The sequence below is a fragment of the Cognatishimia activa genome, from assembly GCF_017798205.1.
GTDB classification, from domain to species: domain Bacteria; phylum Pseudomonadota; class Alphaproteobacteria; order Rhodobacterales; family Rhodobacteraceae; genus Cognatishimia; species Cognatishimia activa_A.
Map to the genome: position 1 here is coordinate 398058 of NZ_CP060010.1, position 57671 is coordinate 455728.

Consider the following 57671-nt stretch of genomic DNA (forward strand, 5'->3'; position numbering starts at 1 on the left):
TGGACAAACTCGGGCGCGATCGTGGCTTGATCGACTATCTTGCGCTGTCTGACGCACCACGCGAAGAGGCGGGCGAGAAGCCAAAACCCATTTGGCACCATGTTTTGCGCCGCCGTACGGTTCTTTACACAGCGATTTGGTCGCTTGTCGGCTTTGCCATGGTCTATGCTCTCTTTATGCGGCCCGAGATCGAGATGACGGTTGCCCCCGTGCGCAACCCGACATTTGTGACCCTGTCTGATGGGTCTATCCGAAACGCATACGAATTGCGCTTGCGCAATAAACATGGGGCCGAACGCATGTTTGGTATTCATGTGAATGGCGACGCTATGTGGGTCTTGGGGCTTGAAGGGAGCCCATATAGCGCCGTCCCCGTGGCAGCGAACGAAACGCTTAAACTCCGCGTCTATGTCACCGCGCCAGTGGGCAGCGAGTCCGCGCAGGCGGCAGAAACGCCGCTGCGGTTCTGGGTCGATGATCTGGCCAATGGCGAGCGCGCATATAAGAACACGATTTTCAATGGGAGCGGATCATGAAGGAACTAAAAGGCTGGCACGTCGCGACATTTTTCGGGTTGGGCTTTGGCACAATCATAGCCGTAAACGCAGCATTGGCCGTCAGCGCCGTGCGCACTTTCCCTGGGCTCGAGGTGAAAAATTCCTACGTCGCAAGCCAAAGCTTTGACGCGAACCGAAGTGCACAAGAGGCGCTGGGCTGGGATGTTTCGGCATGGATCGCCGAGGGGCAACTGAAGCTGTCCTTTAAAGACAACGGCGTGGCTGTCGCGCCGATCATTGAAACGGCAACCTTTGGGCGGGCGACATCGGTTGCAATGGACCAAACGCCCATTTTCAACTTTGACGGCGAGGTCTTTATCGCACCAATCGAAGCGGGCTCTGGCAATTGGAACCTGCGGATTACGGCTCGGTCCATGGATGGGACCAAGTTCCAACAACGGATTATCGTCGATGCTCCAGACGAGGCGAAGTCATGACAGCCGCCTGTCCTGCTTGCGTTGCAGCGCCGGCTGCCATTGAGGTGGCTTTGCCAAAAGCTGCGGTTCAGCTTTCGGTGCCATCTGTGCGCTGCGCGGCTTGCATCGGGGCCATTGAATCTCATCTCGCGCAGGTTCCGGGTATTCAGTCCGCACGCGTGAACCTGTCGCAAAAGCGGGTTGCCGTCGAAACGGACCTCCCGCCAGCGGAAATCGCAAAATCACTCGAGCAGATCGGCTATGAGGCCTTTCCCCTAAATGCAGCTGCCCTTGGGAGCCGAGGCGACGCAAGCGGCCAAGACCTACTGATGCGCATGGGTGTTGCAGGCTTTGCCATGATGAATGTCATGCTGCTTTCCGTCGCCGTCTGGTCCGGCGCGAGTGGCGCAACGCGGGATCTGTTTCACCTTATCTCTGCGGGGATTGCTCTGCCCGCGGTGCTCTTTTCGGCACAACCCTTCTTTCAGAACGCATGGCGCGCATTAAAGGTCGGCCGCCTGAACATGGACGTTCCGATATCTCTCGCGATCCTGCTTGCGAGCGGAATGTCCTTGTACGAGAGCCTGCACGGCGGTCATCACGCCTATTTCGACGCGGCACTTTCGTTGACCTTCTTCCTTCTGATTGGACGGTATCTCGAACAGCGTACGCGGTCCGCTGCACATTCTGCCGCCAAGGAACTCTCGGCGCTTGAGGAACACACCGCTCAGCGCATGCTCGGTGGCATATCCGAGGTCGTACCCATCGCGGATCTGCGCGAAGGCGACACGATCTTGGTCACAACAGGCGCGCGCGTTCCCGCAGACGGACGGCTGTTGACGGCCACAGCACATACGGACCGGTCCTTTTTGACAGGCGAGAGCGATCCCATCGCGCATGATGTCGGAGCCACCCTAAACGCGGGCGAGATCAACCTCGGCGCGCCATTTGAACTCTGCGTCGACGCCTCAGGTACAAACACACGTCTGCACCAGATCACCCAGCTGATCGAAACCGCAGAAAACGCGCGCAATCGCTATACGTCTTTGGCCGACCGCGCCGCGCGCATCTATGCGCCGGGGGTGCACCTTCTGGCCGCGCTCACATTTGCAGGCTGGGTCATCGCGTCAGGTGACATTCGCCACGCGTTGAATGTCTCGATAGCGGTTCTGATCATCACCTGCCCCTGTGCTCTGGGACTGGCCGTGCCTGCGGTCTCGACCGCCGCCATCAGCCGCCTCTATCGACTGGGTTTCCTAGTGAAATCCGGCACCGCACTAGAGCGGCTTGCAGAGGTCGACAGCCTCGTTTTTGACAAAACTGGCACGCTGACCAAACCGGGGTTTGATCTGGATCTGACGCGTTTCTCTCGCGAAGAACTCAGCGTCATGAAAGCCCTGTCTCAGGCGTCGTCGCATCCTTTGTCCAAGGCACTCAGCAATTTCCTTGGGGACATCACCCCAGCCGAATTGACAGACCTCGAAGAGGTTAAAGGCGCGGGCGTGCGAGCCAAATTCGGCGGGCGCCCCGTTACCCTAGGCCGCGCCTCTTGGCTGTCGCAGTCAGGTAGTGGGCTGATTTTGAAAATTGGAGAAGCCAGCAGATCCCTTCCCTACAGCGAGAGCCTTACAGAGGGAGCCATTGAGGCCGTTGAAGGCACGCAAGCGCTGGGTTTGCCGTCAGTCGTTTTGTCTGGCGACACCCCTTTGAAAACACGCTCCATTGCAGATCGTTTGGGCATCGATGACTGGCACGCGCAGGTTTCACCAGAAGAGAAGAGCAATTTGATCGCTGAAAGCTCCGATCAGGGGCAATTGTCCTGCATGGTGGGCGATGGTTTAAACGACACAGTGGCTTTGGCCAGCGCCCATGCGTCGGTCGCGCCCGGATCGGCGCTTGATGCTGCGCGCTCTGCATCTGATGTGGTTTTGTTGAGAGGAAGTTTAGAAAAACTACCGCAACTCTTTAGAACTGCCCGCATGGCCGTACGCTTGTCCAAACAAAACTTTGCAATCGCAGCGCTCTATAACGCCATTGCAATCCCCATCGCGGTCGCCGGGTATGCGACCCCTCTGATGGCCGCGCTTGCGATGTCTTTTTCGTCCATCACCGTGATTTTCAACGCCGCCCGCGTAGGAGTACAAAAATGAATGTCCTTGCGATCTTAATTCCCGTTTCTCTTCTTCTAGGCGGCGCAGGCTTGGTCGCTTTTGTGTGGACGTTGAAGTCAAATCAATATGACGACCCCGAAGGCGAAGCCGCGCGAGTGCTTTTGGACGGATAGGACTGCAAATCCTCGTTTTGCAGTCACATAAGTGTCTGAGTGAAAATCACAGACGAGTCTCTGGACGGCCGTAAGGTCTAGTGCCCCCCATTGCGTGGGACCTAGAATCACATGTTCGAAGGTTGAGACGAGCCTGTTTGATCTGCTCGCACTCAATCACGCAAAATCATCTAATTTATCAGTAATTTAGATAGGTTCCCTCGCTGCAATTAAAGAAATGGTTGACGTTTTATGGAACGTTCCACTAAAACTTCTTTTGGAACGTTCCAAAGTTGTGTGCATCTGAGTTTCGAAGGGGGGAGCTATGAACTGGGCGTTGATCGGCGCAAGCACTATTGCGCGGCAATATATCATACCGGCGATCCGCTCATTCGACGGCTCAGAGGCGGCTTGGGTTGTCAGTGGCTCTGCGGAACACGCGAACAACTTCGCAACGGATGAAAACATCGCGAATGCCACCACAGACTTGGCACAGGCCCTGGCCGACACATCGGTTGACGCGGTCTACATCTCTTCGACCAATGAAAAACACCACGCGCAGGCGCTTGCGGCCATTGCTGCGGGCAAGCACGTGCTCTGCGAAAAACCACTAGCCATGTCTTTGGCCGAGGCCCGCGAGATGATCGACGCGGCCAAGGCAGCAGGCGTCCACTTTGCGACAAATCACCATCTGCGCTGCGCAGGCAGTCATCGCGCGATCCGCCAGCTGATCGCCGACGGCAGGATCGGAGAGGTTCTGTCCGTAAAGGTTTCTCACGCGGTCAGCCTGCCTGAACATCTGCGCGGCTGGCGTCTGGACAATCCTGGCGCGGGCGGCGGCGTTGTGCTCGATATGACCGTGCATGACACAGACACCATCCGCTATCACCTAGGAGAAGATCCGGTCTCGGTAGTTGCAGAGGCTGCGTCCTCTGGCATGGGACAGGGGGTTGAGGATTCTGCCATGGCGATCATGACCATGGCCTCCGGCATTCAAGTCCTAAGCCACGTGAGCTTTGGCCACCCTTTCGGCAAAACCGGCGTGGAAATTCACGGCAGCAAAGGCGCGATCTATGGCAAAGGCGTTATCGCCCAAACGCCTGCTGGCGAAGTGACACTTGTGACGGCCGAAGGCCACGAGGACATCTCTTTCCCACGCCACGACCTCTATGAACAGGTCCTCGCAGAATTCACCGCAGCCGTGAATGGCCAACCCCATCAAGGCGCGACCGGTGAAGATGGCTACAAATCTCTGGCCGTTGCCTTGGCAGTCCGCGAGGCGGCAGCCACCGGCCAGCGCCAACATTTGAACTACGGAGAGCCCCAATGAACAAAGTCGTCAGCGCCTCTGACGCGGTTGCGCGGATTGCCGATGATGCGGTCGTCACAGTGTCTTCCTCTTCGGCACTGGGCTGCCCGGATTTTGTGCTTAAGGCCATCGGCGCGCGGTTTGACGCCGAAAGCCATCCGCGCAATCTGACGACCATCCACCCGATTGCCGCGGGCGATATGTATGGTGTGCTGGGCGTCGACTACATCGCCAAAGATGGGCTTCTGTCGCGTATTTTGGGCGGCTCTTATCCGTCGGGCCCCTCGTTCAAGCCCATGCCCGAGATCTGGAAAATGATCGTCGAAAACCGCGTGGCCGCCTACAACGTGCCCTCTGGCGTCTTGTTTGACATGACACGCGAAGCCGCCGCCAATCGCCCCGGCGTTTTGACCAAGGTAGGCATGGAGACCTTCGTCGACCCCAAACGCCAAGGCTGTGCGATGAATGACAAGGCCGCGGAAACGCCGATCGTCTCGCGAGTGGAGTTTGGCGGCGACACATGGCTGCACTTCCCGAATGTCGTACCAAATGTCGCCATCATCCGCGCCACCACGGCCGATGAATTCGGCAACCTCACCTATGAAAACGAAGGCGCCTATCTGGGTGCTTTGGAGCAAGCCATCTGCGTGAAAAACCACGGAGGCCTTGTGATCGCGCAGGTCAGCCGCGTGACCAAACGCGGGTCCTTGCGGCCGCATGACGTGCGCGTGCCGGGTCATCTGGTGGATTGCATCGTGATTGATGCGAACCAGAAACAGACCTGCGAAACCCAATACGACCCTGCAATTTCCGGCCAGATCATGCGGCCTTGGGACAGCTTTTCCCTCGCGGAACATAGTGTAGAGAAAGTCATCGCCCGCCGCGCGGCGATGGAGCTGCAGCCTGGCATGACCGCGAACCTCGGTTTTGGGATCAGCGCGATGGTGCCTCGGATCCTGCTCGAAGAGGGTCACCCAGAGGCCGTGACCTGGGCCATCGAACAGGGCGCAGTCGGCGGCATGCCTTTGACAGGTTTCGCCTTTGGCTGTGCATCCAATGCGGATGCTTTTGTCCCTTCTCCGCAGCAATTCATCTATTTTCAGGGTGGCGGGTTCGATGTGTCGTTCCTCTCGTTCCTTGAGGTCGACGTCGAAGGCAATGTCAACGTCTCGAAACTTGGCAAAAAACCATATCTGACAGCGGGTTGCGGTGGTTTTGTGGACATTGTGTCTGGGGCCAAAAAGATCGTCTTCTCTGGCTGGTTTGAAGCAGGTGCACAGGTGGAACTGACCGACGACGGCATCTCGATTGCAGCGCCGGGCAAGTTCTCGAAAATGGTCGAAGAGGTCGAACATGTGACCTTCTCGGGCCAGCGCTCCCGTGAGCTGGGACAAGAGGTGCTTTACGTCACCGAGCGCTGCGTCATGCGGTTGGGAGACAACGGTCTTGTGGCAACGGAAATCATGCCCGGGATCGATCCACAAAAGGACATTGCGGAGGCCTCTGGTGGCCGTGTGTCCATCGCAGAGGACGCGATCATCATGCCGCTGTCGCTGTTGGCCGACGCTCCAATGGGATGGGGTGCATGAGCCGCGTTCAAATCATAAAATCGGGCCGTGTGGCCGAGCTTCGATTGGACAATCCGTCCAAGATGAATGCCTTTACGGTGCAGATGTTAGATGATCTGGCCGCGCATTTGGACATCATCGAACGCGACGCCGAGATTGGCGCTGTGATGCTGACCGCCGAGGGCGACAAGGCCTTCTGCACAGGCGCAGACATAAACGCCTGGGGAGACCTCAACCCGACAGAATTCGCGCGGTTTTGGGTGCGTGATGGGCATCGGATTTTTGATCGTCTGGCACGTCTTTCCAAGCCCACCATCGCGGTTCTGAACGGCCATGCTTTTGGCGGAGGCCTTGAATTGGCTGCGGCATGCGACATCCGCGTTATGGCCCCCAAAGCCTCTCTGGCTCTTCCCGAAGCCGGTGTTGGCATCGTGCCGGGTTGGTCTGGCACCCAGCGCCTGATGCGCCTTTTGCCAGAACCGATAGTCAAGGAAATGGCGCTCTTTGGGCATCGGATCAAAGCTGATCGCGCGCTTTCCGTCGGTTTTGTTGTGGCAGTCGATGAAGACCCCCGCGCTGTGGCCGAAGCACTCGTAGACCGCGCTCTGACGCTTTCACCTCGCGCGGTCGAGATTTCAAAATCCATGATCCATGCCGCCCAAGGCGAAGATCGCGGCGCCATGGTCGAAGCGCTTGGCAGCGCCGCTATCGCCGCATCGGAAGACCGTCAAGAAGGCGTCACCGCCTTTCAAGAAAAACGCAAGCCTGACTTCTCTGGAAAATAAAGAATGAACGATCTCAATATCATAACCGAGCAAACCATCGCTCTGCCAGAGACGCCTTATCAGGCGCGCCACTATATCAACGGTGCGTATCTGGACAGCGCGGATGGTCAGGTTTCTGATCGGATGTCTCCGTCCCATGGCGTGCTGGTCAGCCAAGCGGCTTTGGGGTCTGTGACTGAAACCGAGGCCGCAATCGGTGCGGCGCGCGCGGCTTCTGATGATGGCCGCTGGAGCCGCCTGTCCGGCAAAGACCGCGCCGCCGTGTTGAACAAAGTCGCCGATCTGATCGAGGCGAACGAAGAACGCCTCGCCCTGATCGAGACGTTGGAAAGCGGTAAACCGATCTCCCAAGCGCGCGGCGAATGCGGTGGTGCCGCCGATTTGTGGCGCTATGCTGCCTCGCTCGCGCGCACCAGCCACGGCGAGAGCCACAACGCGCTTGGTGACGATATGCTGGGCGTGGTCATCAAAGAGCCCATCGGTGTGGTGTCGATCATCACGCCCTGGAATTTCCCATTCTGGATTCTCAGCCAAAAGCTACCCTTTGCTTTGGCAGCGGGCTGCACCTGTGTCGTAAAACCCTCCGAGATGACGCCGTCCACGACAGCCATGTTGGGTGAGTTTTTGACCGAAGCAGGTCTGCCCGAAGGCGTCTGCAACATCGTGCTAGGCTATGGAGATCCGGTCGGCAGTTTGATGAGCACACATGACGACGTCGATATGGTGTCCTTCACCGGGTCCACCGCCGTGGGCAAACGCATTAGCAAAGCAGCAAGCGACACTTTGAAGAAAGTCGCGCTGGAACTTGGTGGTAAGAACCCGCAGGTGATCTTCCCGGATGCCAATCTGGAAAGTGCGGCGGATGCTGTCACCTTCGGCGTCTATTTCAATGTGGGTCAGTGTTGCAATTCTTCCAGCCGCATCATCGTCCACGAAGACATCGCCAACGCCTTCGTGAACCGCGTGGTCGAGATGTCTCGTCACGTGGCGTTCGGCAACCCTTTAAACCCGGATACACAAGTTGGCGCGATTGTCACCGCCGAGCATCAAGCCAAGATCGACGCCTATGTCTCCGATGCTAAAGAAGCAGGCGCGGAAATCTGCATCGGCGGAGGATCGCTGCAAGTCGCTGAAATTGGGTCACAGTTTTACCAACCAACCGTCGTGCGCGGCGTCACGTCGGACATGGCGATCGTTCGTGAAGAGGTCTTTGGACCGGTCTTGGTGGTGCAAACGTTCAAGACAATGGACGAAGTGATTGCGCTAACAAATGACTCTGACTACGGTCTTTCAGCAGGGGTATGGAGCGAAAACGTTCATACATGTCTAGAGTTTTCTCGCCGCGCGCAAGCGGGGACGATTTGGACAAACACATGGATGGATGGGTTTCCCGAACTAGCTTTTGGAGGGGTAAAGCAATCGGGACAAGGGAGAGAAATTGGCCAGTACGGCTATGACGAATTCCTCGAGGTGAAATCTTTGGTGATGCGCGTTGGCGATTCCAGAGCACCTTGGGTGAAAATGCCCTGATAGGAACAGGGATCATGAAGAGAAAACGCAATAATCTAGGGAGGATATAATGCGTTATTTTGGAAAGAAATCTATGATGGCGGCGGCTCTGCTTGCGTCGACTTCCATGGCGTCCGCATCGGACGTGGAAGTTCTGCACTGGTGGACTTCGGGCGGTGAAGCGGCAGCGCTGAACGTTCTGAAAGAAGACCTCGCCGGTCAATCCATCGGCTGGAACGACATGCCAGTTGCTGGTGGTGGTGGCGAAAGCGCCATGACCGTTCTGCGGGCACGCGTCACCGCGGGTGACCCACCAACCGCGGTTCAGATGCTGGGCTTTGACATCCTCGACTGGGCCGAAGAAGGCGCGCTCGCGGATCTGAACGACGTCGCCGCTGCTGAAGGCTGGGACGCGGTTGTGCCTGCGGCTCTGCAAGCTTTCGCGAAACATGACGGCAAGTGGATCTCTGCACCTGTGAACGTGCACTCCACCAACTGGGTCTGGGCGAACAAGGCCGTTCTGGACGAGCTGGGCATCGCGCAGCCAACCACTTGGGCTGAATTCGAAGCAGCGATGGCAACCGTTAAAGCCGCGGGCAAAACCCCACTGGCACACGGTGGTCAGGCTTGGCAGGAAGCCACCATGTTTGACGGTGTTGCACTGTCTGTTGGTGGTGTCGAGTTCTACAAGAAAGCCTTCATCGATCTGGATCCAGAAGCACTTGGCTCTGACATGATGGTTGAGACCTTCAACCGCATGGCGACCCTGCGCGCGAATGTGGACGACAATTTCTCTGGTCGTGACTGGAACCTCGCATCTGCGATGGTTATCAACGGCGACGCCGCCTTCCAGATCATGGGTGACTGGGCGAAGGGTGAATTCCTGAACGCAGGCAAAACCCCTGGCGAGGACTTCCTCTGCTTCCGCGTCCCAGGTTCTGCGGGTGCGGTGAGCTTTAACTCTGACCAGTTCGCTATGTTTGCTGTGGCCAGCGACGATGCACAAGCGTCCCAAGGCGCAATGGCGGCATCCATCATGTCTCCAGTGTTCCAGTCCGCGTTCAACGTAGTCAAAGGCTCTGTCCCTGCACGGACCGACGTGCCTGACGCAGACTTTGACGCTTGCGGCAAACAAGGCATGGCAGAACTGGCGGCAGCAGCCGCGTCTGACACTCTGGTTGGCTCCATGGCGCACGGCCACGCAAACCGCGCAGCTGTGAAGAACGCGATGTATGACGTCATCACCGCGCACTTCAACGGTGAGTACGACGCACAAACCGCAGCCGAAGAAATGGTGACTGCGGTCGAGCTGGCGCAATAAGCCACCTTTGAAAGAATACTCTGGGGCGGCACGCCTCGCCCCAGAGCACCTGCTTAAATCTCTGAAAATTTGGGAGGAAACGATGGCCCGCGCTGGCGATGTCGATTTCAAAACCAAGCTCCAGCATTGGATTCCGAAGGTCGTGCTCAGCCCGTCCTTGGCACTCGTGCTCCTCTTTGTATACGGGTTCATCCTGTTCACGGTTTACCTGTCCTTCACCGATAGCCGCATTCTGCCGAGCTATGGGTGGGTTGGGTTGGAAAACTATTCCAAACTCTGGCGGCTGAGCCACTGGGAGACGTCGCTCAAGAACCTTGGCGTCTATGCCGCGCTTTATATTTCGATTTCCACTGTAGTGGGCCTGACGCTGGCCATCTTTCTGGATCAGAAAATCCGCGGCGAAGGCATCCTACGCCCGATCTATCTATACCCAATGGCGCTTAGTTTCATCGTAACCGGCACGGCGTGGAAATGGTTCCTGGATCCCGGTATCGGTCTTGAGCACACAATGCACCTCTGGGGCTGGGAGAGCTTTGAGTTCAACTGGATCAAAGACCGCAACTTCGCGATCTATACCGTTGTTATTGCAGCCGTTTGGCAGTCCAGTGGTTTTGTCATGGCGATGTTCCTCGCAGGCCTGCGCGGCATCGACAGCGAGATCATGAAAGCGGCACAGATTGATGGCGCGAGCAACTGGAACCTCTATCGCCGGATCGTGATCCCGCTGTTGCGCCCTGCCTTCCTGTCGGCCTTCGTGATCCTCTCGCACCTCGCAATCAAGAGCTATGACCTCGTGATCGCCCTGACCGGCGGCGGCCCGGGCCGCGCGACAGAATTGCCCGCGACCTTCATGTATTCCTACACTTTTACTCGCAACCAAATGGGCATCGGGGCCTCTTCGGCGGTGATCATGCTGATGACCATCGCGGCGATTATGATCCCTTACCTCTACGCTGAACTGAAGGAGGACAAGTGATGTCGGCTGCACAATCTCAATCCGTGCGCACCGGGCGTATCACGCGGACATTCATCTATGTCTTCCTGCTGGTCGCCTCGCTGTTCTACCTCTTGCCGTTCTTCATCATGCTGGTGAACTCGGTGAAACCGCTCAGCGAGATCACTGGCGGCAATATGATGGCGCTGCCACAGGTCTTTACGCTTGAACCCTGGGCCGCTGCATGGTCCTCTGCACAGGTCGGTGTCGAGCCTACGGGTCTGCGTCCCTATTTCTGGAACTCGATCAAGATGGTGGTTCCGGCGGTGTTTATCTCGACCGTATTGGGCGCGCTGAACGGCTATATCCTGACAAAATGGCGGTTTCGCGGGGATACGATCCTTTTCGGGCTGATGCTGTTTTCCTGCTTTATCCCGTTTCAGATCGTTCTGATCCCAATGGCGCGGATCCTGGGCATTCTTGGGCTGTCCGGCTCGACTTATGGTCTGATCCTTGTGCACGTAGTTTACGGCATCGGCTTTTCGACGCTCTACTTCCGCAACTACTACGCAGCCTTCCCGACCGAGCTGGTTCGTGCAGCGCAAATTGACGGCGCCGGGTTCTTTCAGATCTTCCGCCGCATCATGCTGCCGTCGTCGGGCCCGATCATCGTGGTCTGTGTGATCTGGCAGTTCACCAACATCTGGAACGACTTCCTCTTTGGCGCGTCCTTCGCCTCGGGGTCCGGAGCACCGATGACGGTTGCTTTGAACAACCTCGTGCAGTCCTCAACGGGCGTCAAAGAATACAACGTTCACTTCGCAGGCGCGATCCTCGCCGCCTTGCCGACACTTCTTGTCTACATCGTGGCCGGACGCTTCTTTGTCCGCGGCCTGATGGCTGGCTCTGTAAAAGGATAAGACTATGGGCTTTCTCGACATCAACAACGTAACCAAATCCTATGGCGCGGTCGAAGTCCTGCATAAGGTCGACATCGCCGTCGAAGAGGGCGAGTTCCTTGTGCTCGTCGGCCCCTCGGGCTGTGGCAAATCCACACTGTTAAACATGATCGCAGGTCTTGAGGACATCACCTCCGGCGAGATCGGGATCAACGGGCGTGTTGTGAACGGCGTGCACCCGTCAAACCGCAACATCGCGATGGTGTTCCAAAGCTATGCGCTCTACCCGAATATGACGGTTGGGCAGAACATCACCTTTGGTCTGGAAATGCACGGGGTGCCAAAGCCCGAGCGCGACAAAGCCATGAATGACGTGGCAAAACTTTTGCAGATCGAACAGCTCTTGGATCGCAAACCGGGCCAACTGTCTGGCGGGCAACGCCAACGTGTGGCGATGGGCCGGGCGCTTGTGCGTGATCCTGATGTGTTCCTTTTTGACGAGCCGCTCTCTAACCTCGACGCCAAACTGCGCGTCGACATGCGGACCGAGATCAAAAAGCTGCATGAAAAGCTAAAGACCACAATCGTTTACGTGACCCACGACCAGATCGAGGCGATGACGCTCTCGACCCGTATTGCCGTCATGTACGAAGGCTATGTGCAACAGCTTGGCACGCCGAAAGAGATCTATGACACGCCCGCGAACCTCTTTGTGGCGACCTTCATGGGCTCTCCTGCGATGAACATTATGAACGCCAAGGTCGTCATGAAAGACGGCCGCCCACATGCGTCGCTGGTGACGTCTGAAGGGGGCGAAGCGCTGCTGCCGTTTTCTCAGGACAATATGTCTGAGTGGGATGGCAAAGAGGTCCTCCTGGGGATCCGCCCCGAAGCGATCACCGATCCTGATGGGGCGGATCGTAAATCCAGCAATGTGGTGACCTTGGAAAACCGCATTATCGTGACAGAACCCGCGGGTTCTGACACCTTTGTCACCACAAACCTGGGCGGCAAAGACGTGATCTCGCGTCTGCGCGCGGATGTCCCTGTGTCGGCTGGTGAGATGTTCGGCTTTGCGGTCAACATGGAGAAGGCCGTCGCCTTTGATCCCGCCACCGAGAAGCGCATCGAAGGGTGAGCGACGCTGACGTCATAGTCATCGGCTCGGGCATTGGCGGCGCCACGATGGCGGCGGCTTTGGCCGAGACCGGCAAGCGCATTCTTGTGCTCGAGAAAGGCGATCACCTGCGCCCTTCTATGCACGACCGGGATGCGCAGTCGATCTTTGCCAAAGGGCACTATCGACCCGATGAGACATGGCTGGACGGCAAGGGACAGTCGTTCAATCCGGGCAACTATTACTACGTCGGCGGGAACTCGAAGTTCTTTGGCGCAGTGTTCCTTCGCTATCGCCGCGAGGATTTCTCGCCGATCGCACATATGGGGGGAACCTCGCCCGGTTGGCCTATAACCTATGACGCGTTGGAACCGTTTTACGGCCGTGCCGAGATGCTCTATCAGGTCCGTGGCCAGATAGGCGAAGACCCAACAGAGCCGGATCACGCGACACTCTACCCTCATCCTCCTTTGGCCGATGAACCGGGTATTGCAGAGTTCCGCAGGCGCATGGGCGCTATTGGCATGTCACCCTCGTCATTGCCCTTGGGGGTGGACATCGAGACCTGGCTCGCACGCGGTAAAACGCCTTGGGATGCCTACCCAGACACGACTGGCGGCAAGATGGACGCAGAACGCGCGGCTCTGTCGCAGGCACTCTCGCATGGGAACGTCCGGCTGCAAACGAAAGCCGACGTCGCGCGTTTGAACTATGACGGCACACGCATTTCATCCATCACTCTGGCCACTGGGGAAACGTTGAGCGCGCCCTTGATCGTTCTCGCAGCCGGAGCCGTGCAATCCGCCGCGCTCTTGTTGCGGTCGGCCAATGACAATACCCCGCTTGGGCTCGCGAATAGTTCCGATCAGGTCGGACGGAACTTTATGAACCACAATTGTTCGGCCGTTCTGGCGCTGCATCCGTTTCGGCGCAACGAGGCGGTCTATCAAAAAACCCTGATGCTGAATGACTATTATCTGACAGGCGGCCCAAACGGAGAACCTTTGGGCAATATCCAGCTGTTGGGTAAAATTTCAGGCGAGATCTTGCGGGCCAACTCCCCACTGCCCGCGCCGCTGGCGCGCTGGATCGCAGACAGATCGGTCGATCTTTACGCCATGTCCGAAGACCTGCCGAACCCCGACAGCCGCGTGACGCTGACGGGTGGGCAGATCACGCTGGATTGGAAGCGCTCGAACTGGGAGGCGCATGAAGCTCTGGTCGCCAAGCTCAAGCAGCAATTGCGCAAGGCTGGCTATCCGATTGTGCTTGCGCGGCCCTTTGATCGGCGCACGCCTTCGCATCAATGCGGCACCGCGCGGATGGGACATGATCCAGCTCAAAGCGTCGTGAACACGTTCTGCCAAAGCCATGACATCGAAAACCTCTTCATCACGGATGCCTCGGTCTTGCCGACCTCAGCCGCTGTGAACCCCGCGCTGACAATCGCTGCCCTCAGCCTGCGCGCGGCCGACCATATCAAACAAACCCGCTTTGCTGCCTAGCAAAGCCCGAAGGACCCGAAAAATGACCAAAGGCTATGATTTCATCATCATCGGAGGCGGAGCAGCAGGCTCGGTTCTGGCCGGGCGCTTGTCTGAAATCCCCGATGCGCAGGTGCTGTTGCTAGAGGCCGGCGGCAGCGACCGCAATCCTTTGTACCACCTGCCCGCAGGCTTCGCCAAAATGACCAAAGGCATCGGGTCCTGGGGTTGGGATACTGTGCCGCAAAAACACATGCAAAACAAAGTCTTCCGCTATACGCAGGCGAAAGTGATCGGCGGAGGCTCGGCCATCAACGCCCAGATCTACACCCGCGGTAATGCGCAGGATTACGACGACTGGCGGCAGATGGGCTGCGAGGGTTGGGGCTATGAAGACGTACTGCCCTATTTCCGCAAGGCCGAGGACAACGACACCTATAACAACAAGTATCACGGCCAAGGCGGGCCTTTGGGCGTAAGCCAGCCATCGGCACCGCTACCGATCTGTGATGCTTATTTCGACGCGGCGGCCGCGGTCGGCATCCCGCGCAATATGGACATCAATGGAGAGTCGCAGGACGGCGTTTGTTACTATCAACTGACCCAGCGCAACACGCGCCGTTCTTCGGCGGCGATGGCCTATGTGACGCCAAACCGCCACCGCAAGAACCTATCGGTGCGTTTGGGCGCGCAAGTCAAACGCCTGATCGTCGACAAAGGCCGCGTGACCGGCGTTGAAATGGTCGACGGTGAACAGATCTACGCTAACGCAGAGGTCTTGATGTCCGGTGGTGCTATCGGATCGCCTCGGCTCTTGCAACTCTCTGGCATCGGCCCGGCGGATCATTTGCAATCTCTTGGGATCAATGTGGTCTATGACCAGCCGCAGATCGGGGAAAACCTTCAGGATCACCTCGACCTTTATTGCATCAGCGAGCTCAAAGGTCCCTTTAGCTATGATCGCTATGCCAAGCCGCTTTGGGCCGCATGGGCCGGCCTGCAGTATATCATCGCGCGCAAGGGTCCCGTCGCCTCTTCGCTCTTTGAAACCGGAGGGTTTTGGTACGCAGATCCTGACGCCCGTTCCCCAGACATTCAGTTCCACCTTGGGCTCGGCACCGGTATCGAACACGGCGTCGCGGCCATGCCGCAAGGCGGCGTGACTTTGAACTCCTGCTATCTGCGCCCAAGGTCTCGCGGCACGGTACGCCTGCAAAGTGCCGATCCCGCCAAAGCGCCTTTGATCGACCCGAATTACTTGCAAGACCCAATGGACCGCGAGATGTCGATAAGGGGTCTGAAACTCACCCAAGAGATCCTCTCTCAGTCGCCGCTCAAGGACTACATTCTCGCGGAACGCCTGCCTGGGCCGGATGTGAAAACGGACGAGGATTACTTCAACTTCATCTCCGAGCACTCCAAGACCTCGCACCATTGCGCAGGCACCTGTCGCATGGGCATTGATGACGCGGCGGTCGTGGATCCATCCCTGAAATTCAACGGCTTGGACGGGCTGCGCATCGTCGACAATTCCATCATGCCGACAGTGATTTCCTCAAACACAAACGCTGCTGCGATCATGATTGGCGAGAAAGCCGCCGATATGATCAAAGCCGACCACGGCATGGAGGCCGCATGATACGTCATATTGTTCTCGTCAAATTCCAACCAGACGTCACAGACACGCAGATCAGTGCGATCTTTTCTGAACTGCATGATATCAAAGCCAAACTGCCCGGTGTGCTGTCGATCACCGCAGGTCGCAGCGAAAGCCCAGAGCAGATCGAACGCGGCTATATGCATGGTTTCGTTGTGGATTTCACCGATTGGGACACATTGCAGGCCTATCAGGATCACCCGGATCACAAGGTTCTGGGCGGCAAACTGGTGGCCAACGCCATCGGCGGGATCGACGGAATTTTGGTATTTGACCTTCCCATAGACCAAGCAGCCGAGTAACACCGCCCAAACCACGCCCTAATCCAAGAGAGGCCGCAGAGACCCATGACCCGGAAGCCGACAATCATAGATGTCGCCAAGAAAGCCGGAGTGTCTAAGTCCACGGTCAGCCTCGTGTTGCGCAACAGCCCCACCATTCGCGACGAAACCCGCGAGCTGGTGCGCGCTGCGATGCGGGATTTGGGGTATGTCTATAACCGCTCGGCCGCAAATATGCGCAGCTCGAACGCGGGGCTGATTGGCCTCGTGATCAACGATCTGCGCAACCCTTTCTTTACAGAGTTCGCCACCTCCCTGCAGATGGCGCTGGCTGAGAAAAGCTACGCCACGGTTCTGGCGAATACCGACGAGGACGCAGAGCTTCAGGCGCAGGTTGTCAGTTCTATGATCGAACACGGGGTCTCGGCCCTGATCATCTGCCCGGCCTATGGCAGCACGCAGGACACTTTCGACGCCATTGCCCGCGCGGGCATTCCTGTGATGCAAATGCTGCGCCGAGTGGACAGCCGAACCGACCTCTTTCCCTTCACCGCGCCGGACTATGTGACCGGCAGCCGTCTGGCGACGGAGCATTTGGTCGTACAAGGCGCTCGGAACATCGCCTTTGTGGGTGGGCTTGAGGGGCGTTCCGTGACCGAAGAACGCATGTCCGGATATCTGAGCGTGATGAGCGCCTCGGGCAAAGAGCCAATTATCCTGAACGGCGAGTCCTCTCGGAAATTCGGCCGTGATGTGGCGCATAGGTTGGCGCAGGAACATCCAGATGTGGACGGCGTGGTCTGTTTTAACGATCTTGTGGCCTTGGGCCTGTCCAGCGGCTGCAACGAGATCGGTCGATGCGTTGGCAAGGACGTGATCATCGTAGGCTTTGATAACATCGAGGACGCAGCAGAGACGTACCCATCGCTATCCTCCGTCGGCTATGACATCGCCTCGATTGGCGCGCAAACAGCGGAAACCGTGCTGAACTGGCTGGAAAGCGGGCAAGTCCCCGAAGCTGAAACACGCAAACCTGTCGAATTGTTTGTGCGACAATCCAGCGGCGGATCACTCTAGCTAGTTTGCGTCATAGGCGTGGGCTTTTGTGGCTTCTTTCGGAAGTCGCGCACCGAAATGGCCGATGACATCCCCCGCCAGAGCTTGTCCCTTGCGCACCGACGCTTCGACGTTCAGCCCTTTGAACCGGCCCGCTAAGTATCCAGCGTTGAAAGCATCCCCTGCGCCAGAGGTATCTTTCACCTTAGTCACAGGGCCTGTGTCGAAGGTCAGCCGTCTTTTGGCACTTAACATGTGAACATCGCCCTCGCCGTTTTTGACGACAACTTCTGAAACGCCTAGCCCTTCATATCGCACCAACGTGTCAGCTGGGGTCGCATCGCCCCAACAGAGAGTTTCATCATCAAAGCTCGGCAAGGCGATGTCTGCCTCAGATAGGAACCCCGGCAATGTGGCGCGCACCTCATCCATAGAGTCCCACAGCTTTGGACGCACGTTTGGGTCAAAAGACACCAAAGCCCCCTTTGCGCGCGCTGTTTTGAGGGCCGCGAGCAGGTTTTCGCGTGCCGCCGGCGATAGGATCGCGACAGTAATTCCCGACAAGTGGATCAGACCCGCATCCGCAATCTGACGCGTCAGCGGCTCAACATCCTCCGCCAACATCCGCGCCGCAGACTGCGCACGCCAATACTGAAAACTCCGTTCTGCGCCGTCCAATTCGATCAGGTAAAGCCCCATCGTCCGGTCTGCGTCCCGTGCAATGCCCGTGGTATCCAGCCCATCGGCCTCAAGCTCTGCGCAAAAGGCATCAGACACCGCGTCTTGACCCACTTTGGTTACATAGCCAACAGAGGCGCCCTGCCCCAAGATCTGCGCCATATGCCATGCGGTGTTGAACGTGTCCCCGGCAAAGCCGCGTTTGTAGAGGCCGTCCCCCACGGGGGCCATTTCGACCATCGCTTCGCCGATCGCGAGGACGCGTTTGTTCGCGGAAAACTGCATGTCAGGCGCTCTCACCCGTGTCGTGGATTTCAGAGGTCAGCCAAGCGGGCCAGTCCCGTTCGAAAAAAGATTTGTCCGATGGATCATGCGCGCGGTTTTTGCGCGTCCGCAATGTCATTTCAGTCCCCTTTAGGCGCACAAGGATCTGCGAACCCTTGTCCGCGTCGCGTTCGGGTCTGAACCGATACTCTGTCAGCGGACCATCTGGGCCTTGTGGCAGAGCCCCGCCCTCTGGATCACAAATCGCCCGCGCCCCGCGACTGCCGCCGCCACCTGACACGTAGTGATCCAAGGCGGTCAACACGGCCTCAGACGCCAGCGCCATTTGATGCCACTGGAGCGCCCGCGCTGCCTCGCTGTCGCGTGATAAGGTGATGCCATGCGCGCGAATAGACGCGTTCAGATCTGCCGCTTCGCCGCATGCCGCTGCCACGCGGTCTTGCGTGCACAAGATCCCTGCGTCCTCGCTCATCCGCGTTTGAACCGAAGAGCGGATGTCTTTCACCGCCATGCCGTCCTCAGCCCGCAGAACCTGCACAATGTCTTCAACGGCCTTCGTCCCGAGCGTTGCAATCTCATCGCGCGGCACTTGCTGTCCGCAGGCCGCAATCTGCTCTGCAACCCGCGTCCCGAAAACTTGCCCCGCGTTCAGCGCAGACCCGCCGGGGCGCGTCGCACCATGGGTGCCTGCAGCTTCGCCAATCGCGTAAATCCCGCCGATGTTGGTGCGCCCCCAAATGTCGACCGCGATGCCGCCGTTCATGTGCTGGTTGTTCACCGCAAATTCCAAAGGCTCCAGCGTGATGTCGACCTTATAGCGACGATAGAGTTCTATCGCCAAAGGGTTCATATGCTTGAGCCGGTCAATCGGAAGGTCGTGGTCTGCGCCAGCCTTGCTGAGATAGGTCGCAACATCGGGATCCAGTCGATCTAGGCTAAACGGCAAATCGCCCGGTACCGGCAAAGGGTTGCGGTTGAAGTCCATGAAGACTTTGCGCCCCTTCTCACCTTCGCGATAGATCGCCAGATCGACGAGACTAGAGCCAAAGTCGAGCATTCGGCTTGCGTGAAACGGCCACTGATAACCCTTGCGAAATACGTTCGAGGCCATTTCCTGTGTAGTGCGGTAATAGTCCGCGAGGAAATGATGCTCGGCGCCGGCCTCATCCACTGAATAGATATGGGGAATGACCTGCACGTAGGTGCCCGAGAGGTTCCATGGAAATCCCTCGCGGCGGGTGCCGATCCCAAACTGGCTTTCGGTCAGGTTGACCAGCTCCAGCCCAGCCTCCAGCGCCAGCCCAAGCGAGCCGTAACAGCCGTTAGGAAACACGCTGTCGCGATAAAGCTCGCCCGGGCCGCCCGCCGCCAGCACCAAACGCGCGCAGCGGAACAAGACGAGACCGTATGGATTGGTCTCGCTACGGTCTTTGGCGCGGATCGCCAGAACGCCCGCGACGCCGCCTTCTGAGGTAAGAATTTTCACCGCAGTTGTCTGGTTAAAGAACGGCACACCTAACCTAAGTGCCTCTTGCGCCAGCACTTTCACCATCAACCGCGATGTCCGAGGCCCACAGCTCGTGGCCCGCCCGACCTCATCATGGTCCGTCTGATACCGCAACGTGCCGCCCAGTTGATCCTGCGGCAGAGGTAGGCCAAGAAACTGCAAAGACGCCATAGCGCGGCCGGACCCAACCGCCTCGATATAGGCCGTGTCTTCATCCATTGCCCCACCGGCGCGGATGGACTCGGCCATATCAACGAAATTGTCCCCCTGATCAGCGGTGTTCGCTGTGTGCAGCGTCTGTTTGTCAGACCCGGAACAGGCCGAGGTGCCACCCCAGGCGCTTTGGCTGATGATGGTCACGTCGATGTCGCGACGCCGTAGCTCGACCGCCGCACGAAGACCGGCAGCCCCGCTGCCAACCACAAGGGTGTCTGTCGGGTGAACCGGCACGTCAAACGTGCCCAGTTTTACCGCGTCTTCGAAGGCCGGCTCCGCGCCGAGCTTTGGCATTTCGACGTCGGTCAACGCGTCCAGAATATGCTGTGGAACAGGGTGTGTCATCTATGCGATATCCACCCAGCTTTGCGTATCTGATGAGGTCATACAGGCATCCACGATCTGGCAAATTTGGTGCCCGTTTTCAAAGGTCGGCCAAGCCGGAGTATTGGTGACAATCGACTTAATGACCTCTGCGGCTTCGATGATTTTGCTCTCGTTATAGCCCAGAGCGAAATTCGGCAGAGGCAGGAAAGCACGGAAGGTCTCGTTTTCCGGCCCCACGTCGATCTCGCGATAGCCGCGACGGCCGATCTTGTCGTCGTTGGAGTAAAACCGCAGGCGGTTCACCTCGTCATAGGTGTAGGCAAGGCTGCCTTTGGTGCCATAGATCTCGTAAGTCTGCATAAATTTGCGCCCCGTCGCGACACGGCTGAAATCCACCAAACCACGCGCGCCATTGGCAAATTGCACCATCAGGTTCGTGCCGTCGGGATTGGTGATATCGGCCCAGTCTTCGTCGCCCTTAAGCTCAGCGCTTTCCCCATAGGCGAGACCGTCCACGACAGGGCGCTTTGGCGTAACGATAAAGTTGTCGGCAACCAGTTTGGCGACGGGGCCAACCAGAAACTCCATAAAGCTAAAGACATGGCTTCCGGTGTCGCCGATGATCCCCGTTGGAGCCAATTCTCCGTTGGCGCGCCACATATAGGGGGTCAGCGGGTCGCCATACATGTCGATGTGCTGGCAAGCCTTGAACAGCTTGATCTCTCCGATCTCACCTGCATCAATGATCTCTTTGGCAAGGTCGTGCACAGGATTGCGCGGGAAGGCATGACCCACGCGGGTGATCACACCCTTTTCCTTCGCGATATCGGCCAACTCGCGCGCCTCGGCTGCCGTATCCGCCAAAGGCTTTTCGCAATAGACATGCTTGCCTGCCAAGAGCGCCGCCTTTGCGACTTCATAGTGAAGGCTATCAGGAAGACAGATATCGATCAGATCAATCTCGGGATCGGCAATGGCCTCTTTCCAGTCCTTAACGATCCGCGCTTCAGGAGCGCGCTGCGCGAGATCGGCAGCGGCATCAGGGTTGGCTTCAACCAGAATCTTGACCTCGGCCGTGCCATTTTCGCTCCCCAGAAAATGTGGGAAAGTCTGGTAGGCCATCGTATGGACTTTGCCCATCCAGCCAGAGGCCCCCAAGACAGCAACTCTCACCTTTTTCACGGCCGATCCCCCCAAATTTTGACGCGGTACAACTTTTTACTGGAACGTTCCAGTGATCGTCATAAATGGAACGTTCCAAGTGGTCAAGCAGACCGTTGCTTAGGGGCGTGATTCAGTGGCTATTCAATGGAATAGAGCTCGAGCGGAACGCCATCCGGATCTTTGAAGAAGGTAAAAGCATTGCCCGTGTAAGGATCGGTGCGAATCTCTTCGACCTCGACCTCCATGCTTTCAAGACGGGCTTTTTCTTTGGCGACATCCCTCACTTTGAAAGCCAGATGCCTTAAGCCAATCGGTTCGACACCCGCAAGGCGGTTCTCTCGTTCGGGAAAGGTGAACAGCTCGAGCTGAGTCCCATCAGGCAGCGCAAGATCAAGTTTCCAAGAGTTGCGATCTGCGCGGTAGTTTTCGTCGACGACGGTACATCCGAGGACATCCAGATAGAACGCTTTGGACAGTTCATAGTCCGACACGATCATTGCGATGTGGTGAATGCCTTCGATCATCTCTTGGCCCTCCATTGGCCTCTGGCTCAACGAACCACGTTAGGCGGCGGCTGTCTACAATCAGGGTACACAACGGTCAGCACGACACGGTTTCCCTCCCACCTGCCCCTCCTGAAAACTCTTGATGGACCGCACGACTGTCATGCGCTAGCAGTCAAGGCAAATCACGTCAGCAGAGCTGGTCAAGGCGCGTCCGCCGGGCGATCTAGACCAGTTTCCCTGCCATTAACGGAGCACGTCCAGATGCCAAGCAACGCACCCCTTTTGTTTGAGCCGGAACATCAATCCTGGCTGCGGACGCAAGCTCTTGAGCAATATGCTTTCTTCAAAAAGAGCCTCATGCCGGACGGGCGATTTGCAGTTCTGGACTATGACGGAACCCCTCTTACCTCAGACCTGCAAGAGCTACATACGACGACCCGGATGGTGCATTCTTACGCGCTCGGGCGTCCTCTTGGGGCAGACGGGGCTGCCGAGGTTATTGATCGCGGCATGTCGTATCTTTGGACCCATCATCGCGACACAAACCATGGGGGCTATCTTTGGGGCATCACGTCAGACGGCATCGGTGACGACCGAAAGCTGGCCTATGGGCATGCGTTCGTGCTTCTTGCGGCCTCTAGCGCCAAGATTGCAGGCCATCCGGATGCTGATCGCCTGCTTGACGACGTCTCGCAGGTTCTGGTGGAGCGCTATTGGGAAGAGGATCACGGCCTCTTCGCGGATGAATTCAACCGCGACTGGAGTCCGATGTCGACCTACCGCGGCATGAACGCCAACATGCATTCCGTCGAGGCGCTTTTGACCGCCTATGAAGCGACCGGAGAGCGCGATTTCTTGGATCGCGCAGGCAGAATTCTGGATTTCTTCGTCTATCAGACCGCACCGCAACATGGCTGGCGACTGCCTGAACACTACACGGAGACATGGCAGGTCGACCCTGACTACGACGGCAACCCCATGTTCCGGCCTGGCGGCACCACTCCGGGGCACAGTTTTGAGCTATCACGCCTCATGCTGCAGTATTGGGATCTGTTGGGCCGTCCTGACGGAGATCATGTTGCAGTAGCGCGCCGCTTGCTAGACCAAGCGCTCAATGACGCGTGGCATGCCGAGCTGGGCGGCTTTGTTTATACGTTGAATTTCGACGGCTCTTGGCGACGTGCGGATCGATATTGGTGGCCTGTCACCGAGGCAATCGGAACGCTCGCGGGCTTCCAAAAACTGGCCCCATCGACCGAGGATGACGCATGGTATCGCAAGCTATGGGATCACGCCAAGGCGCATCTGATCGACCCTGAGAACGGTGGCTGGTTCCCAGAACTAGACGAAACCAACCAGCCGACAGGTCATCAATTTGAAGGCAAGCCGGATATCTACCATTCTGTTCAGGCTGCCGTTCTCCCGCTGAGCACGCGGTTATCTCGCATCGCTGAGGATCTGTCTTAGCGCTGCACTCTAAACACTTACGATTGGCCCCACCTGGCAGTCCCAGTTTAGTTGCCAGAGCATCGTAGTTGGCAGCGTTACCAGGACCATGGCATCCTGATATGGGACATTACCGCCAAATCTGCGGATCAAACTATCCACCCATTGTCGGTGAGGTCATCTGATCTGCACCAGACTACAGGAGTCTTGCATAATGGACTGGACTTCACTGTACCTAGGGCCATAGAGCGCGCGGTTTAAGTTGATACAATCCCCGACAGAGTAGCGACTATCAACAATAAGCCAATGATCGCAAAATTTTCTAAGTGTAGAAAGAACCTTAATCGAGCTCTGAACAAGTCTAGAATTTGAGTAAAGCATCGATTCATGAACGCAGACTATTTCCTCGTTTCTGAAGATATGCGCGGCCAGTAGATTTCGCTGAGCGTCAGTCACGTTTTGCTTTCGGTATTGCCACATGACACGTGCGAAAACTTCCCGATGTTGTTCATCACTTTCAACGACGACATCGCCCAGTTGTGTCTGCATCGTAAAGGGGATGTGAAAATACTCGGAATAACCGTCGTAATTGCCATCCAGAACTGATTGCTTTGTTCCCTGAACCATTGTGTCGCAAAGCGCCCACGCCTCAGCATCAACGTGGTTTGGGTTTGCTGCTTTGTTCATGGCGCTCCAGCTCGATGTACGATCGGCGAATTGAATACTGGCAAGGTTGGTTTTAAAAAAGGCTTGCGCTTCGTGGCCAACTCGTTGCTTCATGAGACATATAATGCCAAGTAGGTACAAGGTGTTTTCGAGCGCTTTTTGAATTCAGCTAACCCAATTGTGTCGAGCGATAAGGGAACGAATAAATGAGTGGCGAAGTTTCTATTCTCAAAATGATCAGGTCGACCCTAAATGCCGATTTTGCGGCGGTGAGTAGAACGGATCTGAAGGATGGATATGTCTCTCACATCGTAGATACAGACGCGTCACCAACGGCAGAAAAATTTGAAACGCCATTTCTTTCTACGTCGTGCTGCGCAACCGTCATAAGCCGCCAGGAACCCCTCATCATTGAAGGTCTGACGGTCGACGATAGCTTGCCACAATGCCCCATGATGAAGGCCGAGGGCCTAAAAGCCTATATTGGCGCTCCATTATACGCGAACGGCAGAGTTGTCGGGGCCGTGGAAGCAATGTGCCGTGAGCCAAAAATGTGGAGCACCCTCGACCTTGAGCACATAACGAAGTTCGCAAGGTTGGTTGAAACCCTCATGCCGGTAGAAGAAATAGAAGTACACGTGCCGAGACTTAGGCTCGTAAACTGACACGTCTTTGATATCTGCCCCTATTCGCTGAACGACCCAGTTCTTCCCGACGTCGAAAGAGCGCGCGGGGAAGCGTTTGTCGGCACCCAACCGTTACATTTGGGTATTGCTGCAAATTCTCATACCAACCAAGGCACCCCAAGAGTCCTCTCGCCTCGTCTAGGGCGCGCATTTTTATAAAGAGGATCGGGGAAGACTTCGCCCTGCTCGTTGAAAACAAAACACGGGCGGCCTGTCGACGGCTCGTAGTGTCTTCCATGAAGCTTGGAAGCCGCTCGAGCGAGGCTTAGGTACTGGACAACGATACAATTGTAGGTGCGTCGCCTTCGAAGTCGCCCTTGAACTTCACGCTACCGTCCAGCTTTGAACTCTTTTTTGAAAGCTTGATCTATCTCAACAAAACAATCTGGGAAATCTGTTCTCAATGGGGATCATGCAAGGAGGGTTTCCATGAAAAATGCAACTATTATTCTTGTAACGAACGTTGAGACACCCGTAGACGAGATTTCGAGTTTTTGTACGCAAGCCCGAGACGTCGACGCGTATTTGGTTGTCTTAGTTCAAACCATTTCCCCCACACTCCCGATCAATGTCCATGGAGGCCTTCCGTTTGGAGGCCCCACCGAAGCGGAGATTTGGACCAAAGAAATAGCTGCGACAAAGTCTTCTTTAGACAGCGCCACTCATGCCGCCCAAACACTCTTGGTGGACACTGGGTGCAAAGGCGAAGTCCGGCCAATAGTGTGCGCCGAGGCAGAGATCTCGGAAGCCGTGGCACAATCGGCGAAGTTTGCCGACTATGTATTCATCGCGTCCAACATCCGAGACGACAAAGACCTGTACAAGAGTTTGGCACATGGGGTGCTGTTTGAGTCTCCGGTAGCGCTGTTTTTGAATGCGCAGATTGCGGAGCGCTATGATCACATTCTGGTCGCTTGGAACGATAGCCTTTGCGCCGCTAGAGCAGTTCACAGTGCACTCCCCCTGTTGCGAAATTCAAAAAAAGTCACTGTCGTCTGTGTCGATCCATTGCCCATAAGTCACGGCCAGCCGTTTGAACCGGGCGCTGCTTTGTCTACTTGGCTTAGTCATCACACCTGCAATGTTGAAGTTGCACAGATTCCGAGCGGCGGCAAAGACATCTCCGCATGCATTCTGGATATGGCCAGAGACGTGGGTGCGGACTTAGTCGTTGCGGGCGCCTACAGTCACTCGCGCATGAGACAGGCGATTTTTGGCGGCACCACCAGAACGCTGTTGGAGCAAGACAGTCAGCCTGTCTACCTGGCGCATTGATCTCAGGAGAACTCAGCGTGCACGCTCCTGATCAACCTCGCCTGCGTCGTGTTCTCTCGACCCCCCTAGTGACTCTCTATGGACTTGGCGTCACCGTCGGAGCGGGAATATACGTGCTTGCGGGGGCAACAGCCACCGAAGCTGGCGCTCACGCACCGATATCATTCATCGTGGCTGCTTTTGTGGTTGCGTTCACAGCGCTTTCCTATGCCGAGTTGTGCATTCGTTACCCCGTAAGTGGCGGGGAAGCGGCGTATGTCGAAGCTGGGTTCAGCCGTGCTTGGTTGACAACAGGGGTTGGCTTGAGCGTTGCTCTATCGGGGATCGTTTCAGCCGCGGCAGTTTCTTTGGGCGCCGCCGCCTATCTTGGACAGTTCGTCGCCCTTCCGCAGCCTGTGTTGGTTACATTTATTGTCGCCGCAATGGGCTTGATTGCTTTCTGGGGCATTTCGCAATCTGTAGCGACGGCTGCGGTGATTACCGTCATCGAAATCCTTGGTCTTGTGTTCGTAATTGGTTGGGGGATGTTGCTTACCGACAAGCAGGGGGTTGAGTTCGGAGAGATATTTTCACCAACCGGTATCGAACCATGGCTTGGAATTGGATCGGCCTCTGTTTTGGCCTTCTTCGCCTTTGTCGGGTTCGAAGACATAGCAAACGTTGCTGAAGAGGTTAAAGAGCCGAGACAGACGATGCCACGAGCGATTTTGTTAACTCTTGTAATCGCAACCGTTCTTTACCTAGGCACAATGGTCACTGTTCTTATGGCCGTTCCAATTTCTCGCCTTTCCGAGTCTTCAGCCCCTTTGATGCTCGTTTTCGACGGTTCCGACGATCGATACAAGATTGCCTTTGGCGCACTGGCCGTTGTGGCGACTGTCAACGGCGTGTTGATACAAATCATCATGGCGTCTCGCATCATTTATGGATTGGCTGATCGAAGCTTTCTTCCCGAAATTTTTGCACGAGTTTCTGCGAAAACCAGAACGCCGAGTATTGCAACGTTTTGTGTGGTTTTCCTTATTTTGTTCCTGGGACAGGCTTTGCCAATCGCAGCATTGGCAGAACGTACCTCGCAGATTGTCTTGTTCGTCTTCATAGCGGTGAACCTCTCGTTGCTGCGGATCAAAAGGCAGCCAATGGCCCGGAACTACGGATTTAGTGTACCGAAAGTCGTGCCGCTGGTCGGAGTTGCAACGAGTGTGGGTATGTTGGTCATATCGATCGTTTGACGCGCTACGACTTTGAAAGGAACGTCTGAAAAAGCTGCTCTGAAATACTCAACACTATCGAAAACGGTGAAGGCTGCCGCGGTCCTCTTTTCGTTAAGGCGCGTCCGCTTTCCTTTCAATGTGGAGTGACGCAAAGACATACAAATGTCCCAATAGACTACCCAAATTTGGTAGCTCGACCTTCGAAATAGGCATCATCGGCTTCAGTCGACTTTGTTAGCGTCGTCTCGAAAACGATCCCTTGAGATGTCTATTTTAAAAGCCATGACAGCAAAAACTCCAACCAGCACTTTGCTTCCTTCGATTTCGGTCACCGTGATTTTCGGCGCTTTCGTCAATATTCTGATGTTGGCCGGACCGTTGTTCATGATCCAGGTATATGATCGCGTTCTGGCATCTCGGTCCAAAGAGACACTTGTCGCACTGCTTGTTCTGGTTGGCCTCCTCTACCTCTTTATGGCGCTTTTGGATGCATCGCGTGCGCGGGTTCTGGCGCGGTGCGGCGCGATTTTTCAGAGCAGGTGCGACGATATAATCCTGCGGTCTGAGCTGACATCCACAGAGGCCCAAGCGGGTCTACCTGACAGGGCGTCCCAATTGCAAGACTTGGAAACCATTCGAGGTTTCTTTGGGTCGCAGGTCCTTTTGGCTCTCTTTGATGTGCCCTGGACCGTTATGTTTGTCGCGGCAATTTTTGTATTTCACGCGTGGCTTGGATGGTTGGCGTTTGCCGGAGCCGCGGCTTTGATTGGCCTTGCCTTGCTCAACAACCTTGTGACCAAACGCATGACATTGCGGTCATCTGGCTTCTCGCACGAAGCCAGCCGCATGCATGGCGACTATGTGCGTGCTCAGGACTTCATCCTTGCGCAAGGGATGACGTCAAACCTTGTGGGACGCTGGAAAACAGTGCGCGATCGCTCTTTGGATGCAGCTGTCAAAGCCAGTGATCTGGGCGGCTCGTTTGCATCCGCGAGCAAATCCCTCAGACTTTTTCTTCAAAGCGCGATGCTGGCGTTGGGAGCCTGGTTGGTACTTGAAGGTGAAATGACAGCTGGAGCGATTATCGCCGGGTCCATTCTTCTTGGCCGCGCGCTGGCACCAATCGAGCAAGTTATCGGCAATTGGCCTTTGATCCAAAAGTCTTTCAGTGGCTGGAAAGCTATTCGGCAAACACTGCAAGATGACGCGCAAGCCGCCCGAAAGGTTTCCCTGCCCAGGCCTGATGCGCTGCTTACGTTGTCTAACCTCAGTTTCTTTGTGCCTGACACCAAAGAAGCCGTTCTCTCCAACTTGAATTTGGAAGTTGCCCCCGGAGAAGCAATCGGTGTCATCGGCCCAAGCGGCGCGGGCAAGTCTTCGCTTGCGCGCGTCATTGTCGGAATAACACCTCCCACACTTGGGCGCGTCAGTCTTGGTGGCGCGATGTTGGGCCAATATCCGGAAGGCGACTTAGGTAAATTTGTCGGCTACTTACCTCAAATTATTACCTTTTTTGACGGCACGATTGCTGAAAACATTGCGCACATGGAGTCAGATCCAGACGATACGAAAGTGATCAAGGCTGCAAAATCCGCAAAAGTCCACGATACAATCGTTAGCCTGCCAGAGGGCTACAATACGAGAATATCAGACTGCAGCCATAGGCTATCAGGGGGCGAGCGGCAGCGACTTGCCTTGGCACGTGCACTTTATCATGACCCCGTATTGTTGGTTTTGGACGAACCCAATTCTGCACTGGATGCGGTGGGATCACATGCTTTGAACGAGGCCATCCGCGATTTTAAATCGTCACAGCGCTCCGTCGTTTTGATGACACATCGCCCTATGGCAATCGCGGAATGTGACCGGCTTGTGATGATCGAAAACGGTTCCGTCCGTCTGGAAGGACCAAGAGACAGCGTACTGAAGTCGCTGATGGGCGACACGAAAAAAGCAACAAAAATTGTCGCAGGAGAATAGGAACATGGCAGAGAACAACAAAGATTGGGGCCTGCGCAAACCCATTGCCATTGGCTTTCTGAGTATTGGTATACTGCTTGGGACAACAACAGCTTGGGCAGTGAATGCGCGCATTTCCGGAGCTGTTATCGCGAGTGGTGCGATCCACTTGGAAAACAATCAGCAAGTGGTTCAACACGCGTTTGGCGGAGTAGTTGGCCAAATTCTTGCGAGAAATGGTGACACAGTTCGAGCCGGTGACGTCCTGGTGCGGCTCGATGAAACCTATATTGCTTCAGACCTGGAATCGATCATCTCACAACTCGCTGAAATCGAGGTCAGAAAGGCACGTTTGGCCGCCGAGCGGGATGGTCAATCCGAGCTGAGAATAAATTTGCAGCACCCAATGCCCAAGCTCAGCAAGCAGCTTGTTGAAGGCGAAAAAATCCTGTTTCAGACTCGGCTGGAGAACTATCGGGGGGAACTTCGGCAGCTAGACGAACAGATCAATCAAGCCCATGTGCAAATCTCGGGTTTGAACGCGCAGCTCGAAGCGCTCCAATCGCAATTGCAATTGGTATCCAATGACCTGGTCGCGGCGGAAGAGCTTAAAATCAAGGGCCTGATTGCATCGTCGCGTGTGTCGGCGCTCAAGAAGGAATATGCTCAGCTAAAAGGACAAATCGGCAGTTTGAGCGCATCTAGAGCACAGCTGAACGGTCAGATTTCTGCATTTGAAATTGAAGCGATGCGCCTGACAACACAACGACGCGAAGAGGCCATCGTCACACTGAGAGAACTCGAATTCATGGAGATTGATTTGCGCGCGCGCAAACATTCGACCAAGAAGAAACTTGAAAGCCTTGAGATCAAAAGCCCTGTAGAGGGTGTGGTTCACAGCAGCCAAGTCTTCGCGGAACAGGCTGTTATTTCTCCCGCACAGGCTCTGATGCAGATCGTTCCTCAGGACCAACAGCTTGTCGTCAAATCGCGCATTCAAACAATGCATATCGATGATGTGTACTTGGGTCAGAACGCGTCGCTTCGGTTCGTAAGTTTCGACCACCGGACTACGCCCGAGCTGTTCGGATATGTCTCGAGGATTTCGCCAGATGTCTTTTATGATGAGACGACGGGATTGTCCTACTATCAGGCAGAAATCACACCACACGCGCAGGAAATCGACAAGCTGGGATCGCAAAAGCTCATGCCTGGCATGCCTGTTGAGACCTTTATCAAAACAACCGAGCGATCCCCTCTAAGCTATTTGACCAAACCATTCATGGACTATTTCTTCCGAGCTTTCCGGGAAGTCTAAGCGAACCTTTGGCGCGGAGCGCAAACCAGCAACACTCGAAACACCATGCAAAAAGGAAAGGCACCCAAATTCTTGGGTGCCTTTTGATTTTTGAGTTTTAACCTGCGTTCAGCAGATCAAAACCTGCTCCAGATGATAGCTTGCAGTTTCCAAAGATCCCACGTTCTGCAACACCAATGTGCCGTCACCAAGATCCAGTTCCACATCCGCTTCGTTTTGCGATGCATTTGCTGTAATCCAGTCGGCCTTGGTCTCACCCTCAGACAGCAAGTTCAGCAGCTGGAGATCGATCGTGTCTTGCTCAGCACCCGCGAGGGTCAGATCACCGATTGTATCCACCGAGCCGTCAATGTCAGAGAAATCAAAGACAAAAGTGTCCGATCCTTCTCCGCCAAACAGCCAGTCTTCACCGCCGCCGCCTTGCAGAACGTCTTCGCCCAGATTGCCATAGAGGCGATCATCTCCGCTGCCGCCTTGGATCACATCCGCACCGGCACCGCCCCAGAGCTTGTCAGCTCCGGCACCACCGTCCAGCGTGTCATCGCCATGCTGGCCCCAAAGCAGGTCTCGACCGGCTTCGCCCGACATCTGATCGTTGCCCAAACCACCGTTGAGGTGATCGCGCCCACCGCCACCCAGCATCTGGTCGTCTCCGCCATGCCCCAAGAGCACGTCGTGACCAGAATTGCCGTAAAGCGTATTGGCGCTGTCGTCGCCATAGATCAAATCATCGCCTGACAATGCATCTAGGTTGGGCGCGTCGCCATCGTTGTAGATACGATCGTTTTCGCCCGGCCATGGCTGGTTATCAAAGACATCATCGTTTTCGGTGAAGATCCATCCGACATCGCTTTGCGTGGTGTCATCAGGAGACTTGAGGTTCTGCTCAGCCACCACCGCGCCAGTCGAAGACAGTTCGACCTGGATGACCACATCGTCAAAATCCCAATCGCCATTGCCGCGAATGTCTTCAAAGCCAAGAATGACTTTGTTGCCATCGCGCATTTCGCCAAGGCTGTGATCCAACCCGTCGGAATTCATGGAAATTCCACGTTCGTCGTCATGAGACATATGGAACGTAGTGTTGCCATAGCGGGCGCGAAGCAGGACTTCTTCACCGCTTTCCTCATCAACCCGATAGAGGGACAGGTCTTGGTCGCGCAGGACGTTGCCAATCTCGCCATCTGCGTTTCGCAGAACGAAGGTGCCATCGTCAAACAGCGACTTATCGCTGTTGCGCGCATAGCCATCAGGCAGGATGAAAAAGCCGAGCTGGTCATTTAGGTCAACGTCGATGTCGACGCTGGATTCACCTGAGATCAACTCGCCTCCGCTGTCATATTTTGACGCGTTGGCAAACAGCAGGCTGACATCGCTGATCGTGCCGTCCTCTGCGATTTTGTACATGCCGATTGTATTTTTATAATCGGCTGTTTCGCTGAGGAACGTGACTTTGGCCTGAGCCGCTTCGCCATCGTCCGTGACAAACCCATGCTCGTGCTGATCTGCGCCTGACAGGATGTTGTCATCGTCAATCGTGGCACCACTGTCGCCGAGATTGATGTTGAACATGACATCATTGAAGTCTCGATCCCCGCCACCGCGAATGTCTTCGAAACCAACGGTGATGCTGCCATCATATTTGAGCTGACCACGCAGGTGGTCGAAGTTGTCGACATTCATGTCGATACCGTCTTCCGGCTTGTGATGCATGTGCCAGGTGGCGGCATTGAACCGCGCATTTACAAGAGTTTCCTGACCGGTGTCTTCATCCACAGCAAAGAGCCTGAGCCCTGTGCTCCAATAGACGTTGCCTTCGCCTCCACCCCAATCGCGGAACACGTAGCTGTCGGCGTCAAAAACGGATTTGTCCCAGTTCTGGCCCCACCCATCTGACAGGATAAAGAACCCGAGGTTGTCACCGGGACCGGCATCGATTTCGACCGTGGACTCGCCCGCAATCAGATTGCCTCCGCTGCCCTGATTGGACGCATTCGCGAAGACGATCTGGACGTCATAGATCATACCGATGTCATCGATCTTGTAGACGCCGAAGGTGTTTCTGTAGCCAGCACTTTCTCCCATGAAGGTCACGGTTGCGGGCGCGGTTTCCTGCGTGCCGCCCAGATCAGACTCGATATTATATTCCGGGGGTTGCGACACGGATCTGACCGCCAAAGGAACTTCCGGCAGGTCTTCAGCAATTTCCACTGACGCAATCCAGTTGTATTCGGTCTGGTCGGCGTCGCTTGCGATATCATCGTCTTCGATATAGGCGCCGCTGTCACCGAGGTTCACATTCAGCAAAATGCTCTCATGTGATCCCGCGCTGTTGCCGTAAGTGTCGGAAAAACCAATAGTGATGCTGTTGTCATACTCGCGCAGACCGCGAACGTGATCGACTCCATCAGAGTTCAAGCCAATGCCGGCGTCTACGTTGTGATGCATGTGCCATGTGGCATCGTTCCAACGCGCCTCGACAAGGGTCTCCTCATTGGTTGTCTCGTCGATTGCATAGAGGCGCAGGGCGGTATCTTCATAGATGTTGCCGAGGCTTCCTCCCCAATCGCGCAGTTCGTAGCGATCCGCCGAAAAGACAGAGGGATCCTCATTCAACGTGAAGGAGTCCGGCAACATAAAGAAGCCAATGTGATCGCCTGAACTCACATCGAGATCGACTGAAGACTCTCCTGCTACCAAAGCACCTTCGCCTGCTGCCGCATCGGCAAAGAGCAATGTCACATCATAGATCAGCCCGTTTTCGGCGATTTTATACATGCCGACCGTGCTTCGAAAGCCGGCTGAGCCACCTAGGTACGTCACACTGGGCGGTGGTACCGAGTTGGTCTCGGGTTCATTCGTCTGAGTTGGCATAACTGCCCCCTTTGATGGTTAACAAACAAAGGTGAAGCTACGATTGAACGCAACTCGGCGGTTAGGGCTTCGGGTTTGGAAGGTTGCTCTAACGGCTACGAGGCTACCCGATGGGATGGAAGCGATTGCATGACCTCACGTGGGCGATCGGCGGGACAATAATCGCGATGATTGGGAGTACGTAGCGGAAGGCTTGGGTCACTTCTTGTGAGGCCCTGTGGGCTATTCCGCTTCCCAGTATATCAGTGCACACCCGCCACACCCAAACAGGGGCATTTTCGGGGGCATTCTGGGCCCGATGGTAACCTAGGCACCTAGCAAATACTCAAGAAAGGAAGATGGCTGGGGTGGTAGGATACCTTGCTTCTCGATAGCGTTCTTCGGCTTTACCTGAGCACGTAGCAAACTGGGGCACTTTCGGGGGCATTTCTCGGGCCCGGTGACATGAGGTACCTCGACATCCCAGCCATCCTTCGGGTGCAGCGGGTGCTCTCTCTGGCTCTACGCGGATGAGCTGTCTCACGTGTGCTGCCAAAGGAGGCCTCGCTGGCGGGATCGATGCAGCTTCCCAATAAGTACCAGCAATGGGAGGCGGCGGAGCCTTTCGATCTATCGCACCATCGACAGTGGCTTGGCCCAAGTTGCCACAAATTGGCAGTCGATATAAACTTGCCGCTAAAGCGCCACGTGGAGGAACGATTGGTTTGCAATCCCGCACCACCCAAGGTCACACATGTGCCTGACTATTTTGCAATCGGAACCTGCCCTTTTTGCAGAACCCAATCCATTGTTTCACACCATGACTTGGAAAGCCTAGGCCGCCCCAAGGACGGGACCGCTGAATGGGTTTGTACACTGTGCAAGAACATTAAGAAGTGCTCACAATAAGTACCAGTAATGCGGATAGGGAAGAAAAGCTCCAGCTGCAACGCGATAGAGTAGGATGTATTCCTGAAAGATGTTCGTCGTGCTCGTCCACTGTCGCAAACATGCGTGGTTTTATCGGACGGGGTTGGAAGGAGTCTTGATGACCCGGACCCGGATATTCAATTTCTAACGAGCATAGTGTTTGGCTTTTGGCATCTTGCCAATTCCTGGATTGAATGAATTTGTTGGGTCGCAGCATTTGTAGTGGGAAGCAAGGTCTTCTTTGGCTTTGTACAAATGACCCACATTGTGCTCAGCGGGATATTCCGCTCCGCGGCTGTCAAAGATAGCTAGCATCGCAGCCTTTATTTCTTTCGGATCTTCACCCTTTTTGACTATGTAGTCTTGGTGCATCACGTGGCACATAAAATGACCATAGTAGAGCTTGGCGACCAATTTGTTTTCGATCTCCGGTGGCAAAACTTCCAACCAATCCCGATCGTTCCTGCGCAACGCAACATCCAGGGCGATAATGTCCTGAACTTCGGAACCGTGGATCGCCATATATCGTACTGCGGCGCCCGCGGCGGCGAAACGATGTAAGCCAGCGATTTTACTTTCGCGCGGAGTGCATTCGAAGACATCGGCGTCTTTGCTTGCGACGAATTTTGGAAGATACGCGCGAGCTTCGTCGATTCCGCCGCACTTCATTTTCAAGATCAGATGGTGTTCGAATTTGTCCCGAAATTCTATCATTCGCTTTGGGAGGACTCGCGGTACGATTGCGGCAAACGCTTGCATAAAGCGATCGGTGAAGTTCTTTAAAAGTGGGATATTTTTCAGCCGAGCATCTACCGCGCCTTTTAGTGCAAAGAATGACGGCAAACGGTCAGTTCCGAGTTTATCAATCATCCAAACGGTATCTTTGCCGTAACGCGTTGTAATATCAAACACCTCGCGCTGCATGTATTCAGCGCTTACTGGTAAGTCTTTGAACTCACTTAAAATATGACGGCGCAGCGAACCAAGATCATCAGCTGAATTGGTGCCGATATAAAAAACCTGTTCCGCTTCATTTTTGGCGAACGTGTCAAGCCGTACCGCAAATACAGCAAGTTTTCCGGCGCAGCCCGCACTCTCATAGAGCTTTGCTTTGTCCGCATTATATCGCGCTGGCGTATCTGCCTCTACGTCTCGGACAATCTGCGCATAGTCGCTGGCGGATGCTTTTTTGTTGCTGGTTCTAGGTGTGTGGTCGAAATTTCCGTTGTCGAGATTGGACAGAATTTCCTCAGGAGTGTCACCTAGCTCGATATCCAGATGATTTACCAAGGACAAGCGCCCATCTTTATCGATTTGCGCATAGAGTGAAAGCTCTGTGTATACTGGTCCGCGCTCTACTAAAGACCCACCGGAGTTGTTGCAGACCCCGCCAATGATAGAAGCTCCAATACATGATGATCCGATCACCGAATGGGGCTCTCGCCCTAGCGGTGCGAGAAGTTTCTCCAAAGCAAATAGTGTCGCCCCGGGAAAGCTGACGACCTGAGTGCCTTCGTTTAAAAGCTCGATCCGATCCATCCGTCGCGTGTTAATCAGAACAACATCCCGGTCATAAGAGCCTGACGGGGTCGACCCTTCTGTCAGGCCAGTGTTGGCGGCTTGCATAATAACGATCTTGTCCGCTTCTACGCATGCGACCAACACTTTCCATTGTTCAAGTAAACTGCCTGGGCATACGACACAAAGAGCTTCGCCTCCTCCAGATCGAAACCCTGTACGAAATCGCTCGGTTGCGCGCTGGCCCACAAGCACGTTTCGACGGCCCACCGCCGCTTTGAGTCTGGAAAGAAGTTCTGTGTCAGTCATAGTGGCGCTTCCTACGCAATCTTTGCTCGTTCTGGCTCAGCAAACCTGAGGTTGCCACGACTTAAGTCAGCAATGCTGCGCGCGCCCATCAGTTTCATATCGCGTTCGATCTCAGCCTTCATCTGCCCAAGTGCGCGCTCCACGCCTGCTTGTCCCGCTGCTGCGAGAGGGAAGAGATAGTAGCGTCCAAGTCCCACAGCTTTCGCGCCGACCGACAAGGCCTTTAAGACATGCGTTCCCCGCTGTACTCCGCTATCCATGATGACATCGAGCTTGTCGCCCACGGCATCCACAATTTCGGCCAGTTGATCGAAAGGTGTACGAGACCCGTCGAGCTGTCGTCCACCATGGTTGGACAAGATAATGCCGGTACAGCCGATCTCGACAGCGCGCTTTGCGTCTTCCACAGACATCACGCCCTTTAGACAAAACTGCCCGTTCCAATCTCGTACCATCTGGGCCACATCGTCCCAACTCATCGACGGGTCCAGCATCTCGGTGAAGTAGCGTCCAATTGAAAGCGCGCCCCCGGCCATGTCGACATGTTCGTCGAGTTGCGGCAGGCGGAACTTTTCGTGGGTCACATAGTTGATGCCCCACATTGGTTTGAGCCCGAATTGGACCATGCCACCAAGGGTCAGGCGAAATGGGATCGAAAATCCGGTGCGAAGGTCACGTTCGCGATTGCCGCCTGTGATACTATCTACTGTCAACATCATGACTTCGACACCCGCTTGTTTCGCGCGCTGCATCATGGCCCTGTTCAAGCCCCGGTCTTTATGAAAATAGAATTGATAGACCTGTGGATTGGAGTGGGTCTGGCGCAGTTCCTCAAGAGATACTGTACCCAAAGAAGACACTCCGAACATCGTGCCATACTTTTCAGCCGCTGCCGCCACAGCGCGCTCACCTTTGTGATGAAACAAACGCTGTAGCGCTGTCGGAGAACAATAGACCGGCATATCCAGCTTTTGCCCCATGACAGTAACAGACATGTCGACATCGTCTACGCCCCGGAGAACTGATGGAAGAAGATCGCATGCATTGAATGCAGCTGTGTTCTTGGCCATTGTCACTTCGTCGTCAGCACCGCCATCGATATAGTTGAAGATCGGCCCTGGAAGCCTCCGCCGCGCAAGGCGGCGAAAGTCCTTATAATTATGGCAATCTTTCAGTCGCATCGCCTAGTTCCCATATGCCAGCGCAGGAAGCCAGGTGGTAAGTTCTGGGAAAACGAAGACAATGCCGAGACCCAAAAGCTGTAGAAGTACAAAGGGGATAACACCTTTGTAGATGTGGCCCAGCGTGACCTCGGGCGGACAAACACCTTTGAGGTAGAAAAGCGCGAAACCAACCGGCGGCGTCAGGAAGGATGTCTGCAACGTCACCGCTACCAAGATAGCGAACCAAACCACCGATGGGTTGTCCACAACGCCGTAGCTTTCGACAGGAAGATTGAGATCCAGGATCACGGGAAGCATCAATGGCATGATGATCAGCGTAATCTCGATCCAATCAAGTAGGAAACCAAGCAGGAAGATGATGAATAGGATAAAGCCCACAACCATGTAAGGATTTTCGAAAGATCCAAGCACCAGGTTCTCGATGATCTCGTCCCCGCCAAACCGGCGCAAAACGAACGCAAAGAAGTTTGCGGCGATAAAAATACCCACAATGTAACCAGAGGTATTCAAAGTCTGACGCATTACGTCTTTGAAAACCTTGAAGTTCAAATTGCGAGAAATCAGAGCAAGCACGGTCGCCCCAGCTGCACCCAATCCAGAAGCCTCTGTCGGAGTGGCTAGACCGAAGAAAATCGAACCTAAAACCAGCAGGATCAAAAGCAATGGTGGAACCACGGAGAGGCCAACTTCCATCACGATTTTCATCGAAACAGGTTCCCGATTTTCGGGAAGTGGCATCGCTTTGGGGTTCACCAGCCCGTAGACAATCAAGAAGACGACATAGAGGCCGCCGAGGATCAGCCCTGGGAACAGCGCGCCCATAAACAGGTCACCCAAAGAGATAGCCAGCTGGTCGGACATAATAACAAGCATGATGGATGGCGGGATCAGAATGCCAAGTGTGCCCGACGCGGCAATCGTTCCTGTGGCAATCGGTTTTGCATAGTCCTGACCCATCATTGCAGGCAATCCCATGACACCTAGCAGAACCACCGAGGCACCGATGACACCAGTTGATGCAGCCAGGATAATACCGATGAGCATGACCGCCAGCGCCAACCCACCTTTGAGAGCACCGAACAGAACCTGCATGGACTTCATCATGCGTTGCGCAACGCCGGACTGATCCAGCATCAAGCCCATAAAAATGAACATCGGAAGTGCAACAAGAACCGGGTTTTTAATGATGCCACCAAAGAAGCGGCCAGCATTTGCACCCATTTTTTGATAGGTGATGCCAGTGCGATCAAACTCGATATACGTATTGATTGACTTTCGGAAAGGGTCGAGGAGGTACTCTCCGAGAACCGCGAACATGAGGGCTACGCCAACAAGCGCGAATGCGACTGGGACGCCCCGGAATAGCATCACGATGAAGACGATGAACATCGACAGAACCAACCATTGGTTCAGATCCATCAGCATACCCATGAGAGAAAGGATTTGCATTGTATCAGTCCTTCTGAGCAGAGCGGCTGCGCAAGAAGGCGACGAGCAGCAAAAGAAGAGTCACGGCAAGTGCAATCATGACCGTATAGTCAAACACAGGTTCTCGCGTAATGCGGCGCGGGTTCAGCTCGGAATTTGTCAGGCGATGGAACCACCAAAGCGAATAGTGAACCAAGCGTTGAACTACGAACCAAACAAATGGGAAAGCTCCAATTATCATTCCCAATAGGCTTGCTCTTCGAAGAACTTTCAGGTGGCGCACCATCGCTGACCAAGAGGCCACGATGGCCGCCATGAACAGAATGGGTAGCGAAGACTTAAGCAGGTAGAGCATATGCAGCCCGTTTGGACTGTCGGACCCTTCTCCAGCTTTTATCGACGCGAAGGCATAGTGCAGAAGTATGTCGGTCATGAGGGCCAGAAACGGCAACAACAACCAACCGTGTGCTAGGACCTCAATTCTCGATTTTTTACGAGGCGAATAGCTTTGATGCAAAATATCCACGCGTACGTGGCTTTCTGTCGTGATGGCGTAGCCAAAGCCGCACAGCATCGCAAAGCCGTACATCCACCACTGCGCGTCATCCAGCCAAGCCTGGTTATAACCGGCTTTACGAATGAACACTTGTGTTACGATACCAACCATCAAGAGAGGAAAGAGCCAGGCGACTACGTTGGAAAGGCCAACCATAAGTCTATCGCCCCAGAGGTGGTTTTCCCGGTTCTTTTCGCCCGGATCGGTGATCGACATCACCTCGTCAACATTTGGGATTTCAGCAGACATGGATTGCGTCCTCGTTTGGACATTGAATGGTGCTGGCGGCAAGGGAGGTACGCCGCCAGCCGTCTTAACTGCTTCGCTTAGTTGCGGGGCAGATAGATTGCGGACCAGGTTTCATAGCCTGCGCGGTATTCCTGCAGGTCAGCCCAAACTTCTTGGAAGAAAGGATCATCCGCAGCCAATTCGGCGACGACCTCGTCCCATGCACCCTCAAAGGCATTCAGAATTTCATCTGGCCAACGCTTGATGGTCACACCGTTGTTTTCCACATTATCGACCATCGCAGCGTAGTTGGTGGCCTCACCTTCGGCATAGGTCATAGTGATGGTGGCCAGGCATGCGGTGCGGATCTGGTTCTGTGCAGTTTCTTCCAGTTCATCCCAACGGTCGCGGTTGACCAGCAGTTCAAACAGGGTTGCCGGCTGGTGCCAGCCTGGGAAGTAGTTGTACTTCGCGATTTTGTGGAAACCCAGTCGAGCATCGATCCGAGGCATCGAGAATTCAGTCGCGTCGATCGCGCCGCGCTCCAGAGCGGGGAAAATATCTGAGGCACCCAGCAGCGACGTGGAAACGCCCAGTTTCTGCATTGCTTTTGCGCCCAGGCCGAAGAAACGCATGTTCAGACCTTCGAGGTCAGCAACAGTGTTAATCTCGTTTTTGAACCAACCAGAGGTTTCTGGTGCGATGATTCCGCAAGGCATTGCAACAACGTTGTAGCCATTGTCGTCATACATCTGCTGCCAGTACTTCGCACCGTCATCGTACAGGACCCAGCCGAGGAATTCGCCAGCTTCAGGACCGAATGGCACGGCCGCAAACAAGGAAGCGGCATTGATTTTGCCTTGCCAATAGCCAGACGTTGCATAAGCGGCGTCAACAGAACCGTTTGATACCGCGTCGAGTGCTTCGAGAGTCGGAACCAGCTTGCCGGGATCGTAATGCTCGAACTCAACGTCGTTAGAGATAGAGTTGATGTTTTTCGTGAAGTCTACGGCGGCCGTTCCGAGGATCGGCAGGTTTTGACCAAAAGCGGAAGTCATCTCGAGAACTTCCTGAGACTGCGCGTTTCCAGCCATCAATGCGATGCTGGCCGTTGCTGCGGCAACGATATTTTTCATGGTTACTCCTCCATTGCTTTTCTCGTCCGGCGAAAGCCTCTCGCTCGCCGCTCGATTAACTGGTAAATAAAGTTGACCAGATGAATAGGTCAACAACTTTATTTACCAATGGTCTAGTTAGCGCTGCTTTTCATCAAAAATGACTCAGGCAAGTTTTTCCTAGCAATTTCTGCGCTTATTATTGTTTTAGCTCGACTTTTTAACGCTTGGCCTCCAGTGAAATTTCAAACATCTCACCAAATTTACTTGCCAAACCTATTGCAGAGGTTATTTAATTTTACCACCAAGATAGGTGAGACGATGGAACAACAGAACACGAACCAATCTCTTTTCGATCGGGTCGGTCACGAATCATTGGCGGACGCGGTCGTTAGGCAGGTTGAAGACCTGATAGCGTCTGGAATTCTCAAACAAGGCAAGCGATTGCCATCGGAACGAGAGCTTTCTGAAGCTTTGGGAGTGTCTCGGCCAAAGCTCAGGGAAGCCCTGCAAATTCTTGAAGATCGTGGTCTTGTTGTAACTCGCCATGGCGAGGGTACTTTCGTCTCTGCCCTGACGGGCCAAGCCATGTTGCCGGCCTTGATTTCCCTGTATGGTCGACATGAACCTGCGTTCATGGACTACCTGGAGTATCGCCGTGAACAGGAGGGGTTCGCTGCACGCCTCGCGGCAGATCGCGCGACCAGTGCGGACAAAGAGCGCATAACGGACATACTAGAGAAAATGGTCACGGCTTTTGAGGCGGGAGACAATGAGGCCTCTCGTCAAGCAGACTTCGCGTTGCACGCGGCGATCGTCGACGCCAGCCAAAACGCGACGCTCATTCACATGATGGCTTCGATTTTTGAGCTGACTCAACAAAGTGTTTTCTACAATCGCGATTTTCTGCGCACGATAGACGGCACTGGGCAGATCCTGCTAGACCAACACCTTGAACTGGGTAACGCCGTTATAGAAGGTGAACCTGCACGCGCTAAAAGGGCAGCCGAGGAACATATCGATTTCGTAGAAAAGTCTTTCAGAGTAGGACTTGAGCGCCAACGCCGCGAGGTGATGTCCAACAAACGGAGGCTGTTGTCCTCTTGAGCATCACAAGCTGAGAGGTTGGTATATCTGTCCTTTTTCTAATAAGCGAAGCCGAGCAACTAAAGCTAATTTCTGGGTTGACGCACCGCAGTGCAGCGTCTGCATGTTTGAGTAAATTGCGCCCATGAGCCACAAAAACCGAGCAAAACCAAGCATCTGAATAAAGAGAACTCTTGGAGGAGATATTCAGATGTTCAGCTCTTTCACGCTGTGGTGCGTGTTGGGGGTCAGCTTACGGCTGGCCCTTTTTCTTTTGCTACGATGGAAGTGGGACGTAAGGCCACTCATCCCCAACGGTCTTTCCTACTGCATTGTGCTGCTGGCGATAATGCCTTCGTGGATGCAGCCAATACCGCTCCCGGTACCGATGTCTCTGGCACTCGGCTTCGTCCTCCCGGACCTACTTCTGGCGAGATCATGACATGGACCTCCATCCCGGAGACCGTGTGGTCATCAGGGCCTTCGACGACATCCCAGAACACCTCTTCCTCGTGGATGAGGTCTATGGCGGCTGCGTCGGTGGCTACTCTTTAACTGGCCCGCTCGAAGGTGAGTACGGCGAGCCAGACTTCGACATGATCTTGCGAAAGATCACTTCCCCCATTTTTAAACCGAAAGGAACCTGACAGATGTCAGCACAGATCCGCTATGCCTATCTGAAAGGTCAGACTTGGCTCTATCGCCGCAACTCCCCGAAGGATGGTGCTGAGCCCTAAAAAATTAACGTTTCAAAACAGGCTCATAGATTGAATTCTTGTACAACTCCCTCGTCTTACCGCAGCCTTTCAAGTGCTGCGGTGAACCCGACAAGAGAAAACTCTACTGTAATTTCTTGCGTCGCGAGGTTTTGAAAGCTGGCGACAGCCACTGACCCGGCACGCAGCGACGCACCCAATGTTTCACTCAGGGATTTACTTGCAAAACACCCATCTGACTCACATGTCGTCAAGGGGATGTTCTGTGCGCTCAGTTCGTCAATTTTCAGAAAAACGCCCTGTTGGATCGACACACCAAGAGGAAGATTCAGGATAAGGTTGGGGGTTTGCTTGCCGTCTGAAACGACTCTCATACTCGCAAACTGTTGACCCGTCTCTTGCAGCGTGATCGTTTGCTCCATGACGCAAATTGCAGGCGCATTACGTGCTTCGCTGGTGCAAAATGTCCGCCAAGCACTTTCCTCTTGGGCGGCAAGCCCGTTTCCAAAGGTAAAGGAAAAGATCGCCGACAAGGCAAACACTACTCGATTCATTTTATTCTCCACTCAAAAATCCAGCGAAAACTTTAGGCCTGCGCGGACGTCTCTCGTACGTTCACCCAAGCGCGAGCTTGCATCAAGCCTTAACGCGCCGCCATCGCTCCCCAAGAGGTCCACACCAATGGCGACTTTGGCCAGGGTTTTGTCTTCTCCCGATCCCGTTTGTAGCCCGGCACCTGCGGATTGGGAGCCAGCAAAACGGGCGCTGAGAGTCGCTTCTTCGCCGAGGATGCGGTGCTGAAGGCCCAACTCACCGTGAATTCGGATCACTGTTTCACCGCCCGGCAACTGGAATTCACGCCCAGCGCCCAATCCCAGCTCCAGGTCAGCTCGCCAGTCTGTGCGACCGTCGATCGTCATATTGGAAGCACCTGCGCCGGTTTCTGAGAACCCCTTCTGCTGCATCCCTGTAACAGATACTTCGGCTAATGGTTTAAAGAAGCTTGCTCCGCGCTCGTAAACTTGGGCGTATTTAAGAGCCGTTGATACAAAACGGAGTGGTTGCTGACTGAAGGCTGTCGATGTCACGCCACCGACTGTCACGGATCGCTGCGCATTAAAGTCTGCAGCACCAAGAATGAAGCTGCCGCTGAGCACTCGGTTTTCTTGCTGACGCTTAAGGACTGCGCCAAGCTGATACACTTCGCCCGAGCTTTGATAGGCTGTACCTGACGTCACGCCCGCGCTGCCGATCGAGCCGCCAATGCCCCAGAAGTCCCCTGTATCTGCTCGGCGCTGCACCCCAAAGGTCGTCTGCAACACGCGCGTGTGCGATGCCGCACGTGTTCCGTCCTGCGATACATCAAAATCGCGTTGAGTGCGGGCCATCCAGTTGCAATTGCCTTCAGCAATAAATCGATTGGGACCTGTTTTCTGGGCACAGCTACGCAGTGAATTTGCGAAATCAGAAACGGTCAATGTGCTCGTGGAAATACCTGTTGATATTGGCTGAGGATCCAAGGACGCATAGCTGTCCTGCAACACCTGAACCGTTGATCCAGGTTGGGTCAAAGTCGCGATGATCGTCTCAAGACCGCTGCCCCCGCCATTGGCCTGAGCCTGATTCAAATAGCGGCCAAACGCAAGAGCTGCACCGGTTAAACCGGCTGGTGCATAGTTAATCTCATAGTCCAGGTTGATCGTATTGGATCCGCGAGACAGACTGAAAGCTGCCACTGCAGAGTTAGGTGCGTTGAGTGTGGGCATAAACCCCTGAGTCACACCTTGTGCAGCATCTAGAACTGCAACGGAATGGATGCCCGGCGGAGCCTGTTGAGCGTTCAACACAGAGACTTGAAGCTCTCCTTCGACCACTGCGCGTCCTGAGATGTCCAATACATCTGTGTCTGCTTGTTGCGTAGAATGCGGGATATGGCGCAATTCGATGAGCAGCTTACCATCCTGAGAATAACTGCCATTTAGTGCTGTCGTCAGGATATTGTTGCTACCGCCGACGCTGACAGTTCCCAAGTTGCGAACAGAGGCATTCGTGTTACCTGCGTTCAATACAGTCCCAGAGTTCAAGGTGCCCGTCACATTGTTTCGTATTTGGTTGTTGCCAGCACCCAAGTCGATGTTTCCGCTTATAACGCCATTGTTCAGAACAGTCTCATTTTGATCTCCGCCCAAGAAGGCGAGTTCCGAGATACCACCCGCATTGGATACATTTGCCATGTTAATGACCTGGTTGTTCCGGCCATGCAAAATAGAGATCGCGGCCCCGCCTTTTCCGCCTATGACACTGGTTCCCATTGTCCAGTTATATACGTCGACATCACCCGTTGGAGTCTGGCCATCGCTTTGCGCCAGAATACCAATGCTGCTGTTACCGCTGGCTGTCACGCTGCCATAGTTGTTTACAATCACGCGCCCGCCGTCGCCCTGGCCACCCGCTGTGCCAGAAAAATTGAACACGCTGTCGCTGGTCACGGTAGCTGTGACAAATCCACCACCTCCGCCGATGGACTGGGCAATAATGCCATGCGCAGCGTTTCCTGTGGTGGAGATAGTCCCGCGGTTGAGGACGTCGACAGCGTGGCCGTCCGATCCGGTGGCACCAGATCCTGATATCGCGACTCTCCCGTCGGCTCCGCCGCTCGTTCCGCCACCGCCACCCAGTGATTGCGCCAAAACGCCATGAGAGCCAGCACCGGCCGTGGAAATGTTACCCAGTGTTTCCACGTCGACTTTGCCACCCTTGCCCGAAGTTGAGGTCTTGCCACCAAAAGACAATGCACCTGTTGCGAGGCCTGTCGCTCCGCCGCCACCTCCCACCGATTGGGCTAGAATACCGAGACTCTTGTCGGCGAAAGTCGTGATGTTGGCCCCTGCTTGATGGGTGACTTTTACTTTTCCACCGTCGCCGGAAACGCCATCGCCGCCGCCCACGGCCAAAAGGCTGAATGTATTTCCTCCGATACCACCGCCGCCGCCGATCGACTGCGCAATAATTCCGTAGCTATGCGCTCCACGGACAAAAATATCGCCCGAGTTGGTCACATCCACTTCACCACCAGAGCCTCCAGCACCTCCAGTGCCGCCGACGGACAACAGGCCAGGCAGCACGATGGCCTGGGTTTCAGACGGCAAAACAGCGGTGGCCCCAGCTTGACCGCCCCGACCGCCACCGCCGCCAATGCTTTGCGCTTCGATCCCGCTTGAACGCTCTCCGGCCACATCGATTGCACCGGTGTTTGATACAGTAACTTTGCCGCCATTTCCCTGCGCGCCACCGGTGCCGCCGAAACTGAACGTCGCAGAGGCGCGTCCGCCTGCAGAACCACCACCGCCACCAACAGATTGCGCGACGATGCCCGTCGCATCGTTTCCTAATGTTCGAATGCTTCCATCATTGCTAACAGAGACAACCCCTCCATCACCGCTTGGACCACCACTTCCTGCTATGGCAACTTGTAAATAACTGACCGCAAAGACTTTTGGATTCAGATTGGGTCTTGCGTGACCTCCGCCAATAAAGCGCCCGGCCTGACCGCCTCCGCCGATGCCGCCACCGCCACCAACAGATTGCGCGAAGGCTCCGTGGCCGCCAATTCCCGTTGTGGAGATAACCGAACCGGTTTCTAGGGTTACAGTGACTGCACCACCGTTGCCGGCAGAGCCGCCTTCACCACCAACTGAAAAGGTCCCCGTGCGCCCGGAATTAGCAAGGCCCCCAACACCGCCACCGCCGCCGATGGATTGGGCCAGCACACCCATCCCATCGTCCCCGGAAACGCTGAGTGTTGCAGAGTTGTTTACAGCAACAGTGCCACCGTTGCCTGTTGCGCCGCCTTTCCCTCCGATACTTACTGCATGATTGGCAAGCTCGCCTTGTTTGGACGTGTAGGATATTATAGCGTTCGTTGGCAACACGGCCCACGTAGGCAAACGAGTAGGAATACCGACTTTTGCGCTGCCAGCCGAGCCTCCACCTGCTCCTATCGACTGCGCCTGGATCGCATGGGCTGCAGGACCCGTTGTAAAAATCATCCCGTCGTTGTTTACGTCCACATCACCGCCATGGTTGCCAGATCCGCCTGTACCTCCAATGAGCAATTGAAGATTGATGTTACTGTCTTTGAAGTTGGTAGGCGCTTTGCACGCAAAGTTTAGGTTCACGCGGCAACCTTTAGGTCTGCCTTGAATCAATGAAAGCGAACCTGCTCTTGCGCCGGCTCCTCCTCCACCGCCAACGGAAACTGCCCGGATACCCTGAGCATCCGCGCCTGCGGTTCTGATAGTGGCTCGGTTTACGACATTGACAGCACCACCAACTTGCCCCGAACCGCCACTGCCGCCAATCGTAACACCCGCATTAATTGTCTTGCCTTCGCGGCCGCCAACCAAGCCAAGCAAGCCAGTCATTGCACTTCCCCCGTCGCCTCCTCCACCACCGATGGACTGTGCATAGATGCCAATGGCCGCTTCGCTGAGTGTGGTTAGGTTCCCGTCATTCGTTACGTTTACCACTCCTCCGTTGGACCCATTTCCGCCCGAGCCCCCAACCGTTGTGGATAGATTGATGTTCTTTCCTGCACCTATACCAGTTGCACCACCGGCGAGTGCCCCAGCAGATCCGCCGGTGCCGCCACCGCCACCTATGGATTGCGCGAAAATCGCAAACGAATTCTCGCCTTCGGTCCGAATGGACCCTGTATTTGCAATTGTGACAACGCCGCCGTTTGAGCCCGTCCCTCCTGAACCACCAATCGCGGTCGCCGCGTTTTTCGCATTAACTCCGCCGAGTGCGCCACTCAGCGCAAGGGCTCCGTTACCACCTCCACCGCCGATGGACTGCGCCAAAATCCCCCACGATGTCCCTCCGGTCGTCAGAATAGACCCATTTTGATTGATGGTGACGTCACCGCCATGGTTCCCAGTTCCTCCAGTGCCGCCGATAGACACGGCGATCTGGGCAGAATCCGCGCCTAGACCCGTTGAAAGACCTGCGCCAAAGCCGCCCATGCCTCCACCCCCACCGACGGATTGGGCTTGAACTGCAGTAGCGTAGTTCCCCCGCGTTTCTATCGCGCCACCTGTCGTGATCGTGACAACACCCCCGGTGGCACCCGTGCCACCAGTCCCACCGATGGCAACAGTTGCAGACGCAGAATTCATTGCTTTGCCGGCACTGCCGAAACTTACTGCAAATCCGCCATAGCCGCCGCCGCCGCCAGTGGATTGCGCCAGAATTCCATTCGCGCCGTCGCCGGTGGTCAAAATGCGATCCTTAGTATCGATGGTGACCTGTCCGCCAGCACCGCCGTTGCCGCCTGTTCCACCGACGGAGACCGCAGCCGCAAACCGATTTGTGGGACTTCCGATTGAAAGTGCGACAGAGGACGCGATCGCGAAGCCGCCCATACCACCTCCGCCACCGATCGAATGAGCGTGTATGCCAATCGCGTCAGTCCCCGATGTTTGGATCGTTGCCCCGGCTCCGGAAGGAGCAGCCAGATGGTGACTTTTGACCGTAACCGCTCCACCGTTGCTTCCGCTACCACCGGTGCCTCCAATGGACGTGGAAACTCCGGCTGCGCCAGTAACGGTCAAGGCCTGACCGATCGCGAAACCGCCGTTGCCGCCCCCTCCGCCTATGGATTGGGCAAGCAGAGCCGTGGACCGGTTTCCGCTTGTAAATATACTTCCGGTGTTTTCCACGACAACAGCGCCGCCATGGTCTCCGCCACCACCTAAACCGCCGATATTCACGGCAAGTGCACCAGCGCCGTCCAGTGTCGCACCGGCACCGATGGCAAAGCCCGCGGTGCCCCCTGCGCCGCCTACAGATTGCGCTTCGATACCAAATGAGCTGTCTTTAGTGGTCACGAGAGCCGCTTTGTTGATGACGGTGACGTTGCCACCATGTTTTCCAGCCCCACCACTTCCACCGACATTGACCGACGCGGCCGCTGTCCGGGACAAAGCGACGCCGATCCCAAAGCCTCCCATTCCTCCGCCACCGCCAACGGATTGTGCAAGAATAGCCTTGGAGTTTTCGCCATTTGTGGTGATTGCCCCCTCGTTCGTGACCGTCAAAGAGCCACCGCTCCCTGCTGCGCCACCGTTTGCACCAACGTTGACGTTGCCAGCAAAGGTCTGCGCGGCTGCGCCGCTAATCGTGTATCCAGCGTTGCCTCCACCACCGCCAATGGATTGTGCCAGAATACCCAATGAGCGACTCTCTTTGGTTTGGATATTGGCCCAATTGGTGACAGACACGGTCCCACCGTTTCCGCCCGCCCCACCGGCTTGACCAACCGCGACGGAAGCGCTTGCCTGACCGGACCCGGCCAGGGCCAAAGCGAAGGATCCATTGCCACCGCCACCGCCAATGGACTGCGCAACAATGCCAGATGCGTCCTCGCCCTCAGTTGCAATCGTGCCGCCCATGCGTGCATCAACGGATCCGCCATGCCCCCCTCTGCCCCCGGATCCGCCAACCGCGACAGCTGCAGAGGCCGTCGCGGCCAGGCTAAAGCTGCCTGCAAATCCGCCGTTGCCACCGCCACCCCCGATGGACTGCGCCAAAACGCCTGACGAGGCACGCCCTTTTGTCAAAAGGTCGCTGTTCAAATTATTCGCGGCCATATCCTCGTTAATTCGAACAGTTCCGCCGTGTCCTCCGGCGCCACCAGAGCCACCAATTGCAACACTCGCAGCGCCGGGACCTACTGCCACTCCGACACCGACTCCACCGTCACCGCCGCCGCCACCAATGGACTGCGCGACGATCGCGGCTGATGATGCACCGCGTGTTTCAATCTTTCCTGTGTTGAAGACACCCGCAAATCCTCCGTTCCCGGCCGCATTGCCCGAGCCACCGACACTAACAAGACCCACGGAAATACCGCCATTGCCGCCGCCGCCGCCAATCGATTGTGCTTTTATTCCGCTGGCGCTGTTACCTTTCGTCAGAATACTACCGTCGTTTCTAAGAACGACAGTGCTCCCGTTGCCACCCGCGTCGCCGCTGCCACCAATTGCGACAAGTCCAACTGAGACACCGGCATCCCCGCCGGCACCCCCTGTGGATTGCCCAAGAATACCTGTAGCCCCTTCGCCGCTTGTCGTGATGGACCCACCAAGCGTATTGGTGACCCGCACATTGTTGGCTGAACCGCCGTTGCTACCGGTTCCTCCCAGCGCCGTGATTGATACAGAAGATCCGCCAGCACCGCCGCCGCCTCCGAGTGATTGCGCGAGAATTCCCGAAGCGGCGCGCCCATGCGTTGTCAAAGTTCCGGAGTTTGTGACGTTTACATCGCCACCGTCTCCGGCATTGCCAGCATTGCCTCCTTGTGAAAACAGCAGGCCGAAAGCAATTCCCCCGCCTGATCCCGCGCCCCCGAAGGACTGTGCCAAGATACCGCGCCCCGCCTCACCGGTTGTGGTGATCGAGGAAAGGTTGTTTACGGTGACCGTGCCGCCCCCGGCGGCGGCGCCCCCTGAACCTCCGACGCTGCCCAGCCCACCAGATGACCCGCCGCTGCCACCGCTGCCGCCGACCGAAGTTGCAAAGACACCGACCGAGTCAGTACCGCTCGTTCTAAGAGAGCCGTTGTTGGTGACCGAAATATTTCCGCCTGCGCCGCCAGTTCCACCGTTTCCGCCATTGACGCTGTAGCCAATTTTAAGAATTTCGATGCTGAAGCCACCACCGCCTAAACCTCCGGTGCCGCCGCGACTGTTGATGGTTACCGCGTGTTGCCCCCGTGAACTGGTCGTGGAACTGGCACCCGCATTGACCGTTACAGAATGATTGCCTCCATGACCACCAGTGCCCCCAGCGAACCCGCTCTGAATTGCCAGTCGCAGCCCACCTTTTCCATCGGGTACAAGCCCGATAAAACCCTCGACGCCACCACCTCCTCGCCCCCCTAAACCAGAGACTGAAACCCCCGTTTCGTTTCCACCAATGCCCTGGTTAATAGAACTCGGAACGCCGCCGGTTCCCGGGTTAACCACCACTACGCCCAACACGCTGACACCATCGACACCATTGGCTCCAGTAGACGAGTTGTCTACGGAATATGCCTTCGATGAAAATGGAAAACATGCGAGCGAAAAAGAAAGCGAACAGGACACAGAAAATCTGAGCAACTTTTGAAGTTGGTTGCTTAATTTGCCAACGGTGTCCCCGATACTTGACATAATTGTCTCCCCGAAGAGAAACGCTAAGCGTCGCGGCCTGCCGAAGTCACCAATTTATGGCAAAAGTGTGGCGGACACGTGATAAGCGGAAACAATAACCATTTCCAATGGCTTGTTGTCTCGAAGTCGCGGTCAAATTGTCTCTTACAATGTGCTTGAAAGACACTGATTCGGCTTGACGCTTCAATTTCGAAATCAGCGCGCCGAAGTTCTCAGGATTGCTATTTTAATTTGCTGCGGATTGTTTCAGGCAAGTTTGGATCGCACCCTCAGCGATAGTCCGACTTCCACCCAAAGCAGTTGATTGGCAAGTCCAAATAGAATGGTCTCCCAGAGCGGCACAGTTGCCCGCGGAGACAGCTCTGCCTCTCGTGGACCAAAGGCCGCACCCGCCACACCCGAACAGGGGCATTTTCGGGGGCATTCTGGGCCACTACGGCCGCGCCTCACTCACGAGGTAGCAAGGCGTGATCCACTCCGTAAGCCGCGCTGGTCCAATCGTCACGCTTGTTGCCCCGGTGATCCCCCTGCGTGAGGTGGTGTGGGTTGATGCAGGTGCGGTTATGGCACCGATGGCGCACCACGATACTCCACGGTAACGCCACGCCTTCCGCCACACAGTAAATGAACCGATAGGCCTCCAGCTGCATCCCTCGGAACCGTACCTTGCGCGGCTCCTGAGTGGGTGTGGGGAGACATCCTGTTACTGGATCCTGCTCGACCTCGGCAAGGAGTGAGTTGGCCCTCGCAAGGGCCTCCTCGTAGTGTTTATCAAGCACATCCTGCATCCAGGCTTCGTTCTTTTCCCTACGTCCACTCGGTAACTGCGCAAATTAGAGTTCCAGTTCGGGAAAGCTTAAGGATTGGCCGTTATGCAACCTCATTCTGAGTTGATACGACGTCCAAGTTCGCTGCAAACCTAATTTCAAACTTCGCCCCATTTTGGGAGTTATTGACGGCCAGCTTGCCGGACATGTCTTCGATTATCCCATAGCTGATAGACAATCCCAAACCAGTACCTTTTCCAGCTTCCTTGGTCGTAAAAAATGGCTCAAAGATCTTTGGCAAGACTTCTTCATCTATCCCGCCTGCGTTGTCTTCGATAGAAACAACAATATGCTGGTCCATTCTTGCGGCCTCTACTTTTATCCAGGGGTTCTGGACCTGTCGTTTTTCCAGTTCAAACTTGGCATTTGAAAGTAGGTTTAGGATGACCTGCTCGAACAAGATTGCATGACCACAAATTAAAAGATTGCTTTCAATCCTCAGACTGAGATCAATCGAAGCAAGCTTTAGTTGGGGCGCAAGCAAGTTGACTGCGCGATTGATACAAATACCCATTTCAAAAACTTGGACTGGGTCGTCTGCGCGCCTTCCAAAGATGCGCATGTGGTCAATGATGCTAGACGCTCTTTCTACCTGATTTGCGACTCTCTCGATTAGTGTGCTGGCCTTTTCCGGATTGTACTTGTTAGGTTTAAGAGTGTTCCGAAGAGAGGCTAACGTGATGTTCATGGCGTTGAGGGGTTGGTTCAATTCGTGCGCCATCCCGGTTGCCATTTCTCCCAAGTTTGCAAGCTTTGATGCTTGAATCGCTTCAGCTTGTAACGCATTTCTCTGGGTTAAATCCTGCGCAATACAGAATATCTCGCCTTTGTTCCGGCTCGATTGTAGCTGGCTGGTCAAACTGCAAAGAACTGGGATACGACGTCCGTCTTTTGCCACCAAGTAGCTTTCCCACGCGTCTAAGTCGGCATCTTGCGAAAGCGCAATCAGCCGTGTTTCGAATTCACTCAAACATTCGTCACACAGAATGTCTTTTAGAAACATTCCCTCGTTCACGCGATCGGTATCTATTTTTGTGAGTTCAATCGCTTTTCTATTCCAAACTGTAATTCGCTGAGTCATATCGAAGGCGAAAATGGGGCTGTTGGCGCCATCAATGATGTTTTGCACATCATTATTTAGTCGCTCGTACTCCAACTTTGAAAGTTCTAGGGCTCTCTTTTGGTCTTGAAATTCTATCGCGACCAGCCCCAAATCACTCAATTCGTCCCAGCTTTTAAAAAAGTCTTTGTTGAGGGTTGCAGTCTCGCCCAAGAGAACCGAATGCAAGTTCTCGGTTCTAAGACTGAACCTTCTCATAAGTCCCCAGATTGACAGAAACATTAGCAATGAAATTGGAAATGGGACAAAGAGATTCAAGAAGCTGAATCTAACTTGCGTTGCCTGCAAATCACTAGAATTTTTCAGCATTTTCGTTTCAACTTGAGCCCTGTATTCAGTCGCTAAATCCGCAAGTTGTTTCGTGCTTTTTTGCAAAGAGTTGCCAACTAGCGTTTTGTCAGCAAACGACGTGCCTGTGATGCCGGAGCCATTTAGTTGCCTAACTTTAGAGGCAAATATTTGTTTTGCTTCCTGTGCGAGTGCCTGGCTCAAACGATTTAAGGCAAGAACGTCGCTGTAGCCGCCTTGGACCGACAGCGTAGCCGTGAGCTTTTCCAGCTCCTTCACTTCTCGCGTGAACTCTAAATAAAGTGTGTCTAGGTCGCTTTGCTTGTCCGTATATCGCAAGTTTTTCGCAAGGGCGGAAATCCGGTTACTGGCGTGTTCAAGATCGTGTGCGTTTTCAACCAGTGGCAGCTGAGTTTGGTAGAAATTTTCGGCAAAATCCGAAAAGCGCGAGAAATTCAATTGAACAAGCAAAGAGGTAGAGATCAGCGCCACGAAGCCGATCGCCACGACAACAATGACGCGTTCTTTCAGCGCAAAGCGTTTGCTGAACGACACTTATTTAGCCACCCAGCTGTCGCTGAATAATGCCCTATACCCGTTCGAGGGATCAAAACGCCAATCTACGCCACCGTCCTCTTTGGAATTGACTTTCGTTACCAATTTCGTCGGAGCCACGAACAGCTGTGTTTTCAAGCCCTGCATCTTCCGGTTAAGCTCATAGGCCAATTGCCAACCCTGAAAGTTTAGTGGTTCCGGAACGGTTGCGGATTGAAAAAGATCACTCTCGATACGTTGATAAGCAGATGCACTACCATCGCCTGCCGATACGTTAACCAAATCCCCAATGGCACGGTCCTCGGAAAGACTGAGCGGTAAGAATGCGCCATCGAAATACAAATCGTTGATGCCCAAGCTGACATTCCAAAGATCCCCATATGTATCTTGCAAGCGTGAAACAACGTCAGGCATTACTTCGGAGGTTTGGTCTAGGCGGACATCTACAACTTCCAGAAGTTGACATGTCGCGCATAGGTCAATTATCCGAGCCATCTCATTTGATTTTTCCAGAGCGATTTCGAAACGGCTGTCCGTGAATATGACCGCACCTGCTCTACGATTGGTGGCGACAATTGCATAACTTGTTGCAACTTGTGCGACTTGCAAAGGATTTGTTGTAATGTTGTTGAATACAGGTGTTCCGTGAATTTGACCGGGATAGGCCGAAGCGTGCCATCCTATGATCTTGGTTCCTTCTCCCGAAATCACGTTCAGGGGGCCCAAGTGGTCTATTGCGTTGAAGCCCCCCAAAACTAACCCATCTGGAGCAAGCCGTGCGATGCGGTCCAACGCCTCTTCGATTTTGGATTGATCTCCTCGGGCGTCAATGATTTCCAAAGACCAATCGAGTTTCGAAACAGCTTCCTTCAGCCCCTCCGCAACTGAGAGGATTCCCGAATTTTGCAGGTTCGCTGCTAGATAAACCACGTGCTTCTTTGACAGAGCCGCTGCGTCTTCTACCGGGAAATTCCAACTCGACGCTGGCCTCAAAGCCTCTGCAACAATTGCCTCATGATTAATTGCCTCAGATGCAAGTGATGGCAGTGCAAAGAAACACGCGGCAATACTTGATAAAGTCCTAAAGGGCATCTTGCTGGCTCTCCTTCATCAAAGATTGGGGATTTTCCGGCAACAGCTCGTGCTTTGGTAGTTCTAAGCTGACCGTTGTCCCATTGGCGACACTGGAGGAAACGCGTAAGTTTCCAGACTGTCTTTCCATACATTTCCTAGCGAATGGCAATCCTAGGCCAAGCCCTTCGGCTACGCCGTTGTTTGACAAGTCCGACTTGGAAAACGGGCGTAAAGCTCTTTCGATTTGAGCTGGCGACATGCCCGGACCTTCATCTGTAACTCTAATCTCCAAACCATTTTCACGCTCTCTGGCTTCCACAACGATCTTTCCGCCAGGCTCGGTTACATTAAGGCTATTGAGGATGATTTGCTCTAAAGCGTTCATCGTTGAATATGGGTCAAGACGCCACAACTTGAGACCAATATGATCAATGATTTCAATGTGTTTTTGTTTTGCGGCGTCGCGAACCGACTTGCGTTCGGTTACGCTGACCATCATTCTTTCGGCGTGTGCGGCTTTAAGCTCAGGCGGATTTCCTTCGCTCATGGAAAGGGTTCCAATTGCCAAATTTGTTTTTGACAGTAGTTCGTTTCCAGCTTCGAAAATATACTCTGCCACTGACATGACAGCCTCTCTTTCGAATTTGATTTGCTCGTCAAGGAGCAACGAAGAGAATCCAATCACTGCATTCAAAGGCGTACGCATTTCATGCGCCACCAATCGCAGAGTATTGGATAGTTCGTTTCCACTAATCTCGTTCAAATCGCCTTCGTTTTCGGAGGTTGTTGAACCCGATGTGGTGAGCATTTGGCGAAGCAAATCAACGAGATAATCAAGCTGTATCGGTTTATCTAGAAACTCACTTACACTGAGGCGCAAAGCCTCCTGAACCTCTTTTTTTGTCGCATTCCCAGAAGCGATGATAACGGGTGTCTCGCTCGTTGGGTTCGGTAGATCCCGAAGCTTCGACACAAGCTGAAGCCCAGACATTTTCGGCATTTTAATGTCAGTGACTAGGGCGGAACAGTCCCCACCTTCTGAAATGTATTCTAGCGCGTCTTCCGGCCTTGCGAATGGGCGACAAACTAACCCTTCGTCAACAAGTGCATCCGACAGAGCGACTAGTGTGTCTTCGTCATCTTCTACAAGTACAATTGTACTCAGTTCGATAGGGAGGGAGTTTTTCATTGGCAGAGATTGTTCGTTGGCGATGTATTCTGGGCGACAAGCACCCCTTTTTCGAGTGATACGGGATACGAGAACTGAGCACTGCACGCGCTTGGATATCCTCTGGTACAAACGGATAGCCAATAACTCGTTTGAACGCTGCGGACGTGCGGTGGTTAAACAAACGCGCACCTGCATCAACCCACACCACCTCACGCGGGGGGATCGCCGGGACAACAAGCATGACGATTGGACCAGAGCGGCCTACGGAGTGGATCACGCCTTGCTACCCCGTGAGTGAGGCGCGGCCGCATTAGCAAAGAGCACACCCGCCACACCCAAACAGGGGCATTTTCGGGGGCATTCTGGGCCTCCATGGCCCGACTGCACCTAGCAAACACTCAAGAAAGGAAGATGGCTGGGGTGGTAGGATACCTTGCTTCTCGATACTTCCCTTCGGCTTTCCTGCAGCCCTTAGCAAACTGGGGCACTTTCGGGGGCATTTCTTAGGCTCGGTGACATGGGGCACCTCGAACATCCCAGCCATACCTTAGGAGGCCTTTCTGGCCTTCTCTGTGGGCTTTTCTCGGGGGGGCTCTCCGAAGGCCTCTCTCTGAGGCGCTGTCTGCAGGTCCCTCCGTACGTGGGTATCCTAATAGGTACCAGTAATGGGAGATAGGGGAGAAGAAAGAAGAAAGAAGAAAGAAGGAGTGGGCAGGAAAGAGCAAGCAGTCAATGGCGCTCTGGGACAGTCCCCCGCTCCGCAGGTGCTGCGCTACAAATAAGTACCAGTAATGGGAGATGGGGGGGGGGAGAAGGATAAAGAAGACAGTTGAGCAGGACGTACTCCTTTCGTCAATCTTCGTTAGCCTCCGTGGTGTGGTGGGAGGGTACGAAAGAAGTGTTGATGAAAGGAGTGGGTGCAGCGAATGATCGGAGTGAGCCCAAACCTACCAAGTTTCTGCAATGTGGTGAATGTCGGCTTAAGGTGTCCGGGAGGCGCTTACGATCTGCTTCATGTGGCGCATGTCGGTGCCGCAACACCCTCCTAAAACCTGAATTTGAGGAAAGCGCCGCCTGATATCAGACAACTGCTCACCCAACTCGGTCGGATTGCCGTCGTCCAGTTCTTCAGCTTCGTCCAGTTCGGCATGGCTGCAGCGTGACGCATTGGCAATGATACCTCCCACGCGCTGCATCCACGGTGCGACTTCGAGGACTCCCGAGAAATGCTCAGGATGCGCACAGTTGATCATGTAGTAGGCTGCATAGTTATCAGTCGCACCGTCGACCTCTGATATTGCATCCTCAAGCGACGCGCCGGTTGGCAACCGTCCGTCTGTTTCCACAGTGAAAGAAATGACCACCGGAAGCTCAAACCTGCGTGCCGCCCTGACGATACCAATCGCCTCAGATGGGTACGCCAAAGTGTATCCGCTGATCACATCCACATCTGTGTCTGCCAGTACGGCTATTTGCTCCGAATGATAGCGTTCCGCCTCATCCGCGCTCATTTGCGCTTCAGGCGCGTATGCATCGTCGCGTGGTCCGATATTCGCACTGATGATTGTCGGAGCATGGTCGCTTGCTGCACGAACTGCCGCCATCATGGCGATTGCGTCTTGATTAAGCTGCTTGAGTTCGCCGAAGTCATACCCAATTGCAGCTCCGCGGTCCCGGTTTGCCACCCATGTCGGGCTTTCAAGGATGACACCAGAATGCGTTTCCTTGCCCAGAGCGATCAGGTCTTTCAGATATCCCTCGAGAAGCTTTCGACCCTCCGTGGTTTTCAAAAGCGGGTATGAAGCAAAGCCGGGCAAATCGACGCCCTGATTGAATATTAGGTCGGTTTCCATCCCGACGTAGGCCAAAAAAAGATCGGCATTGCTGGGAAGGAAAGTATCTCGGTAGATTGACATCGTAATGAACCAGTCGCGTGAAGTGTCCTTAGACCATAACAGCCGGCGCATCATGTGTCACTGATCCACACGTAAGAAGCGGCCATTGACGCAGCCGCAGCGAATTGGCGCTTTGTCCCGCAATTATCCTCTTCGGCCGATAAGAGTTGCGAAGACCTGATAGCCATACAAAGTACCATTG

General features: G+C 54.9%; 42 protein-coding genes (2 of these 42 cut by a window edge). 24 read left to right on the forward strand and 18 right to left on the reverse strand.

Annotation, left to right across the window (positions count from 1 at the left end; translation table 11 throughout):
* From ccoG to HZ995_RS01960, 16 genes are all read left to right on the forward strand, one after another.
* Nucleotides 1-536, forward strand: the final stretch of a protein-coding gene (gene ccoG / locus HZ995_RS01885; protein WP_209357000.1) for a cytochrome c oxidase accessory protein CcoG. 874 nt of this gene lie to the left of the window's left edge; only the last 536 of its 1410 coding nucleotides appear in the window; the start codon falls outside the window, past its left edge; its stop codon occupies nt 534-536.
* The gene (locus tag HZ995_RS01890) at nt 533-994 is read left to right on the forward strand and encodes a FixH family protein (RefSeq protein ID WP_209357001.1); all 462 of its coding nucleotides are present in this window, start codon (nt 533-535) and stop codon (nt 992-994) included. Before ccoG ends, HZ995_RS01890 begins: the two co-directional genes overlap by 4 nt.
* The gene (locus HZ995_RS01895; protein WP_209357002.1) at nt 991-3123 is read left to right on the forward strand and encodes a heavy metal translocating P-type ATPase; all 2133 of its coding nucleotides are present in this window, start codon (nt 991-993) and stop codon (nt 3121-3123) included. The genes HZ995_RS01890 and HZ995_RS01895 overlap by 4 nt, the downstream gene beginning before the upstream one ends.
* Entirely contained in the window at nt 3120-3257 is a 138-nt protein-coding gene (ccoS, locus tag HZ995_RS01900) for a cbb3-type cytochrome oxidase assembly protein CcoS (protein ID WP_209357003.1), read from the forward strand. Before HZ995_RS01895 ends, ccoS begins: the two co-directional genes overlap by 4 nt.
* A 304-nt stretch (nt 3258-3561) precedes the next feature.
* Nucleotides 3562-4566 (forward strand): Gfo/Idh/MocA family protein, encoded by a 1005-nt coding sequence (locus HZ995_RS01905; RefSeq protein WP_209357004.1) that lies wholly within the window; start codon nt 3562-3564, stop codon nt 4564-4566.
* Complete coding sequence (locus HZ995_RS01910) at nt 4563-6134, forward strand: acyl CoA:acetate/3-ketoacid CoA transferase (protein ID WP_209357005.1); 1572 nt, start codon at nt 4563-4565, stop codon at nt 6132-6134. Before HZ995_RS01905 ends, HZ995_RS01910 begins: the two co-directional genes overlap by 4 nt.
* Entirely contained in the window at nt 6131-6898 is a 768-nt protein-coding gene (locus HZ995_RS01915) for an enoyl-CoA hydratase/isomerase family protein (protein WP_209357006.1), read from the forward strand. The genes HZ995_RS01910 and HZ995_RS01915 overlap by 4 nt, the downstream gene beginning before the upstream one ends.
* A 3-nt stretch (nt 6899-6901) precedes the next feature.
* Nucleotides 6902-8428: an aldehyde dehydrogenase family protein gene (locus HZ995_RS01920; RefSeq protein WP_209357007.1), complete on the forward strand. Its 1527-nt coding sequence runs from the start codon at nt 6902-6904 to the stop codon at nt 8426-8428.
* 49 nt (nt 8429-8477) lie between these two features.
* Nucleotides 8478-9728, forward strand: coding sequence for an ABC transporter substrate-binding protein (locus HZ995_RS01925; protein ID WP_209357008.1), 1251 nt, complete (start codon nt 8478-8480; stop codon nt 9726-9728).
* Nucleotides 9729-9810: 82 nt separating this feature from the next.
* On the forward strand, nt 9811-10704 hold the full coding sequence (locus HZ995_RS01930; RefSeq protein WP_209357009.1) for a carbohydrate ABC transporter permease: 894 nt from the start codon (nt 9811-9813) through the stop codon (nt 10702-10704).
* Nucleotides 10704-11582: a carbohydrate ABC transporter permease gene (locus tag HZ995_RS01935; RefSeq protein WP_209357010.1), complete on the forward strand. Its 879-nt coding sequence runs from the start codon at nt 10704-10706 to the stop codon at nt 11580-11582. The genes HZ995_RS01930 and HZ995_RS01935 overlap by 1 nt, the downstream gene beginning before the upstream one ends.
* A gap of 4 nt (nt 11583-11586) precedes the next feature.
* Nucleotides 11587-12699, forward strand: coding sequence for an ABC transporter ATP-binding protein (locus tag HZ995_RS01940; RefSeq protein WP_209357011.1), 1113 nt, complete (start codon nt 11587-11589; stop codon nt 12697-12699).
* Entirely contained in the window at nt 12696-14183 is a 1488-nt protein-coding gene (locus tag HZ995_RS01945) for an FAD-dependent oxidoreductase (RefSeq protein WP_209357012.1), read from the forward strand. Before HZ995_RS01940 ends, HZ995_RS01945 begins: the two co-directional genes overlap by 4 nt.
* A gap of 22 nt (nt 14184-14205) precedes the next feature.
* Entirely contained in the window at nt 14206-15801 is a 1596-nt protein-coding gene (locus HZ995_RS01950) for a GMC family oxidoreductase (protein ID WP_209357013.1), read from the forward strand.
* The gene (locus HZ995_RS01955) at nt 15798-16121 is read left to right on the forward strand and encodes a Dabb family protein (protein WP_209357014.1); all 324 of its coding nucleotides are present in this window, start codon (nt 15798-15800) and stop codon (nt 16119-16121) included. The genes HZ995_RS01950 and HZ995_RS01955 overlap by 4 nt, the downstream gene beginning before the upstream one ends.
* 45 nt (nt 16122-16166) lie before the next feature.
* A complete protein-coding gene (locus HZ995_RS01960) occupies nt 16167-17177 on the forward strand; it encodes a LacI family DNA-binding transcriptional regulator (protein WP_209357015.1) in 1011 nt (336 codons plus the stop codon).
* Here HZ995_RS01960 and HZ995_RS01965 read toward each other — a convergent pair whose 3' ends face one another.
* The 4 genes from HZ995_RS01965 to gloA2 all read right to left on the reverse strand — a co-directional run bounded on the left by HZ995_RS01965 (nt 17178) and on the right by gloA2 (nt 21872).
* On the reverse strand, nt 17178-18119 hold the full coding sequence (locus HZ995_RS01965) for a sugar kinase (protein ID WP_209357016.1): 942 nt from the start codon (nt 18117-18119) through the stop codon (nt 17178-17180).
* 1 nt (nt 18120) lies between these two features.
* Nucleotides 18121-20187 (reverse strand): FAD-dependent oxidoreductase, encoded by a 2067-nt coding sequence (locus tag HZ995_RS01970; RefSeq protein ID WP_209357017.1) that lies wholly within the window; start codon nt 20185-20187, stop codon nt 18121-18123.
* Nucleotides 20188-21351 carry a Gfo/Idh/MocA family protein gene (locus HZ995_RS01975; RefSeq protein WP_209357018.1) on the reverse strand — a complete coding sequence of 388 codons (1164 nt, stop codon included), beginning with the start codon at nt 21349-21351 and terminating at the stop codon, nt 20188-20190. It lies immediately after the preceding gene.
* Between the two features lie 119 nt (nt 21352-21470).
* A complete protein-coding gene (gene gloA2, locus HZ995_RS01980; protein ID WP_245168719.1) occupies nt 21471-21872 on the reverse strand; it encodes an SMU1112c/YaeR family gloxylase I-like metalloprotein in 402 nt (133 codons plus the stop codon).
* A gap of 228 nt (nt 21873-22100) precedes the next feature.
* Here gloA2 and HZ995_RS01985 point away from each other — a divergent pair, with 228 nt between their 5' ends.
* Entirely contained in the window at nt 22101-23306 is a 1206-nt protein-coding gene (locus tag HZ995_RS01985; RefSeq protein ID WP_209357019.1) for an AGE family epimerase/isomerase, read from the forward strand.
* Nucleotides 23307-23462: 156 nt separating this feature from the next.
* On the opposite strand, the gene HZ995_RS01990 is transcribed toward HZ995_RS01985, so the two are convergent.
* On the reverse strand, nt 23463-24065 hold the full coding sequence (locus tag HZ995_RS01990) for a hypothetical protein (RefSeq protein ID WP_209357020.1): 603 nt from the start codon (nt 24063-24065) through the stop codon (nt 23463-23465).
* A gap of 92 nt (nt 24066-24157) precedes the next feature.
* Here HZ995_RS01990 and HZ995_RS01995 point away from each other — a divergent pair, with 92 nt between their 5' ends.
* The 5 genes from HZ995_RS01995 to HZ995_RS02015 all read left to right on the forward strand — a co-directional run bounded on the left by HZ995_RS01995 (nt 24158) and on the right by HZ995_RS02015 (nt 30403).
* Nucleotides 24158-24616, forward strand: a complete 459-nt coding sequence (locus HZ995_RS01995; protein WP_209357021.1) for a GAF domain-containing protein — start codon at nt 24158-24160, stop codon at nt 24614-24616.
* Nucleotides 24617-25066: 450 nt separating this feature from the next.
* Nucleotides 25067-25912, forward strand: a complete 846-nt coding sequence (locus tag HZ995_RS02000; RefSeq protein WP_209357022.1) for a universal stress protein — start codon at nt 25067-25069, stop codon at nt 25910-25912.
* A 68-nt stretch (nt 25913-25980) separates the two neighbouring features.
* A complete protein-coding gene (locus HZ995_RS02005) occupies nt 25981-27144 on the forward strand; it encodes an APC family permease (protein WP_209357023.1) in 1164 nt (387 codons plus the stop codon).
* Nucleotides 27145-27489: 345 nt separating this feature from the next.
* Nucleotides 27490-29106: a type I secretion system permease/ATPase gene (locus HZ995_RS02010; protein ID WP_245168787.1), complete on the forward strand. Its 1617-nt coding sequence runs from the start codon at nt 27490-27492 to the stop codon at nt 29104-29106.
* Nucleotides 29107-29110: 4 nt separating this feature from the next.
* Nucleotides 29111-30403 carry an HlyD family type I secretion periplasmic adaptor subunit gene (locus HZ995_RS02015; RefSeq protein ID WP_209357024.1) on the forward strand — a complete coding sequence of 431 codons (1293 nt, stop codon included), beginning with the start codon at nt 29111-29113 and terminating at the stop codon, nt 30401-30403.
* 108 nt (nt 30404-30511) lie between these two features.
* Here the strand turns inward: HZ995_RS02015 and HZ995_RS02020 are convergent, their stop codons facing one another.
* The 6 genes from HZ995_RS02020 to HZ995_RS02045 form a co-directional block, all read right to left on the reverse strand.
* Nucleotides 30512-33277: a DUF4114 domain-containing protein gene (locus HZ995_RS02020; protein ID WP_209357025.1), complete on the reverse strand. Its 2766-nt coding sequence runs from the start codon at nt 33275-33277 to the stop codon at nt 30512-30514.
* Between the two features lie 1053 nt (nt 33278-34330).
* On the reverse strand, nt 34331-36013 hold the full coding sequence (gene dld, locus HZ995_RS02025) for a D-lactate dehydrogenase (protein WP_209357026.1): 1683 nt from the start codon (nt 36011-36013) through the stop codon (nt 34331-34333).
* 11 nt (nt 36014-36024) lie between these two features.
* Complete coding sequence (locus HZ995_RS02030; protein WP_209357027.1) at nt 36025-37194, reverse strand: alpha-hydroxy acid oxidase; 1170 nt, start codon at nt 37192-37194, stop codon at nt 36025-36027.
* Nucleotides 37195-37197: 3 nt separating this feature from the next.
* Entirely contained in the window at nt 37198-38616 is a 1419-nt protein-coding gene (locus tag HZ995_RS02035) for a TRAP transporter large permease (RefSeq protein WP_245168720.1), read from the reverse strand.
* A gap of 34 nt (nt 38617-38650) precedes the next feature.
* Nucleotides 38651-39430, reverse strand: a complete 780-nt coding sequence (locus HZ995_RS02040) for a TRAP transporter small permease subunit (protein WP_245168721.1) — start codon at nt 39428-39430, stop codon at nt 38651-38653.
* A gap of 77 nt (nt 39431-39507) precedes the next feature.
* On the reverse strand, nt 39508-40545 hold the full coding sequence (locus HZ995_RS02045; RefSeq protein WP_209357029.1) for a TRAP transporter substrate-binding protein: 1038 nt from the start codon (nt 40543-40545) through the stop codon (nt 39508-39510).
* A 300-nt stretch (nt 40546-40845) separates the two neighbouring features.
* On the opposite strand from HZ995_RS02045, the gene HZ995_RS02050 reads away from it, so the two are divergent.
* Entirely contained in the window at nt 40846-41631 is a 786-nt protein-coding gene (locus HZ995_RS02050; protein WP_209357030.1) for a FadR/GntR family transcriptional regulator, read from the forward strand.
* A gap of 422 nt (nt 41632-42053) precedes the next feature.
* Nucleotides 42054-42257, forward strand: a complete 204-nt coding sequence (locus tag HZ995_RS02055; protein WP_209357031.1) for a hypothetical protein — start codon at nt 42054-42056, stop codon at nt 42255-42257.
* Nucleotides 42258-42403: 146 nt separating this feature from the next.
* Here HZ995_RS02055 and HZ995_RS02060 read toward each other — a convergent pair whose 3' ends face one another.
* From HZ995_RS02060 to HZ995_RS02090, 7 genes are all read right to left on the reverse strand, one after another.
* Complete coding sequence (locus HZ995_RS02060) at nt 42404-42892, reverse strand: invasion associated locus B family protein (protein ID WP_209357032.1); 489 nt, start codon at nt 42890-42892, stop codon at nt 42404-42406.
* On the reverse strand, nt 42893-50353 hold the full coding sequence (locus HZ995_RS02065; RefSeq protein ID WP_209357033.1) for an autotransporter outer membrane beta-barrel domain-containing protein: 7461 nt from the start codon (nt 50351-50353) through the stop codon (nt 42893-42895). It abuts the gene before it with no gap.
* Nucleotides 50354-51409: 1056 nt separating this feature from the next.
* On the reverse strand, nt 51410-53329 hold the full coding sequence (locus HZ995_RS02070) for an ATP-binding protein (protein WP_209357034.1): 1920 nt from the start codon (nt 53327-53329) through the stop codon (nt 51410-51412).
* Nucleotides 53330-54421, reverse strand: a complete 1092-nt coding sequence (locus tag HZ995_RS02075; RefSeq protein WP_209357035.1) for a hypothetical protein — start codon at nt 54419-54421, stop codon at nt 53330-53332.
* Entirely contained in the window at nt 54411-55769 is a 1359-nt protein-coding gene (locus HZ995_RS02080; RefSeq protein WP_209357036.1) for an ATP-binding response regulator, read from the reverse strand. The genes HZ995_RS02075 and HZ995_RS02080 overlap by 11 nt, the downstream gene beginning before the upstream one ends.
* A 785-nt stretch (nt 55770-56554) precedes the next feature.
* Complete coding sequence (locus HZ995_RS02085) at nt 56555-57490, reverse strand: homocysteine S-methyltransferase family protein (protein WP_209357037.1); 936 nt, start codon at nt 57488-57490, stop codon at nt 56555-56557.
* A 123-nt stretch (nt 57491-57613) separates the two neighbouring features.
* Nucleotides 57614-57671, reverse strand: the final stretch of a protein-coding gene (locus tag HZ995_RS02090) for a class I SAM-dependent methyltransferase (protein WP_209357038.1). Its footprint extends 743 nt past the window's final position; 58 of the gene's 801 nt are visible here — the last part of the coding sequence; its start codon lies beyond the right edge, outside the window — the gene reads right to left on this strand; it ends in the stop codon at nt 57614-57616.

Bases quoted from the DNA above. Each gene is read 5' to 3' on its own strand.
- HZ995_RS01890 (WP_209357001.1), top strand. From the start codon at position 533: ATGAAGGAACTAAAAGGCTGGCACGTCGCGACATTTTTCGGGTTGGGC.
- HZ995_RS01895 (WP_209357002.1), top strand. From the start codon at position 991: ATGACAGCCGCCTGTCCTGCTTGCGTTGCAGCGCCGGCTGCCATTGAG.
- ccoS (WP_209357003.1), top strand. From the start codon at position 3,120: ATGAATGTCCTTGCGATCTTAATTCCCGTTTCTCTTCTTCTAGGCGGC.
- HZ995_RS01905 (WP_209357004.1), top strand. From the start codon at position 3,562: ATGAACTGGGCGTTGATCGGCGCAAGCACTATTGCGCGGCAATATATC.
- HZ995_RS01910 (WP_209357005.1), top strand. From the start codon at position 4,563: ATGAACAAAGTCGTCAGCGCCTCTGACGCGGTTGCGCGGATTGCCGAT.
- HZ995_RS01915 (WP_209357006.1), top strand. From the start codon at position 6,131: ATGAGCCGCGTTCAAATCATAAAATCGGGCCGTGTGGCCGAGCTTCGA.
- HZ995_RS01920 (WP_209357007.1), top strand. From the start codon at position 6,902: ATGAACGATCTCAATATCATAACCGAGCAAACCATCGCTCTGCCAGAG.
- HZ995_RS01925 (WP_209357008.1), top strand. From the start codon at position 8,478: ATGCGTTATTTTGGAAAGAAATCTATGATGGCGGCGGCTCTGCTTGCG.
- HZ995_RS01930 (WP_209357009.1), top strand. From the start codon at position 9,811: ATGGCCCGCGCTGGCGATGTCGATTTCAAAACCAAGCTCCAGCATTGG.
- HZ995_RS01935 (WP_209357010.1), top strand. From the start codon at position 10,704: ATGTCGGCTGCACAATCTCAATCCGTGCGCACCGGGCGTATCACGCGG.
- HZ995_RS01940 (WP_209357011.1), top strand. From the start codon at position 11,587: ATGGGCTTTCTCGACATCAACAACGTAACCAAATCCTATGGCGCGGTC.
- HZ995_RS01950 (WP_209357013.1), top strand. From the start codon at position 14,206: ATGACCAAAGGCTATGATTTCATCATCATCGGAGGCGGAGCAGCAGGC.
- HZ995_RS01955 (WP_209357014.1), top strand. From the start codon at position 15,798: ATGATACGTCATATTGTTCTCGTCAAATTCCAACCAGACGTCACAGAC.
- HZ995_RS01960 (WP_209357015.1), top strand. From the start codon at position 16,167: ATGACCCGGAAGCCGACAATCATAGATGTCGCCAAGAAAGCCGGAGTG.
- HZ995_RS01965 (WP_209357016.1), bottom strand. From the start codon at position 18,119: ATGCAGTTTTCCGCGAACAAACGCGTCCTCGCGATCGGCGAAGCGATG.
- HZ995_RS01970 (WP_209357017.1), bottom strand. From the start codon at position 20,187: ATGACACACCCTGTTCCACAGCATATTCTGGACGCGTTGACCGACGTC.
- gloA2 (WP_245168719.1), bottom strand. From the start codon at position 21,872: ATGGAGGGCCAAGAGATGATCGAAGGCATTCACCACATCGCAATGATC.
- HZ995_RS01985 (WP_209357019.1), top strand. From the start codon at position 22,101: ATGCCAAGCAACGCACCCCTTTTGTTTGAGCCGGAACATCAATCCTGG.
- HZ995_RS01990 (WP_209357020.1), bottom strand. From the start codon at position 24,065: ATGAAGCAACGAGTTGGCCACGAAGCGCAAGCCTTTTTTAAAACCAAC.
- HZ995_RS01995 (WP_209357021.1), top strand. From the start codon at position 24,158: ATGAGTGGCGAAGTTTCTATTCTCAAAATGATCAGGTCGACCCTAAAT.
- HZ995_RS02000 (WP_209357022.1), top strand. From the start codon at position 25,067: ATGAAAAATGCAACTATTATTCTTGTAACGAACGTTGAGACACCCGTA.
- HZ995_RS02010 (WP_245168787.1), top strand. From the start codon at position 27,490: ATGTTGGCCGGACCGTTGTTCATGATCCAGGTATATGATCGCGTTCTG.
- HZ995_RS02015 (WP_209357024.1), top strand. From the start codon at position 29,111: ATGGCAGAGAACAACAAAGATTGGGGCCTGCGCAAACCCATTGCCATT.
- HZ995_RS02020 (WP_209357025.1), bottom strand. From the start codon at position 33,277: ATGCCAACTCAGACGAATGAACCCGAGACCAACTCGGTACCACCGCCC.
- dld (WP_209357026.1), bottom strand. From the start codon at position 36,013: ATGACTGACACAGAACTTCTTTCCAGACTCAAAGCGGCGGTGGGCCGT.
- HZ995_RS02030 (WP_209357027.1), bottom strand. From the start codon at position 37,194: ATGCGACTGAAAGATTGCCATAATTATAAGGACTTTCGCCGCCTTGCG.
- HZ995_RS02035 (WP_245168720.1), bottom strand. From the start codon at position 38,616: ATGGATCTGAACCAATGGTTGGTTCTGTCGATGTTCATCGTCTTCATC.
- HZ995_RS02040 (WP_245168721.1), bottom strand. From the start codon at position 39,430: ATGTCTGCTGAAATCCCAAATGTTGACGAGGTGATGTCGATCACCGAT.
- HZ995_RS02045 (WP_209357029.1), bottom strand. From the start codon at position 40,545: ATGAAAAATATCGTTGCCGCAGCAACGGCCAGCATCGCATTGATGGCT.
- HZ995_RS02050 (WP_209357030.1), top strand. From the start codon at position 40,846: ATGGAACAACAGAACACGAACCAATCTCTTTTCGATCGGGTCGGTCAC.
- HZ995_RS02055 (WP_209357031.1), top strand. From the start codon at position 42,054: ATGGACCTCCATCCCGGAGACCGTGTGGTCATCAGGGCCTTCGACGAC.
- HZ995_RS02075 (WP_209357035.1), bottom strand. From the start codon at position 54,421: ATGCCCTTTAGGACTTTATCAAGTATTGCCGCGTGTTTCTTTGCACTG.
- HZ995_RS02080 (WP_209357036.1), bottom strand. From the start codon at position 55,769: ATGCAGGTGCGCGTTTGTTTAACCACCGCACGTCCGCAGCGTTCAAAC.
- HZ995_RS02085 (WP_209357037.1), bottom strand. From the start codon at position 57,490: ATGTCAATCTACCGAGATACTTTCCTTCCCAGCAATGCCGATCTTTTT.